This window comes from Longispora urticae (genome assembly GCF_053902585.1).
Genome location: NZ_JAQZSH010000034.1, coordinates 57,247 through 104,287 on the forward strand (window position 1 = coordinate 57,247; position 47,041 = coordinate 104,287).

The 47,041-nt window shown below is 72.6% G+C and carries 45 protein-coding genes, 1 tRNA gene and 1 pseudogene (1 of these 47 cut by a window edge); 17 read left to right on the forward strand and 30 right to left on the reverse strand.

Translation table 11 applies throughout. The features are described 5' to 3' along the window. Positions 1 to 59 carry the 3' portion of an alpha/beta hydrolase fold domain-containing protein gene (locus PT931_RS22295; RefSeq protein WP_456247704.1) on the forward strand. Its footprint begins 1,159 nt before the window's first position, so only the last 59 of its 1,218 coding nucleotides appear in the window; the start codon falls outside the window, past its left edge; its stop codon occupies positions 57 to 59. Here the strand turns inward: PT931_RS22295 and PT931_RS22300 are convergent. Both PT931_RS22300 and PT931_RS22305 read right to left on the reverse strand, forming a co-directional pair. After that, entirely contained in the window at positions 43 to 987 is a 945-nt protein-coding gene (locus PT931_RS22300; protein ID WP_456247705.1) for an NADP-dependent oxidoreductase, read from the reverse strand. The genes PT931_RS22295 and PT931_RS22300 overlap by 17 nt on opposite strands. A gap of 141 nt (positions 988 to 1,128) precedes the next feature. Next, entirely contained in the window at positions 1,129 to 2,082 is a 954-nt protein-coding gene (locus PT931_RS22305) for a GlxA family transcriptional regulator (protein ID WP_456247706.1), read from the reverse strand. 86 nt (positions 2,083 to 2,168) lie between these two features. Here PT931_RS22305 and PT931_RS22310 point away from each other — a divergent pair, with 86 nt between their 5' ends. The 3 genes from PT931_RS22310 to PT931_RS22320 all read left to right on the forward strand — a co-directional run bounded on the left by PT931_RS22310 (position 2,169) and on the right by PT931_RS22320 (position 4,556). Then, positions 2,169 to 2,390, forward strand: a complete 222-nt coding sequence (locus tag PT931_RS22310; protein WP_456247707.1) for a hypothetical protein — start codon at positions 2,169 to 2,171, stop codon at positions 2,388 to 2,390. 68 nt (positions 2,391 to 2,458) lie between these two features. After that, a complete protein-coding gene (locus PT931_RS22315) occupies positions 2,459 to 3,964 on the forward strand; it encodes a GGDEF domain-containing protein (RefSeq protein WP_456247708.1) in 1,506 nt (501 codons plus the stop codon). 151 nt (positions 3,965 to 4,115) lie between these two features. Continuing rightward, positions 4,116 to 4,556 carry an SRPBCC domain-containing protein gene (locus PT931_RS22320; protein ID WP_456247709.1) on the forward strand — a complete coding sequence of 147 codons (441 nt, stop codon included), beginning with the start codon at positions 4,116 to 4,118 and terminating at the stop codon, positions 4,554 to 4,556. A gap of 4 nt (positions 4,557 to 4,560) precedes the next feature. Here PT931_RS22320 and PT931_RS22325 read toward each other — a convergent pair whose 3' ends face one another. After that, positions 4,561 to 5,004: an SRPBCC family protein gene (locus PT931_RS22325; protein ID WP_456247710.1), complete on the reverse strand. Its 444-nt coding sequence runs from the start codon at positions 5,002 to 5,004 to the stop codon at positions 4,561 to 4,563. A gap of 184 nt (positions 5,005 to 5,188) precedes the next feature. On the opposite strand from PT931_RS22325, the gene PT931_RS22330 reads away from it, so the two are divergent. Together PT931_RS22330 and PT931_RS22335 are read left to right on the forward strand one after the other, a co-directional pair. Next, the gene (locus tag PT931_RS22330) at positions 5,189 to 5,872 is read left to right on the forward strand and encodes a DUF899 family protein (RefSeq protein ID WP_456247711.1); all 684 of its coding nucleotides are present in this window, start codon (positions 5,189 to 5,191) and stop codon (positions 5,870 to 5,872) included. 8 nt (positions 5,873 to 5,880) lie between these two features. Then, positions 5,881 to 6,291, forward strand: a complete 411-nt coding sequence (locus tag PT931_RS22335) for a nitroreductase family deazaflavin-dependent oxidoreductase (protein ID WP_456247712.1) — start codon at positions 5,881 to 5,883, stop codon at positions 6,289 to 6,291. Between the two features lie 85 nt (positions 6,292 to 6,376). Here PT931_RS22335 and PT931_RS22340 read toward each other — a convergent pair whose 3' ends face one another. The 3 genes from PT931_RS22340 to PT931_RS22350 form a co-directional block, all read right to left on the reverse strand. Continuing rightward, complete coding sequence (locus tag PT931_RS22340; RefSeq protein WP_456247713.1) at positions 6,377 to 7,345, reverse strand: quinone oxidoreductase family protein; 969 nt, start codon at positions 7,343 to 7,345, stop codon at positions 6,377 to 6,379. Between the two features lie 114 nt (positions 7,346 to 7,459). Next, positions 7,460 to 8,206, reverse strand: coding sequence for an NADPH-dependent F420 reductase (locus PT931_RS22345; protein WP_456247714.1), 747 nt, complete (start codon positions 8,204 to 8,206; stop codon positions 7,460 to 7,462). 37 nt (positions 8,207 to 8,243) lie between these two features. Beyond that, entirely contained in the window at positions 8,244 to 9,164 is a 921-nt protein-coding gene (locus PT931_RS22350) for an alpha/beta fold hydrolase (protein ID WP_456247715.1), read from the reverse strand. A 254-nt stretch (positions 9,165 to 9,418) separates the two neighbouring features. On the opposite strand from PT931_RS22350, the gene PT931_RS22355 reads away from it, so the two are divergent. Then, positions 9,419 to 10,603, forward strand: a complete 1,185-nt coding sequence (locus tag PT931_RS22355) for an acyl-CoA dehydrogenase family protein (RefSeq protein ID WP_456247716.1) — start codon at positions 9,419 to 9,421, stop codon at positions 10,601 to 10,603. A 69-nt stretch (positions 10,604 to 10,672) separates the two neighbouring features. Here the strand turns inward: PT931_RS22355 and PT931_RS22360 are convergent, their stop codons facing one another. The 4 genes from PT931_RS22360 to PT931_RS22375 are packed head-to-tail and all read right to left on the reverse strand — an operon-like array spanning position 10,673 to position 14,372. Continuing rightward, positions 10,673 to 11,254 (reverse strand): GTP-binding protein, encoded by a 582-nt coding sequence (locus tag PT931_RS22360; protein WP_456247717.1) that lies wholly within the window; start codon positions 11,252 to 11,254, stop codon positions 10,673 to 10,675. Next, positions 11,235 to 11,588 (reverse strand): DUF742 domain-containing protein, encoded by a 354-nt coding sequence (locus tag PT931_RS22365; RefSeq protein WP_456247718.1) that lies wholly within the window; start codon positions 11,586 to 11,588, stop codon positions 11,235 to 11,237. Before PT931_RS22365 ends, PT931_RS22360 begins: the two co-directional genes overlap by 20 nt. A 2-nt stretch (positions 11,589 to 11,590) precedes the next feature. After that, a complete protein-coding gene (locus PT931_RS22370) occupies positions 11,591 to 12,007 on the reverse strand; it encodes a roadblock/LC7 domain-containing protein (protein WP_456247719.1) in 417 nt (138 codons plus the stop codon). A 40-nt stretch (positions 12,008 to 12,047) separates the two neighbouring features. Next, entirely contained in the window at positions 12,048 to 14,372 is a 2,325-nt protein-coding gene (locus PT931_RS22375) for a nitrate- and nitrite sensing domain-containing protein (protein WP_456247720.1), read from the reverse strand. A 356-nt stretch (positions 14,373 to 14,728) separates the two neighbouring features. Between PT931_RS22375 and PT931_RS22380 the strand changes: the two genes are divergently transcribed. Next, positions 14,729 to 16,153: a prenyltransferase gene (locus PT931_RS22380; protein WP_456247721.1), complete on the forward strand. Its 1,425-nt coding sequence runs from the start codon at positions 14,729 to 14,731 to the stop codon at positions 16,151 to 16,153. Here PT931_RS22380 and PT931_RS22385 read toward each other — a convergent pair. Beyond that, the gene (locus PT931_RS22385; RefSeq protein WP_456247722.1) at positions 16,150 to 17,505 is read right to left on the reverse strand and encodes a cytochrome P450; all 1,356 of its coding nucleotides are present in this window, start codon (positions 17,503 to 17,505) and stop codon (positions 16,150 to 16,152) included. The two genes, PT931_RS22380 and PT931_RS22385, sit on opposite strands and share 4 nt — an antisense overlap. A gap of 458 nt (positions 17,506 to 17,963) precedes the next feature. Here PT931_RS22385 and PT931_RS22390 point away from each other — a divergent pair, with 458 nt between their 5' ends. Further along, positions 17,964 to 18,359: a hypothetical protein gene (locus PT931_RS22390; RefSeq protein WP_456247723.1), complete on the forward strand. Its 396-nt coding sequence runs from the start codon at positions 17,964 to 17,966 to the stop codon at positions 18,357 to 18,359. Here the strand turns inward: PT931_RS22390 and PT931_RS22395 are convergent. After that, positions 18,356 to 19,267, reverse strand: a complete 912-nt coding sequence (locus PT931_RS22395; protein WP_456247724.1) for a hypothetical protein — start codon at positions 19,265 to 19,267, stop codon at positions 18,356 to 18,358. The genes PT931_RS22390 and PT931_RS22395 overlap by 4 nt on opposite strands. A 385-nt stretch (positions 19,268 to 19,652) precedes the next feature. Here PT931_RS22395 and PT931_RS22400 point away from each other — a divergent pair. Then, positions 19,653 to 19,725: transfer RNA gene (locus tag PT931_RS22400), tRNA-Cys, on the forward strand. Between the two features lie 119 nt (positions 19,726 to 19,844). Beyond that, a complete protein-coding gene (locus tag PT931_RS22405) occupies positions 19,845 to 21,416 on the forward strand; it encodes an NAD(P)-binding domain-containing protein (RefSeq protein WP_456247725.1) in 1,572 nt (523 codons plus the stop codon). Between the two features lie 102 nt (positions 21,417 to 21,518). On the opposite strand, the gene PT931_RS22410 is transcribed toward PT931_RS22405, so the two are convergent. The 7 genes and pseudogenes from PT931_RS22410 to PT931_RS22440 form a co-directional block, all read right to left on the reverse strand. Then, positions 21,519 to 22,118, reverse strand: a complete 600-nt coding sequence (locus PT931_RS22410; RefSeq protein WP_456247749.1) for a nitroreductase family protein — start codon at positions 22,116 to 22,118, stop codon at positions 21,519 to 21,521. A gap of 308 nt (positions 22,119 to 22,426) precedes the next feature. Beyond that, entirely contained in the window at positions 22,427 to 23,533 is a 1,107-nt protein-coding gene (locus PT931_RS22415) for a carboxylate-amine ligase (protein ID WP_456247726.1), read from the reverse strand. 103 nt (positions 23,534 to 23,636) lie between these two features. Beyond that, positions 23,637 to 24,767, reverse strand: coding sequence for a M20/M25/M40 family metallo-hydrolase (locus PT931_RS22420; protein WP_456247727.1), 1,131 nt, complete (start codon positions 24,765 to 24,767; stop codon positions 23,637 to 23,639). Between the two features lie 278 nt (positions 24,768 to 25,045). Further along, on the reverse strand, positions 25,046 to 26,077 hold the full coding sequence (locus PT931_RS22425; protein ID WP_456247728.1) for a methyltransferase: 1,032 nt from the start codon (positions 26,075 to 26,077) through the stop codon (positions 25,046 to 25,048). Positions 26,078 to 26,150: 73 nt separating this feature from the next. Beyond that, a complete protein-coding gene (locus tag PT931_RS22430) occupies positions 26,151 to 26,729 on the reverse strand; it encodes a LuxR C-terminal-related transcriptional regulator (RefSeq protein WP_456247750.1) in 579 nt (192 codons plus the stop codon). Then, positions 26,703 to 27,119 (reverse strand): annotated as a pseudogene (locus tag PT931_RS22435) (response regulator); the annotation flags it as partial. The gene PT931_RS22430 and the pseudogene PT931_RS22435, both read right to left, overlap by 27 nt. Beyond that, the gene (locus PT931_RS22440; RefSeq protein WP_456247729.1) at positions 27,116 to 28,582 is read right to left on the reverse strand and encodes an ATP-binding protein; all 1,467 of its coding nucleotides are present in this window, start codon (positions 28,580 to 28,582) and stop codon (positions 27,116 to 27,118) included. The gene PT931_RS22440 and the pseudogene PT931_RS22435, both read right to left, overlap by 4 nt. Positions 28,583 to 28,701: 119 nt before the next feature. Between PT931_RS22440 and PT931_RS22445 the strand changes: the two genes are divergently transcribed. The 3 genes from PT931_RS22445 (at position 28,702) to PT931_RS22455 (ending at position 31,409) form a co-directional block, all read left to right on the forward strand. Then, positions 28,702 to 29,928, forward strand: a complete 1,227-nt coding sequence (locus PT931_RS22445; protein ID WP_456247730.1) for a hypothetical protein — start codon at positions 28,702 to 28,704, stop codon at positions 29,926 to 29,928. Then, positions 29,925 to 30,791 carry a hypothetical protein gene (locus PT931_RS22450; protein ID WP_456247731.1) on the forward strand — a complete coding sequence of 289 codons (867 nt, stop codon included), beginning with the start codon at positions 29,925 to 29,927 and terminating at the stop codon, positions 30,789 to 30,791. Before PT931_RS22445 ends, PT931_RS22450 begins: the two co-directional genes overlap by 4 nt. A 99-nt stretch (positions 30,792 to 30,890) precedes the next feature. Then, positions 30,891 to 31,409, forward strand: coding sequence for a DinB family protein (locus PT931_RS22455; protein WP_456247732.1), 519 nt, complete (start codon positions 30,891 to 30,893; stop codon positions 31,407 to 31,409). Between the two features lie 21 nt (positions 31,410 to 31,430). On the opposite strand, the gene PT931_RS22460 is transcribed toward PT931_RS22455, so the two are convergent. Then, a complete protein-coding gene (locus PT931_RS22460) occupies positions 31,431 to 32,567 on the reverse strand; it encodes a citrate/2-methylcitrate synthase (RefSeq protein WP_456247733.1) in 1,137 nt (378 codons plus the stop codon). Between the two features lie 67 nt (positions 32,568 to 32,634). On the opposite strand from PT931_RS22460, the gene PT931_RS22465 reads away from it, so the two are divergent. Further along, complete coding sequence (locus PT931_RS22465; RefSeq protein WP_456247734.1) at positions 32,635 to 33,915, forward strand: citrate synthase; 1,281 nt, start codon at positions 32,635 to 32,637, stop codon at positions 33,913 to 33,915. Between the two features lie 35 nt (positions 33,916 to 33,950). On the opposite strand, the gene add is transcribed toward PT931_RS22465, so the two are convergent. From add to PT931_RS22515, 10 genes are all read right to left on the reverse strand, one after another. Next, positions 33,951 to 34,919 carry an adenosine deaminase gene (add, locus tag PT931_RS22470; protein WP_456247735.1) on the reverse strand — a complete coding sequence of 323 codons (969 nt, stop codon included), beginning with the start codon at positions 34,917 to 34,919 and terminating at the stop codon, positions 33,951 to 33,953. An 88-nt stretch (positions 34,920 to 35,007) separates the two neighbouring features. Beyond that, positions 35,008 to 37,020 (reverse strand): helix-turn-helix domain-containing protein, encoded by a 2,013-nt coding sequence (locus PT931_RS22475; protein ID WP_456247736.1) that lies wholly within the window; start codon positions 37,018 to 37,020, stop codon positions 35,008 to 35,010. Beyond that, complete coding sequence (locus tag PT931_RS22480; protein WP_456247751.1) at positions 37,005 to 37,748, reverse strand: 3-hydroxybutyrate dehydrogenase; 744 nt, start codon at positions 37,746 to 37,748, stop codon at positions 37,005 to 37,007. The genes PT931_RS22475 and PT931_RS22480 overlap by 16 nt, the downstream gene beginning before the upstream one ends. Before the next feature lie 121 nt (positions 37,749 to 37,869). Then, positions 37,870 to 38,808 (reverse strand): branched-chain amino acid ABC transporter permease, encoded by a 939-nt coding sequence (locus PT931_RS22485; protein WP_456247737.1) that lies wholly within the window; start codon positions 38,806 to 38,808, stop codon positions 37,870 to 37,872. Then, positions 38,805 to 39,677: a branched-chain amino acid ABC transporter permease gene (locus tag PT931_RS22490; RefSeq protein WP_456247738.1), complete on the reverse strand. Its 873-nt coding sequence runs from the start codon at positions 39,675 to 39,677 to the stop codon at positions 38,805 to 38,807. Before PT931_RS22490 ends, PT931_RS22485 begins: the two co-directional genes overlap by 4 nt. Then, entirely contained in the window at positions 39,674 to 40,909 is a 1,236-nt protein-coding gene (locus PT931_RS22495; protein ID WP_456247739.1) for an ABC transporter substrate-binding protein, read from the reverse strand. Before PT931_RS22495 ends, PT931_RS22490 begins: the two co-directional genes overlap by 4 nt. A gap of 1 nt (position 40,910) precedes the next feature. Then, positions 40,911 to 41,600 (reverse strand): ABC transporter ATP-binding protein, encoded by a 690-nt coding sequence (locus tag PT931_RS22500; protein ID WP_456247740.1) that lies wholly within the window; start codon positions 41,598 to 41,600, stop codon positions 40,911 to 40,913. Then, complete coding sequence (locus PT931_RS22505; protein WP_456247741.1) at positions 41,584 to 42,342, reverse strand: ABC transporter ATP-binding protein; 759 nt, start codon at positions 42,340 to 42,342, stop codon at positions 41,584 to 41,586. Before PT931_RS22505 ends, PT931_RS22500 begins: the two co-directional genes overlap by 17 nt. A gap of 122 nt (positions 42,343 to 42,464) precedes the next feature. Further along, on the reverse strand, positions 42,465 to 43,445 hold the full coding sequence (locus PT931_RS22510; RefSeq protein WP_456247742.1) for a hypothetical protein: 981 nt from the start codon (positions 43,443 to 43,445) through the stop codon (positions 42,465 to 42,467). 24 nt (positions 43,446 to 43,469) lie between these two features. Further along, positions 43,470 to 44,858: a PucR family transcriptional regulator gene (locus PT931_RS22515; protein WP_456247743.1), complete on the reverse strand. Its 1,389-nt coding sequence runs from the start codon at positions 44,856 to 44,858 to the stop codon at positions 43,470 to 43,472. A gap of 114 nt (positions 44,859 to 44,972) precedes the next feature. On the opposite strand from PT931_RS22515, the gene PT931_RS22520 reads away from it, so the two are divergent. Beyond that, positions 44,973 to 45,866: an esterase/lipase family protein gene (locus PT931_RS22520; protein ID WP_456247744.1), complete on the forward strand. Its 894-nt coding sequence runs from the start codon at positions 44,973 to 44,975 to the stop codon at positions 45,864 to 45,866. A gap of 241 nt (positions 45,867 to 46,107) precedes the next feature. Next, positions 46,108 to 46,983 (forward strand): lytic polysaccharide monooxygenase auxiliary activity family 9 protein, encoded by an 876-nt coding sequence (locus PT931_RS22525; RefSeq protein WP_456247745.1) that lies wholly within the window; start codon positions 46,108 to 46,110, stop codon positions 46,981 to 46,983. Positions 46,984 to 47,041: the final 58 nt, after the last annotated feature.

Genomic DNA, 47,041 nt, shown 5'->3' on the forward strand with positions numbered 1-47,041 from the left:
AGATCACCCGGCACGCCCTGGGACGCTTCCTCGACACGTACGTCACGCCACCGCGATGACCGTCTTGCCCCGGGCCCGGCCGGCCCTGCTGCGGGCCAGCGCCGCCGGGGCCTCCGCCAACGGGACCGTGCCGTCCACCGTGACCCGCAACCGGCCGGCGGCCACGTCGTCGGCCACCCGGGCCAGCACCTCCGCGGTCGGGCGGTTGTCCAGGTTGAACGCCCGGATGTCGCGGGCCGCCAGCGCCTCCGGATCGGCCGCCCAGGTGCTCACCCCGACCGCCCCGCCCCACCGGACCGCCGACGCGACCGCCGCCAGGGCCGCCTTGTCACTGGCCACGTCGATCAGAACATCCACACCATGGGGGTACCGGGCCAGCACCCGCTCCCCCACCGGCCCCGCCGTGTGGTCCACGGTCTCCTCGGCGCCGAGCGCGCGCATCGACTCGGCGGCGTCGGGCCGGGCGGTGGCGATCACGTGCGCCCCGCGCGCGGCGGCCAACTGGGTCGCGAACGTGCCCACCCCGCCGGTCGCCCCGACGATGAGTACCGTCTGGCCCTTCGCGACGTGCGTGCCCTCGACCAGGTTCAGCGCCGTGGTACCCGCGACCGCCAGCACCGCCGCGTCGGTATAGGACACGGCGTCGGGGATCCGGGCCAGCGCGCCGGCGTCGGCGACCGCGTACTCCCCGTAGGAACCGCCGCCGGACCGCACCCGCAGGAACTCCCCGAACACCCGGTCACCGACCGCGAACCCGATGACGTCCGCCCCCAGGGCCGCGACCTCACCCGCGCCCTCCATGCCCAGGACCAGCGGGAACCGGTGCGGCAGGGCGTCCTTCAACGCACCGTCGGCGACCTGCCAGTCGAACGGGTTGAGCCCGGCGGCGTGGATCCGCACCAGGACCTGGGCCGGGCCCGCCTCCGGCACGGGCAGATCCATGACCTCGGGGGTCGCCCCGAACTCCGATACGGCGACAGCACGCACGACGACCTCCAGTTGTCCGTTTCCCCGGAGAAACCTAGCCGGACCGGGAGCCTGCGGCCGGGAACCGGGGCCGACAGGCGCGTCCCCCGTCCGGCCGGACCTCCCCCGGTACCCCGAACAGCTCTGGCACTGTCCCGTGGGTCACGGCGCGACGGCGAACGACCGCCGGTAGTCCTTCGGGGCCACCCCCACGAGCTTGTGGAAGTGGTGCCGGAGCAGGGCGGCGGTGCCGAACCCGCACGCGTGCGCGACCTCCTCCACGGACAGCTGGGTGTCCTCCAGGAGCCGGCGGGCGTGCAGCACCCGCTGCAGCGCCACCCACCGCCCCGGCGTGGTGCCGGTCTCGGCGGCGAACCGCCGGGCGAAGGTGCGCTCGGACATCACGGCCCGGTGGGCGAGGTCGGCCACGGAGTGCTCGGTGTCCAGGTTCTCCAGCATCCAGCCGAGCAGGGGCTGCAGGCTGTCGCCGGTGCACTCGGGCATGGCCAGCTCGACGAACTGGCGCTGGCCGCCCTCGCGCTGCGGGGCCACCACCATCCGCCGGGCGATGGCCGTGGCGACGCCCGCGCCGAGCTCGCGGCGGACCACGTGCAGGCAGGCGTCGATGCCGGAGGCGGTGCCGGCGCTGGTGATCAGGCTGCCGTCGTCGACGAACAGGACGTCCGCGTCGACGTGGGCGGCGGGGAACCGGCGGGTCAGCTCCTCGGCGTGCCGCCAGTGGGTGGTGCACCGCCGGCCGTCGAGCAGGCCGGCCTCGCCGAGCACGAACACCCCGCTGCACACGGACACCACGGTGGCGCCCCGGCCGGCGGCGGCGCGCAGGGCGTCGAGGACGGCCTGTGGGTAGGAGTCGGTGACGCCGTGCGCGGGGACCGCCACCAGGTCGGCGTCGGCGAGCGCGTCGAGGCCGTGTTCCGGGGTGATCAGCATGCCGACGCCGGAGCGGACCGGCCGGCCGGCGTGCTCGCCGCACACCCGGAAGTCGAACTCGGGCACGCCGTCGTCGGTGCGGTCCACCCCGAAGACCTCGCACAACACGCCCAGCTCGAACGGCGCGACACTGTCCATGACCACGGCGGCGACGGTCCTCAACATGCCCCCAGCCTACCTGGCAGGATTTTGTTGCACAATGTCAATCCTGCCACTGTTGGCGGAAATTCGATGAGCGAATACTTAGTGCCATGAACGCAACGCTCCTGACCCTCGCAGTCCTGGCCCTCGTCGTCTACAGCCTCCGCACCGCCCGGTCCGGCGCCCTCGCCGGCAGCGGCCCCGCCGTCGCCGACCGCGACGCCGAACGGGTCTCCGCCGACCTGGCCGCGCTGCCGGGGACCGGGTCCACCCCGGCCCCGGCGACCGCCGGCAACCGGGCCCGGGTCCGGACCCCGCACCCGGTCCGATAGGGACACACCTCGGAGAACACCCTTCAGTAGGGCGTTCCCGGATCGATCACCTGTGGTATATGGATGCGGTGGACGAGGACGAAGCCGCCGACGGACCGCACGAGCACCACGCGGTCTACGGCCACCTGCGCGCCCTGATGCAACAGGGCCGGTCCGAGGCCGCCATCGCGGAGGCCCGCCGGATCGCCGCGCAGGCCACCGCGCCCGTCATCGTCGCCCAGGCCCTCGCCTTCGAACTCGGCGCGATGATCAACGTCGACGACCTCACCGGGTACGCGCCCGTGCTCGACCGCGCGTTCGCCCTGCTCGACGAGGTGGACGACGCCACGGTCGCCGGCGAACTGCACGCCATCGCCGGGTCCGTCGCCTGCCTGCACGGGGCGCTCGAACGCTGCGTCCGGCACTTCGAGTACAGCCGGCGCCAGCTGGTCACCGCGCCGGCCTGGGTGGGCGCCGCCGACGCCTGGTACGACCTCGCCCTCGGCTGCTCCCAGGCCGGCCTGCACGACCAGGCCCTCGACGCGGTGGAACGCGCCAACGCGCTGTACACGGTGCTGGGGCTCAGCGACGAGGAGACCGGGGCCCAGATCCGGGTCCGGCACGCCGTCTCCGTCGACCACCGGGGCGACACGGCCACCGCCGTCCGGCTGTTGCGCAAGGTGGTCAACGACTTCCAGCGCGGGGCCGCCCCGGCGTGGTCGGTGGACCGCGCGCACATCGCGTACGCCGCCGCCCGGCTGTCGGCGCTCGGCTGCCCCGGGGTACCCGACCTGCGCGGGCTCCTCGACGGCGTCGGGCACGACGTGGACGAGCGCACCATCCGGGCCCTGACCCCGGTGTGCGCCGAGCTCGCCGCCGGGGACGGCGACGCCGCGCTCGCGTTGCTGGAGGCCGGGCCCGTGCACCACGCGACGTTCGGGGTCGCCGAGACCCACCGGCTGTGCGCCCTCGCCCACGCGCTCGCCGGCCGGCTGCCCCTGGCCATCGCCGCCGAGCGGGCCGCCAGCCGCGCCGTGCACCTGACGCTGGACCCGCTGTCCGCGCTGTTCGTGGACGGGGTGGCCGCCCGGATCGACCACGAGAACCTGCGCCGGGTCGCCGACCGGTACGCCGACGCGGCGCTCACCGACCCGCTGACCGGGCTGCCCAACCGCCGACGCCTGCACGAGTACGCCGCCGCGCTGCTCGCCGCGCGCACCCCCGCCGCGGTCGGGGTGGCCGACCTCAACGGCTTCAAGACCGTCAACGACCGGTACGGCCACCTGGCCGGCGACCTCGTCCTGCAACGCCTCGCCGGGGTACTGACCCGCGCGGTCGGCCAGGGCTTCGCGGCCCGGTACGGCGGCGACGAGTTCGTGCTGGTCCTGCCGCACGTCGACCTGTCCGGCGCCCGGGACACCGCCCACCGGATCCACGCCGCGGTCGCCGCCGAGGACTGGAACTCCCTCGTACCCGACAGCGCCCTGAACCTGGCGATCGGCTGGTCGCACCTCACCGACACCGGACTGGCGTGCGCGATCGACCGCGCCGACCGCGCGATGTACCAGATGAAGGCCCGTACCCGGCGGTCCTGAGCGCTCCGCGACGGCTCACGGCCCGGTTTCCGCCCGCGTCTTCGCAGGTCAACGCCGCGCAACGCGGAGGTGGGCCTGTGAGTGGCACCCGACTGGACGATGTGCAACCATCGGATTGCACCCTATGTCGACAGTGAATGGAGTCCTCCACATGAGCGAAGATCGGATCGAGCGCGAAACGCTGATCGCGGCACCGCTGGAGCGGGTCTGGTCGCTGGTGTCCGAGCCGGGTTTCTGGGTGGCCGACGCGGCGGGCGCGCCGGGCACCGCAGCGGTTGCCGGCGAGTCGACGGTGGCGAGGAACCCGCAGTTCGGCGACTTCCCGGTCCGGGTGGTGAAGGTCGAGCCGCCGACCTACGTGGCCTACCGCTGGGCCAGCGCGTTCCCGGGGCAGGAGCCGGGCGAGGGCAACAGCACCCTCGTCGAGTTCACCCTGACCGCCGAGGGCGACAAGACCCGGCTGCGCGTGGTGGAGAGCGGCTTCGCCGACCTCGCCGGGTCCGCGGACGTGCGGGTCAGCGCGGTCGACGACAACGCCGGGGGTTGGGCCCAGGTGTTCGACGCGGTCCGCAACCGCGCCGAACGGGGCTGACGGCTCAGCTGCGCGTGGGCTCGCCCTTGCCGGTGGAGATCAGCTTCTGCAGGCTGCCGTTGACGTGGAAGGCCCACGCGTTGGAGCAGACGTCGTAGCACTCGTAGTCGGGCACCAGGCCCTCGTGGGTGAAGGCGACCTCGGTCCCGGAGTCCTTCTCGGTGATGTCGAAGGTCATCGTGGTCCCGGTCCACTCCGTCTCGTCCTCGGTGAACGAGAAGTAGTTCTCCACCACGAGCCAGGTGACCCTGCTGCCGGGCACGGCCTCCGTGATCCGGATCCTGCAGCGGTGCATGTCGCCGTAGCGCTGCACGAACTCGTCGCCCGCCGCGGCGGTGTCGCCCTGGATGTCCTCCGCCCACCACCCCCGGACGTTCGTGACGGCGGCGAAGGCGTCCTGCGGGGTGGCGTCGACCGTGAAACTGGTCGCGTAACTGACGTTGCTCATGACTGAACTCCCTAGTGTGGCCGGGCGGACCCCGGGTCCAGCCTCCACCGACCGGTCACCCCACTTTAGCAACCATCCGGTTGCACCTGAGCCGGAACCGCCGATCTGGCGCGCCCCGTTCTCCCACAGTGCTCAACCTCGCAGCAAAGGACGATAACCATCTATGCCGCCCTACAATCGACGCATGGTGAAACCGGAAGTCGTCTCGGAGCGGGAATGGCAGAAGGCACGGGACGAGCTGCTCGTGGCGGAGAAGGAGGCCACCCGCACGCTCGACGCGCTCGCCGCGCGCCGGCGGCGGCTCCCGATGGTCGAGTGCGACACCGGGTACGTGTTCGAGGCGCCCGACGGCCCCAGGACCCTGCTCGACCTGTTCGACGGGCGCGACGAGCTGGTGGTCTACCAGTTCATGAACAACGGCCCGGACCACTACTGCCCGGGCTGCACGTGGTTCACGAACAACGTCCCGCCGAACGCGCCGGAGCTGCTGGCCGACCAGGGCGTCACGTACCTGACGGTGTCGGCGATGCCGCTCGCGCAGATCGAGAGGTACCGGGCCCGGATGGGCTGGACCCTGCCGATCGTGTCCTCGCACGGGACGACCTTCGCCCGCGACACCGGTGCCGGCGGAGGGTTCATGATCAACGTCTTCCTGCGGGACGGCGCGCACGTCTACCGGACGTACAGCACCACCGGCCGCGGCATCGAACGGCACGTGTTCGTCACCGGCATCCTCGACCTCACCGTGTACGGCAGGCGCGAGGAATGGGAGGACTCCCCGCCCGGCTGGCCCCAGCGTCCCACACACATGTTCCCCACCACCATGGAGCTGCACAACATCTCCATGGGCTTCGGGAAATTCCGGTAGGAGGCGTCATGGCGGACTTCAACGCCCGGATCATCGAGGAGTTCCGGGCGAACGGGGGGCGGGTCGGCGGGGACTTCGCGGAGTTCACCCTGCTCCTCCTCCACCACGTCGGCGCCACGTCCGGCATCCGGCGCGTCTCGCCGGTGGGCTGCTCCACCCAGGGGGACGGCCGCTTCGCGATCATCGCCTCCAACGGCGGCTCGGCACGGCACCCCGGCTGGTACCACAACCTGAAGGCCAACCCCAGGACCACCGTCGAGCTGGGTACGGAGACGTTCGCCGTCCACGCCGAGGAGGTGGCCGGCGAGGCCCACACCGAGCTGTGGGGCAGGCTGGTCGAGGAGTTCCCGCACATCGCCGACTTCCCGGCCCGTACCGCGCGGCGGATCCCGCTGTTCGTGCTGACCCGCCAGGACTGACCACACGGGTACGGCCCTCCCGGGGCCGACCACACGGGTACGGCCCTCCGTGGAGTCCACCGAGGGCCGTACCCGTGCGTCCCGGTCAGGGCACCAGCAGCACCTTGCCGATCGTCCCGCGCGCCTCGAGGGCCGAGTGCGCGGCGACCGCGTCCGCCAGCGGGTACTTCTGGCCCTCGTGCAGGGTCACCTCACCCTTGAGCAGCCAGGAGAAGATGTCCTCGGCACGGGCGACCAGGGCCTCCCGGGTGACGATGAAGTCCACGACGGACGGTTGGATCAGCTCGATGGGAGCCGACCTGCCCGCCTCCACGTCCTCGGGCCGCGCCCAGCCGCTGGGCTGGCCGAAGTGCAGCAGCGTTCCTCCCGGGCGCAGGGACCTGACGCTCCCGGCGAAGGTCGCCTCGCCGACCCCGTCGTAGACGACGTCGACGCCCCTGCCCTCGGTCAGCCTGCCGATCTCGGCGACGAAGTCGACCTCCGTGTAGCGGATGACCTCGTGCGCACCCGCCTCCCGGGCCGCCGCCTCCTTGGCCGCGCTGGACACCGTCCCGATCACGCGGGCGCCGTCCCGCCGGAGCAGCTGGGTGAGCAGCAGACCGAGCCCACCCGCCGCCGCGTGCACCAGAACCGTCTCCCCCGGGCGCACGGGTCGGCTGTCCCGGGTCAGGTAGTGGGCCGTCAGGCCCTGCAGGTACACGGCGGCGGCCTGCTCGGCGGTCACTCCGGCGGGCACCGGCACCACCCGGTCGGCGGGCGCGACGACCCGCTCGGCGTACGCCCCCGGCGACGCCTCCATCGTGACGACCAGGTCCCCGACCGCGATCCCGGTGACCCCGGCACCCAGTGCCGCCACGGTCCCCGCGCACTCGAGACCCGGCAGGAAGGGCACCTCGCGCGGGTAGAGGGCACTCCGCTCGTAGAGGTCGTGGTAGTTGACGCCGATGGCGGCGACGTCGATCAGCACCTGGCCGGGGCCGGGAGCCGGGGTGGCCCACTCGGTCGGCGTCAGTACCTCGGGACCGCCCGTCTGGTACACGACAATTGCACGCATGTGCGTTCTCCTCTCGGGTCTGAACTCTTGGGAATGGGACGACCCGGCTGCCGAGTTCCCTCGTCGCCCGGGCCTCCGCTGACCGCGCGGAAGCCCCACCACCCCGCGGTCGGCTCAGCCGAAGCCGCGGTCACCGCCCGCCGGGCCACGGACGGCGGCGTAGGTCAGTGCCTTGACCCGGTCGGCCGACACCGGTACGCCTGGGGCGGCGCGGAACCACTGCGAGAACTCCGCCGGGCTCAGCCCCGCCGGCTCCGCGGGGAAGTAGGGCACGATGTACACGGGCGTGTTGGGTTCGCTGCGCCAGCTCTCGGCGAGCGTGCCGATGTCCACCGCGTCGAAGCCCAGGGCGTCCACCAGCCGCACCACCTCCGCCTTGGCCTCCGGGTCGTCCCCCGCCACGGGCACGGCGGTGCGGTCGACGGCTCCGGACGGCCGGGCGAGGCTGACCAGCCGGAGACAGTCGACGTTGTTGAACGCCTTGACCACCCGCGAGCCGGCCAGGTGCCGCTGTAGAAGACCGCTGGAGGTCAGCTCGTCCGAGTCCAGCTCCGGGATGCGCAGGTCGCGCAGGTCCGGGTAGTAGTTCAGGGTGTCGATCACGGTCTTGCCGGCCAGGGCGTCCGCCGGAAGCTGGTGGTAGGCGAGCTGCGGCACGGCCGTCACGACGATGTCGCCGGCCCGCGCGGCCTCCGCCGCCGTCGCCGCCCGGGCGCGCGGGCCCAGCTCGGCGACGAGGTCGGCGAGGGTCCCGGGGCCACGGGAGTTGCTCATCACGACGTTCATGCCCGCGGCGACGGCGAGGCGGGCCAGCGCGCCGCCGATCATGCCGCTGCCGATGAATCCCAGGGTCACAGTCACGGTGTCACTCCATCTCTGCGGGTGGAAGGCTTCTGGACTACGCGAAGAACTCGGTGAGCTCGTCGATGACGGTCTGCGGCGCCTCGTCGACGAAGTAGTGGCCCGCGTCCTTGACGACGACGATCTTCACGTCGTCGCCCTGGGTGGAGAGCGTGCCCTGCATCATCGCGGCGAACATGCCGTCGCCGAGGTTGGAGACGAGCCCGAGGATCGGGGCGGTCACCTTGCCGTAGGACGCGAGGTCGACGATGTCCTGGCCGAACGTCTGGTACCAGCCGTTGCCGCCGCGGATCGCGTCCGCGGAGTCGTAGGCCCGCGCGAACACCGCCCGGTCCAGCTCGGTCACCGCGCCCTGGTCCAGCAGGAAGTTGTCGAAGACCCAGTCGACGAGGACCCGGGCACGCCCGGCCAGCAGCTGCTCGGGCAGGCCGGGGACGCTGTTGAAGGCGAACCACCACGGGAAGAACGGCATGCCCGGCACCGGCAGCATCCGCAGCTCGTACAGCGACGGGTCCGGGTGCAGGATGTCCAGCATCGCGACCTTGCGGGTGGCCTCCGGGTGGTTGGCCGCGAAGCTGAACGCGACCTGCGAACCGACGTCGTGGCCGGCGATGTCCACCTGGTCGTAGCCGAGCGCCCGGACGAACCCGTGCAGGACCCGCGCGATCGACTTCTTGTCGTAACCGGTGGCCGGCTTGTCCGAACCGCCCATGCCGGGCAGGTCCACCGCGATGACCCGGCGGCCGGACGCGGCGAGCGCGGGCATCACCTTGCGGAACTCCCACCAGGTCTGGGGCCAGCCGGGCAACAGGAGCAGCGGCGCTCCGCTCCCGCCGGCGACGTAGTGCAGGCGCAGCCCGTCCACGGTGACAAAGTCGCTGCGGAAGTCCCCGCCCAACGATGCCGCGAGCTCGGCGTCGGTCGGGACGGCCGCGGCCGCCTCACTGTTCGTCGTCACGTTTCACTCCTCTTCCTCGCGACCGGAGCACATCGGTAGTTCGGTGTCCGATTCGTTACGCCAGGCAATCATCGGGGAACGAAACGCCCGCAGGCTTCCTCCATCGTGCCCTCCCGTCGCACCGCACCGGCGCGGTCGGACCGCCGTTCGCACATCCGGCGGATCAGGCAACACGGGAGAAGCGCGGCCACCGCGTTGGGGCAATGCTTTCGAGGGGATTTCCAGAACTGTCCACAGTCCATGAAGGAGAGACCATGTCCACTGTCGCCGTCCCGTCCCGCGAAGAACTGCTGCGGCGGGTTTCCGAGATCGCGCCCGTCCTCCGGTCCAACGCCGAGTGGTCGTCGGACAACCGCCGGGTGCACGAGGAGTCCATCAAGGCGTTGACCGACGCGGGTCTGTTCCGGCTGCGGGTCCCGAAGCGCTACGGGGGCTACGAGAGCGACGCGCGGACCCTGGTCGAGGTGTCCGACGCGATCGCCCAGCTCGACGGGTCCGCGGCCTGGGTGGTCGCCTGCTCCTGGATCTCCACCTGGTCCGTCGGCCTGTTCCCGGACGCCGTCCAGGACGAGGTGTTCGAGAACCCCGACGTGCAGGCCTGCGCCACCCTCGGGCCGGGCACCGCGACGGCCGTACCCGTCGAGGGCGGCATCCTGGTCAACGGCTCGTGGCCGTCCATCAGCGGTGCCCTGAGCAGCCAGTGGCAGCAGATCTCGGCGATCTTCTTCGACCCGGCCGGGGAGCCGTACCCGGTGATGGCCCCGGTGCGGGTCGCCGACCTGGTGATCACCGACGACTGGCACACCCACGGCCTGCGCGGCTCCGGCAGCGTCACCACGACCGCGAAGGACCTGTTCGTCCCGCAGGAGCGCGTCCTCCCGGTGCCCGCGGTGGTGAACAGCCAGTCGGCCTCGGCGCTCAACGCCGGCGTCCCGATGTACCGGGCCCCGTTCATCAGCGTGGGCACGGCCGCCACCGTCGGCGTCGTTCTCGGCATGGCCAAGGCGATCCGGGACTCGTTCTTCGAGCGGCTGCCCGGCCGCAAGGCCACCTACACGCTGGGCCCGGACCTGGCCGCCGCGCCGGTGACCCACCTGCGGATCGCCGAGGCCGTCAACAAGATCGACGAGGCGGAGTTCCACGCGTTCCGGCTGGCTGACACGGTCGACGCGAAGTGCGCCTCAGGGGACGCCTTCGACCTCACCGAACGCGCCCGCATCCGCGGCGACGAGGGCGCGGCGGTGAAGCTGACCAACGAGGCGGCGGACATCCTCACCGCGGCCAGCGGCGGCTCCTCGGCGTACACCAAGGTCCCCGTGCACCGGGTGCTCAACGACCTGCGGACCGTGAGCCTGCACGCGATCATGATCCCGGACGTCAACGCCGAGCTCTACGGCCGCATCCTGTGCGGCCAGGAACCGAACACCTACTACATCTGACGGGTACCGGAGCTGTCCAGGTCGGTGTCGTCCCACCCGACCCGGCCTGGACACGTCCGTCGGCGCCGGTCAGGCGTACGCGGGCGTGGAGTTGACCACGTGCTCGACCAGCGTGATCAGGACCTCTTTGCTGGACTCCCGCACCCGGGCGTCGCACAGCACCACCGGTACCACCGGGTCGAGGTCGAGCGCCGCCCGCACCTCGTCCGGGTCGTGCCGGTCCGCGCCGTCGAAGCAGTTCACCGCGACGATGAACGGCGTGCCCCGGCGCTCGAAGTAGTCGATCGACGGGAAGCAGCCGGGCAGCCGGCGGGTGTCGGCCAGCACGACCGCGCCGACCGCGCCGAGGGCCAGTTCGTCCCACACGAACCAGAACCGGTCCTGGCCGGGCGTGCCGAACAGGTACAGCACCAGCTCGGGGTTGATCGTGATCCGACCGAAGTCCATCGCGACCGTGGTGGTCTCCTTGCGCTCCACCCCGGACAGGTCGTCGATCCCGACGCTCTCCTCCGTGATGGTCTCCTCGGTCCGCAGCGGCCGGATCTCGCTGACCGCGCCGACGAGCGTCGTCTTCCCCGCGCCGAACCCGCCTGCGACCAGGATCTTGATCGCGGTGGGCAGCGGCTCGACGTCAGAGGGCACGGAGACCATCGATCACCGCCAGGAGGGTCCGCCGGCTCGGCATGTCCGCGACCGGCTGCGGCGCCCGGGTCTGGATCAGCCCGGCGGTGAGCAGGTCACCGAGGAACACCCGGACGATGCCGACCGGCAGGTCCAGGTGCGCCGAGATCTCGGCCACCGACAACGGCGCCCCGCACAGCTCCAGGATGGAGACGTGCTCCGGCTCCAGGCCGGCGGCGGCCGCGCCGGTGGCGACGACGATCGCGATCAGGTCGAACTCCCCCGCGGAGGACCGGGTACGACCCCGGGTCATCGCGTACGGCCGGACGACCGGCCCCGCGTCCTCGTCCAGCCACTCGTTCATGGTCAGACCTCAGCCACGACGGTGGTCCGCGACGGGGTGGCCAGGTACTGACCGACCCGGGCGACCAGCATGGCCATCTCGTAGGCGATGAGACCGATGTCGGCGTCCTCGGTGCCGAGGACGGCCAGGCAGGCCCCGTGCCCCGCGGCGATCACGAACAGGAAGGCCGAGTCCATCTCGATGATGGTCTGGCGCACCGAGCCGCCGCCGAAGTGCCGCCCCGCGCCCCGCGCGAGGCTCTGGAACCCGGCCGCGACGGCCGCCAGGTGGTCGGCGTCCTCACGGTCGAGTCCACTGGACGCGGCGATCAGCAGCCCGTCCGCCGACAGGACCGCCGCCTGCCGGGCGTGTGCCACCCGTTCGACCAGGTCGTCGAGCAGCCAGGCGAGATCCCGCACCGTACTCGTCTTCTGTGCCATGTTTCTCCCCAGGAGGCCCCGGTGGTCCCGGGGTGCGGTTCTAACTGGTGGGCTGGTCGACCTCGGCGGGCGGGGCCGGGGTCTCCGGTGTCTTCTCCGCCTCGCGACGGCCCCGGCGGGTGGCCCGCTGGTAGGAACCGATCATCGAGCGGATCTCTTCGGGTGCTCGACCCGTCGGCTCCGCGACCGGAGCGACGACGGGGGCGGGTTGCTCCCGCAGCGGGGCGGCCAGGCTGGCCTGGCGGACCCGGCGGGGCAGCCCCGACGGTGTGGACTCTGGCACCTCCGGCTCGCCTCCCTGGGACTCGGGGGTGTCGGGCTGCTGGTGGACGTCGATGTCCGGTTCGGGACCCCGGTCGGGCAGGATCGGCCCGCGCGGGGCGGGGACGACCTCCAGGGTCCGGTGCGGGGTCCGGACCGGGCGCGGCCCGGGCACGATCCGCACGGGTTCGACCACGGACGGGCTCGTGGCCGGCTCGTCCGGGCTGTCCACGACGAGGGACGTGGGGACGAGGACGATCGCGGTCGTGCCGCCGTACGGCGAGTCGCGGAGCCTGACCTGGATGTCGTGCCGGCCGGCGAGCTTGCCGACCACGTACAGGCCGAGGTGCGCGCTGCCGGTCAGCTTGAACTCCGGCGGGTTCTTCATCCGCTCGTTGGCCGCCTCCATGTCCTCGGGGCTGACCCCGAGGCCACGGTCCTCGACCTCGATCACGAAACCGTTCGCGACCCGCTGGCCGGTGACCTGCACCGGGGTGTCCGGCGGGGAGTAGGCGGTGGCGTTCTCGATCAGCTCGGCGAGCAGGTGGATCACGTCGCCGACGGCGCGGCCGGCCAGGGCCACCGGGCCGATCGGCAGGACCCGGACCCGTTCGTAGTCCTCGACCTCGGCGAGCGCGCCGCGGACGACGTCCATCAGCGGGACGGGGTTGCGCCAGCCGCGGCCGGCGGTGGCCCCCGACAGGACGATCAGGTTCTCGGCGTTGCGGCGCATCCGGGTGGCGAGGTGGTCGACCCGGAACAGGTCGGCCAGCTCCTCCGGGCTGTTCTTCTCGCGCCGCTCCATCACGTCGAGGAGCTTGAGCTGGCGGTGCACCAGTGCCTGGGTCCGCCGGGCGAGGCTGAGGAACACGTCGCGGACACCCTGGCGGAGCGCGGCCTGTTCGACGGCGGTCTCGACGGCGGTCTGCTGGACGGAGTTGAACGCGCGGCTGAGCGCCCCGATCTCGTCGTCACCGGTGGGCAGCGGCGGGGCCTCGACGGAGACGTCGACCTCCTCGCCGCGCCGGAGCCGCTCGACCACGCCCGGCAGCCGGGTGGTGGACAGCTCCCAGGCGGCCTCGCGGAGCCGGGTGAGCTGGGCGGCGAGGGTACGGGCCGTGGTGATGGAGATGACGATGGAGGCGATGACGGCGATCAGGCCGAGGCCGCCGGCGAGCAGCAGCCGGATGATGACGCCGACGGCGGCGGGCTTGGCGATCTCCACCAGGTCGTCGGAGGCGCCGAGTTCCAGGGTCCGCAGGTCCGCGATCGCCTGGTCGGTGGTCGCCTTCCAGGCCGCGGCCTCGACCGGCGGCGCGACACCGACCTTGCCCTTCTCGATGACCCGGTCCTCGAGGGCCTTCAGCGTGCTCAGGCCCTGCTCCGCGGCGAGCTTCTCGAAGGCGGCGCGGTGCTTGGGCGTCAACTCCGCTGCGGCCTCGGCGAACAGGAAGCGCTGGGTACCGGAGAGCACGATGAACTGCTGGTGTTCCGTCCCGCCGAACTTCCCGGCGGCGATGACTCCGGCCAGCAGGGCGTCCTCCTGGGAGAGGACCTCACGCGCGTGGCTCAGGGCGATCAGGGTCCGGGCCTGCTTGGCGATCTCCTGGTCGTCGAGACTGGCGATCGAGCCGTAGATCCGGAAGCCGGCGGAGATCATGTCGCCGTACGCCGTGGCGGCCCGCCCCCGGTCGATGCTGCTGGCGTCGATCGCGTCCCGGGTGCCCTGCAGGCTTTCGAGCCCCTTGAACGTCTCGTCGATGCGCTGCTGGAGCGCGGTGCTCGCGGCGCCCCGGACGTCGCTGCCACCCGCGAGCTTGGTGAAGGTGTCACGCGCCTCGTTGGTCCGCGTCCGCTGGGCGGTGAGGGCGGACCGCTGATCCGCGCTGCCGTTGCCCAGGTACACGACGGACAACCGGCGTTCCTGCTGTAGTTGGGAGACGAGTGCGTCGGTGGGCTTCCCCAGACCATCGCTCAGAGTGCTGACGTTCAGCAGGCCCAGACCTTCCCGCAACGTCACGCTGGCGGCGAACGCCCACAGCGCGAAAAGCGAGAGGAGCAGTGCCACGACCTTGGTCCGCACCCGCGTACTGCGGAACTTCATCCCACCATCCCGACGAAGTCGACATTATTGCGCTTATCAGCCGGGGAGACGATATCAGTGGGACAAGTGTCAGCCAAGGCAACACCCCACGAATCCATTATGGACCGCCGGCACGTCACGGTCAGAGCCATGTCACAGACATGATCGACTTGAGTAAATTAGCTGGTCGCTGACAGAAGAAAATCAGAATGAGACTTAGGTCACTCCCCCTTGGAACACGTGGCGCTACCCACACCGGACAGAAAGATACTTCACCCTTGTTCGGTACAAGCCGGGTGTGCCAAACTCACTCTGTCCACAACAGATCACTACTGTCAGTGACATTGATGGCTTCTGGTCCCCGAGAGGCGTCCGCCGTGCCCCACGCAGACATGCTGCTGACCACGATGATGACCGACGGTAGTCGGGTGTCCACGTCGGTCTACGACACCTCCCGACTCGTCTCGCTCCTCCCCCGGCTCGCCGGCCACCAGGCCAGGGTGGACTTCCTGCTCCGCGGCCAGGCCCCGGACGGCTCCTGGGGCCAGGCCGACGGCTACGGGTACGTGCCCACGCTCAGTGCCGTCGAGAGCCTGCTCGCGGCCGGTCACCCCGGGCCGGCCCGGCGCGGACTGGACCGGCTGCGGTCGTGGCTGGCCGCCGACGTGGCGCCCGCCGACACCATCGCGGTCGAACTCGTGGTGCCGGCCCTGACCGCCGACGTCAACGCCCGGCTGCCCGCGGCGGAGCGGCTCGGCCTGCCCCGCGGCATCGAGGAGAAGTCGTTGCTGCGGCTGCGGGACAGGATCGACCAGGGCCACCACGCGCCCGTGAAACTGTGGGCCTCGCTGGAGGTGCTCGGCGCCGCGGCCGGGCGCTGCGGCGCGGAACCCTCCCAGGGCGCGGTCGCCGGCTCCCCCGCCGCGACGGCGGCCTGGCTCGGGCCCGACGGCGACCCCGACGGACCGTCCGCCCGCTATCTGCACGCGATCCAGGACGCGGCCGGCGGCCCGGTCCCCGGCGTCACCCCGATCACCTTCTTCGAACGGTCCTGGGTGCTCAACAGCCTGGCCCTGACACCCGACCCCTACGTCGTGCCCGAGGAGCTCCTCGACAGTCTCGACGCGGCCCTCGGGGAGTACGGGGCGCCCGCCGCCGCCGGCCTGCCCTGCGACGCGGACGACACCGCCGCCGTGCTGCACGCGCTCACCGCGCACGGCAGGGTGCGCCGGCCCGACAGCCTGCTCGACTACCGCACGGACGGGTACTTCACCTGCTTCCCCGACGAGCGCAACCCGTCGATCAGCACCAACGCGCACGTCCTGGAGGCGCTCGGCGCGTACCTGGCGGCCCGGCCGGACGACGCGCCCCGGTTCGATGGCGCCCGCACGATGGTCACGGACTGGCTGCTGGCCACCCAGGACGCCGACGGCAGCTGGACCGACAAGTGGCACGCGTCCCCGTACTACGCGACGGCCTGCTGTGTCCTGGCCCTCGCCGCGTATGGCGGCCCGACCGCCACCGCCGCCGTGGCCGCCGCCGCCCGCTGGGTGGCCGGCGACCAGCGCCCGGACGGTTCGTGGGGGCGCTGGTCCGGCACCGTGGAGGAGACCGCGTACGCGGTGCAGGTCCTGGTGCGCTCCGGCGACCCGGCACACGCGGCGCACGTCGCCCGGGGCCGGACGTTCCTGGCGGAGAACGACGACCCGGGCGCGTATCCCGCGCTGTGGCACGCCAAGGACCTCTACGCCCCGGTCACCGTGATCCGCGCGGCCCGGCACGCGGCGCTCGTGATGCGCTAGTCCCGGGGGGTGAGCCTCAGGTCCACCCGGTTCCTGGGGCGCAGGGTGATCTCGGCGCGCGGGGCCAGGTCGTCCGGGTTGGTCACCGAGGGTGTGAAGTCCCGGAGCAGCCGGGCGATGATCAGCTGTCCCTCCATGAGGTACAGGTGCTCACCGAGGCACCGGTGCTCGCCCGCGCCGAACGGGATGTAGGCCATCCTGTGCCGCCCGGCGACCTGCGCGGCGGTGAACCGCTCGGGGTCGAACACCTCCGCGTCGGGCCAGAGACGCTCCATCCGGTGGGTCAGGTACGGGCTGGTCAGCACCGTGTCCCCCGGGCGGATCTCGACCCCGTCGATGACATCGGCGGTCACGGTGGCCCGGGGCAGGATCCAGCCGCCGGGGAACAGCCGGAGGATCTCCTGCAGGGACCGTCGGGCGTAGTCGAGCCGGGGAAGGTGTTCCAGGCCCGGGACGTCCTTCCCGACCGCCTGCCGGGTCTCCGTGAGCAGCCGCCCGGCCTCCTGGGGATAGGCCTCCAGGGTGGCCCACAGCCAGGTGAGCGCCAGCGCCGTGGTCTCGGTCCCGCCGACGAACAGCGTGACGATGTTGTCGCGGATCTCCCGTTCCGTGAGCGGTTCGTCGAGCTTCTGGCTGTCCCGGATCAGCCAGGACACGATGTCGTCCCCCTGGGAGTCACCGGCCATGGACTCCCGGACCAGCGGGAACATCACGTCGTCGACCTCGCGGACGGCCCGCATGAACCTGCCGTCGCCCGGCATCCGCACGGAGTTCGGCACGAACGGCATCAGCATCCGGGTACCGAGGGCGCCGAAGGCGGTGGCGATGGCGGCGCCCAGCCGGTCGGCGTCGGTGAGGGCGATCCGGTCGCCGAAGAACGCGCGGATCAACGCCCGGTGCACGATCCGGGTCATCTCCCGCAGGCCGTCGAGCTGCTCCCCCGCCGCCGCGCGCCCGCCGAGTTCGGTGACCGCCTCGTCGATCGCGACCGCCATGATCTCGACCAGCTTCTCGATCCGGCTGCGCTGGAAGAGCGGCGCCATCACGCTCCGGTTGCGCTTCCACGGTTCGCCGTGTCCCGTGAGGCCGGTGCCGTTGAGCCGGGTCATCGGCTTCCACATCATGCCGGTGCGGTCGTACCGGTCGCGCTCGGTGACGAAGATCCGCTGCACGTGGTCGGGGTCGGTCAGCAGCACCGCGCGGACCGGGCCGAGACGCAGCTCGCCGATCTCACCGTCGGGAACCTGCCGGCCGATGGCGGCGAAGAACTCCCGCGGTTGCTTCCGCAGCTGGTTGAGATTGCTCAGCACTCTGATCTTGCGGGCCTGGGTCTGCTTCAGGGCTCGTGTCATGGTCGCCGTCCCGGGTCTCGTCGTGTGCTCGGTAACCCGCCGCGTCCCCACGCCGCGGCGGGCGGTGTCGAAGCCTGTGCCTGTGCGGCGGGACGTGCGCCGGTACCGGCGCGCACCCGGTGGCCGGCGCGTCGCCTGTTCCTACCACCGGTACGCGGAGTTCTGTAACCACTTGTGACATTGGTCCTCCGCGCCCGATGCGGCGCGGTACACCGGTATCCGGACACACCCCCGGCCAGCCGGCGACTGTGCGCCAAAGCGTCGGTCACTGTCCGATCACGCTACAGACACGCTTGGCTGAGGCCAAGAGACAAAGGGGACCGGCGGGCGGACGACCACGGGCCCACAGCCTCGACACTGTGGACCCGCGGTCTTCGGGCCCGCGGGGAGCCCGTAGCGTCCAACGAGCGAGGGGCCGTCCGGGTTGCGCCCGGCCGACGGGCACTAGGGTGCGGGGCATGCGTACGCCCAGCTCGGTGGTCCTTGTTCCGCTCGTCCTCGCCGGGCTCGTCGGGTGCGGTCCCGCCGGGCCGGCCGCCCGGCCCACGCAGCGGGTGACCGCGAGCCCTGGTCCGAGCGCCGTGCCGTGCCCGAGTCACCCGGAGGTGCTCGCGGCGGCGAAGGCGGTCAACGGCAGCCTGCCCGCCGGCGCGGAGGTCCGGACCGGCAGCCTGGTGTGCGAGGCCGGCTGGGCGGTCGGGTCGCTGGACTCCGAGGTCGGGCCGGTGCAGATCCTGGTGCGCCTGGTCGACGGCGCGTGGCGGGGCGTGGTGCTCGGCAGCGGCTCGCTGTGCGACGTACCCGAGATGGCGCAGGTCCCCACGACCCTCAAGGCCCGCCTGTACTGCGACTAGGCCCGTCTGCGGTAGTTGGCCCGCCGGTGCGCCCGCCGGGGCGCGGTGTGCCCGACCGGGCCGGCCGCCCGGCGCAGGGTGCCCTCGGCCAGGGCGACGTCGCCGCCCGGCAGGCCGCAGGACAGCAGAACGGTGACCTCGTCGGCCCGGGAGCCGACCGGGGCGCGGCCGGCGACGAGGTCCGCGAGGTCCTCCGGCTCCACGGTCGAGCCGAGGGCCCGGAGGTGGGCCCGGGCCAGCGCGGGCGCGTCGGTGACGGTGCGGTCCGCGCGGGCGAGGAGGGCCGGGAGCCAGGCCGGGGTGTCCGCCGCGCCGCCCCGGGCCACCGGGCTGAGGCTGACGTGGGTACCCGGGGAGAGCCACGCCGGGTCGAGTGCCGGCCCGTCCGCCGCCGCGACGACGAGCCGCGCGCCCCGGACCGCGGCCGCCGGATCCCGGACCCCGACGAGAGCGAGGCCCAGTTCCTGCCGCGCCCGGGTGACGAAGGCGTCGGAGTCGGGCCCGTGCACCAGGATCTCCGTCGGCCGGAGCCGGGCGGCCAGGAAGCGCAGCTGCGCGAACGCCCGGCGGCCGGCGCCCAGGACGGTCAGTCGGTGCGGGCGGGTCGCCATCAGGTGTTCGGCCGCGAGCACCGAGGTCGCTGCGGCCCGCAGGTCGCCGAGTCCGGCGCCGACGACCAGCCCGGTGACCGCGCCGGTGAGGTCGTCGAACACGATCCTGGCCAGCGGGCCGTCTCCCGCCAGGCCGGCGGCGAGGAACCTGCCGGCCGGGGTGCTGCCGTGGTGCAGGGCCGCCGCGGCCAGCCGCTCCGCGGGCCCGGGGGCCAGGAACGCGTGCCGCAGGAGCCGGACCGCCTCGTCGACGGGCAGCAGCCGGTCGAGCTGCGCGTCGGTGGTGATGTGCCGCATGACCTGACCTCCTCCGCGTCCACTGTGCACTCCCGCCCGACCCTAATTCGTCTCCCATCGTGCGCCATCCCGCGTACGCGCGACTTTTCGATATTGCTCGCCGAACACCATTGCGTACCCATAATCGTGGCGGTATTGTTCTGGCTATCCGCAGGACGAGTAGAGAATGGTGACCACGATGGACCGGACGGCCCGCATGACCGGCGAGGCGCACAACGCGCTCGCACTGGTCGCTGAGCTGCACGGTTGTCGCTGTTGTCTGCCCCTCCGGGAGCCGTCGACGACATAGGGAGACCTGTGCCGACCACCGCCCCGGAATTGTTCCGAGGCGGTTTTTTCATGTGTTCGACAATGCGCTATTCAGCGTGCAATAAAACAATTCCCCGACAGGGTGGCCGAGCGGCTAAGGCACCAGTCTGCAAAACTGGAGATCGCGGGTTCGAGTCCCGTCCCTGTCTCGATCGACCATCCGGCCCGGCGGCGAGGGGGCCTGCCGGCCGGGTGGTCGTCGCCGTACTGTGTCCGGACTACGTGCGGCGCGTTGACACGTGCGGAAACATCCGCGATCGTCGCTGTCATGTCACGCGATGACGGAACCACGGACCACGAATTCCACCAGTACATCATTGTCGGCGCGGGCCCGGCGGGTGTGCAGCTGAGCTACTACCTTCACCAGACCGGCAGCGACTACGTCACCCTGGAACGGACCGACGCCCCGGCGGAGTTCTTCCGGGTCTACCCCCGCCACCGCAAACTGATCTCGCTGAACAAGGTGCACACCCACAGTTCCGACCCGGAGATCCGGCTGCGCTGGGACTGGAACTCGTTGCTGCACGAACCCGCGGACCTGCTGTTCCCGACCCGGTACAGCACCGACTACTTCCCGCACGCCGACGACATCGTGCGGTACCTGGCCGACTTCCAGAAGTACCACCAGCTCAACGTCCGGTTCGGGGTGGACGTCGAGCGGGTCGAGCGGATCGAGGGCGGCGGGTTCCTCGTGCACACCGCCGGCCGGGTGCTGCGCTGCGAGTGCCTGGTCATGGCCAGCGGCTGGGGCAGGCCCAACATCCCGCAGATCAAGGGCATCGAACACGCCGTCGGGTACGAGGTGATGGAGACCGACCCCGCGAAGTACGACGACAAGCGGGTCATGATCATCGGCAAGGGCAACTCGGCGTTCGAGACCGCGTCGGCGATCCTCGGGCACGCCGCGATGGTGCACCTGGCCAGCCCCCGGCCCCTGCGGCTGGCCTGGAACACCAAGCACCCCGGCGACGTGCGCGGCCAGTTCGGTGCGGTGCTGGACAGCTACCAGTTCAAGACCCTGCACTCGGTGCTGGACTGCGTCATCGACGAGATCCGGCCCGTCGGCGACCACTTCGAGGTCGACATCACCTACACGCACGCCGACGGCGAGACGGCGACCCTGGAGTACGAGGCGGTGCTGCGGTGCACCGGCTTCGCCATGGACACCTCCGTGTTCGACCCCGGGTGCCAGCCGGAACTGGTGGCCAGCGGGCGGATGCCCACCACCGGACCCGACTGGCAGTCCACGAACGTCGACGGGCTGTACTTCGCCGGTACCCTCGCCCAGGCGCGCGACTTCAAGAAGGCGTCCTCGGCGTTCATCGACGGGTTCCGGTACAACCTGCGGACCCTGACCCGGCTGCTCCGGGAACGGTACGAGGACGTGCCCCTCGCCCCCGACGTGCTGGCCGCCGACCCGGACGCGCTCACCACGCTCGTCCTCGACCGGGTCAACTGGAGCTCGGCGCTGTGGACCCAGTTCGAGTTCCTCTGCGACGCGCTCGTGGTGGACGAGGCCACCGGCGAGGTCCGGCACCACGTCGACCTGCCCGAGGACTACGTCGCCGCCCGGTTCGCCGACGAGCCGCACGTCTACGCGTTCTCGCTGCGCTGGGGCCGCGACGAGTACGGGGACGTGTTCGCCATCGAACGGCACCCCGAACCGGACCGGGCCAAGGAGAGCGCGTTCATCCACCCGGTGATCCGCCGGTACTCGCACGGCAAGCTCGTCACCGAGAAGCACCTGCTGGAGGACCTGCTGGCGGAGTGGCGGCGGCAGGACCGGCATGTGGACCCGCTGCGGGCGTTCTTCGCGGAACAACTGGCGGGCGGGAGCTGAGGCGCGGCCCCGTCCCGCCGGTGCGGGCCGGCGGGACTGGGTGGCGGGCGCGGACCCACGTCGCACGGGCGAGCGGTCGGGCCGGGCGGTCGGCGGGGTTCGTCACCGCCGGACCAGTACCTCGCTGAGGGCCTTGCGGTGCAGGTCGGGGACCGTCGCGTCCTCGGCCGGGTAGCCGACCGGCATCACGGCGAACGCCCGCTCCTCCGGCGGCCGGCCGCACACCTCGTTGAGGAACCGCATCGGCACCGGGGTGTGGGTCAGCGTCGCCAGGCCGGCGTGGTGCAGCGCGGCGATCAGGAGTCCGACGGCGATGCCGACGGACTCCTTCGCGTAGTACGGCTTCGGGGTGCTGGGGCCCTGGTGCACCTCGAACACGACGATCACGACCGGGGCGACCTCCAGGAACGGCTTCTGCCAGTCCGTACCCATCGGGGCCACCGCGTCCAGCCAGTCCGGGGTCGCCCGCCGGCCGTAGAACTCGCGCTCCTCCGCCTCCGCCGCCAGCCGGAGTTGGCGCTTGCGGTCCCGGTCGGTCATCACGACGAACCGCCAGGGCTGCAGGTTCGCCCCGCTCGGCGCGGTGGACGCCGCACGGACGGCCTGGTCGATGACCTCCAGGGGCACCGGCGCGGAAGAGAACTCCCGGACGGACCTGCGGGCGGCCATCCGGTCGGCGAACGCCCGGGCCGTGGCGATCATGTCCGGTGGGGTCTGGCGGGGGATCTCGTAGTGGGCTGTGGCGACGACGCTGTGCATGGGACGCCTCCCGTCGAGGTGGGACTCGAAATCCAGCGTCGCGCACGGTCGGGCTGTCCGGATCCTCCAGAATGCTCAGTCCTCGCGGAGGGCACGACCGGAGTCGGGGCGGGCCCGCAGCGGGGGTGACGGGCCGTCGCGCCGACGGTCCGCGCCGGGCACCGCGGGGCGACGGGCGCACCTCGGAGCCGTGTGGGCCGGGCGGCACAGTCGGGCGGGAACCGTGCGGGGCGCGTACCCCGATAGAGGGTCTATGGAGCTGTGTGGGTCACCAGGAGGTCGACGGCGGCGTTCAGGTCGCCCGTGGCGTCGACGGCCGCGCGTTGCCGGGCCGCGCCCGTGCCGCCGTCGAGCAGCCGCCGCAGCCAGCCGGACACCAGGTCCAGGTCGCCGTTGGCCTCCAGCACCGGGCGCACCGTCTCGAACAGCCGCTCCACCTGCTCGACCGCCGGCACCAGCAGCCCCGTGCGCACGTCCAGCCCGTGGCCGTCCAGCCCGTCGCGGGCCGCCTGCCAGTAGGCCACCCGCAGCAGCTCCGCCCGGATCTCCGGCCCGTCGTCGCCCCGGTCCACGGCGTCGCCGACGTGCACGACGAGCGCGCGGACCAGCGCCGCGTACAGCGCGGACTCCTCCGCCGTGATCGGCACGTCGGCCACCCGGATCTCCAGGGTCGGATGGTTCGCCGACGGCCGGATGTCCCAGAACAGGGTGCCGATGTCGACCAGCGTGCCGGCGGTCAGGAACGTCTCGACCATGCCATCGAAGTGCGCGGCGGACGTGAAGAACGGCGGCGGGCCCGCGACCGGCCAGCGGGGCCAGACCATGGTGCGCCAGCTCGCGTACCCGCTGTCGCGGCCCTCCCAGAACGGCGAGTTCGCGGTCAGCGTGACCAGCACCGGCAGGTACGGCCGCAGGTGGTTGCTGACCCGCACCGCGCGCTCCCGGTCCGGCATCTCCACGTGCACGTGCACCGCGCAGATGGCCTGCTCGTCGTGCAGCCCCCGGTACTTCGCGATGCCCCGGTCCTGGCGCGCGCCCTCGGTGATCGGCGGCGGCACCGTACCCGCCAGCACCGACGACCCCGTCGCCACCACCCGCACGCCCTCCGCCGCGGCGCTGACACCCAGCACGGCCCGGGCCTCGGTGAGCTGGGCGTGCAGCTCCTTGACCGACCCGCACGGATCGGTCCTGGTCTCCAGCTGCATCTTCGTCAGCTCGCCGGACACCCGCGCGCCGAGCCGCTCCCGGGCCCGGCGGATGACCGCCTCCGCGTGCGGCAGCACGACCCGGGTCACCGGGTCGACGACCAGGAACTCCTCCTCGACCCCGAACCGGGGACCCCGCAGAGGCTCGTCCATCCAGCCAGCCACCTTCGCGTCGGCGTTCCGCCGGTGGAGGCCCGGCCCGGCGACAGGTTACTGTCCCCGGGCCGGCGATCCGGCACGACACGCCCTTCCGCGCTCAGTTCCTTTGTGGAGGATCGAGGACGCTCTCCACGAGACCGGCCAGGAGCGCCGCCCGGTCCGGCATCTGGGAGACGTCCACCCACTCGTCGCGCGCGTGCGAACCACCGCCGACCCCGCCCAGCCCGCACAGCGTCGGCACGCCCAGACCGCCGGTGAAATTGGCGTCCGACGCCCCCGGAGCGGACACCCCGTCGACCGGGGTCAGCCCCATCTCCTTCGCCGCGTGCTGCGCCAACTCGAACAGCTGCCCCGACACCGAATGCTGCAACGGGTACCGGTTGATGCCGCCCCCGAACGACAGCGTCGCCCCCGGCAGCCGCGTGGTCAGCCCCCGGATCAGCCCGTCCACCCGGTCGAGCTCCTCGCGGGTCCACGCGCGGACGTCGACGCAGAACACGGCCGTCTCGGGCACCACGTTCGTCATCGTGCCCGAGGTGAACAGCGTGGGCGTCACACTGGTGCCGTCGCCCGCGAACTCCCGCACCGCCAGCACGTGGTACGCGGCCTCCACCGAGGCGTTGACCCCCCGGTGCGGTTCGACCCCCGCGTGCGCCGCCCGGCCGTGCACGGTGATCCGGTACATCGAACCGCCCTTGCGGGCGACCTTCAGAGCCCCTTCCTCGGTACTGGGCTCCCCCACCAGCACCGCGCCCGACCGGGCCGCCTGCGCCTCGATCAACGGCCGCGACGCCGGGGAGCCGGTCTCCTCGTCACAGGTCAGCAGCAGGCCCACCCGGGACGTGTCCCCGAGCAGCTCCAGGGCGGTGAGCATCTGCACGATGCCGGCCTTCATGTCGGCGACACCGGGACCGGTGGCGCGGTCGCCGTTCAGGGTGAAGGGCCAGTCCTCGTGGGTACCGGCCGGCCAGACCGTGTCGTAGTGGCCCAGGAGGAGGACGGCTTGATCCTCCGCCTCCCAGAGCAGGTGGGGGAGGCCGTCGAGGAGGATGCGTTCGGCGGGGCGGCCGAGGGCGGCCGTGCCCCACTCTTCGAGCAGATCCGCGCACGCGGCCAGCTCAACCGGGCTCTCCGGGGGCGACTCGCGCGCCACCAGCTCCCGCAGTCGGTCCACCATGAGTGCGGCCCGCTCCTGTGCGGCGAGCCGGATCGCTTCGAGTCTTGTCACCGTTTCAGGGTCTCGCCGGGTGGGGGGTGTTGCCATCCTTCATCGTGCTTGATCGGGTGGAATCGGGCGGCGCCCGGTGGGGCTGCGGTGGTGCCTTGCTCCCGGGCGGGTCAGGGGATGACCGGGGCCCTAGGCGTGTCGGAGTGGCCGGGGCCGTGCCCCTGGCGCTCAGCGATGGGCCGGGGGCGTGCACCTAGGCGTGTCAGACGTGGCCGGGGTGTGGCCCTGGGTGAGGTGGCCGAGGTTGTGGCCCCGGCCACCTCACTCCGGGACCGGGTTCAGGGCTTCGTGCCGAGTACCAGCCCGTTGGCCGCCGGGGCCTCGAACCGCACGGTGCGCACGTCGGTGAACCCGGCCTCCCGCAGCCAGTCCCCGTACTCCCCCGCCGTGTAGTTGCGGCCCTCCCGGGTGTTGGCGACCATGGCCACGTCCATCAGGGCGGCCGGCAGCGGCCCGGTACGGTCGTCGTCCACGAGCAGTTCAGCCACCATGACCGTGCCGCCGGAGGGCAGCGCCGCGAACGCCTTGTTCAGGAGCGTCCGGTTCTCCTGCGCCGACCAGTCGTGCAGGATCATCGAGAACAGCACGGCGTCGTGCCCGCCGGGCAGGGCCTCGTCCTTGAAGAAGTCGCCGGGGTGTACGGACACCCGGTGCGCGAGTCCCTCCTGCGCGATGCGCTTCTGGGTCATCTCGCACACGGCGGCCAGGTCGTACACGGTGGCGTGCAGGTCCGGGTAGTGCCGGCAGAGTTCGATGTCGTGGGCACCCACCCCGCCGCCGACGTCGAGGATCCGGCGCACCCCCGAGAAGTCGTAGGCCCGGGCCATCTCCCGCGTCGTGTACGCCGACATCGCGTACATCCCCTGCCAGAACCGCTGTTTGAACGTCGAGTCGTCCTGGTCGAAGATGGTGTCGGTGGCCTCGTCGTCCCAGGTGGACGGGCGGTTGTTCCGGATCGCCCCGCCGAGGCGCATCCAGCCGGCGTAGTGGTGGTCGAACAGGGCCACGGCGGGCCCGAAGTAGTAGGGCTTGCCCTCCACCAGGTACTCGGCGGAGAACGGGGTCAGCCGGCACTCGCCGCCGGCGAACTCCAGCAGGCCCAGGGCGGTGCAGGTGGTCACCACCGCCTCGGCCGGCCGATGGGCGATGTCACAGAGTCGGGCCAGCTCGGCCAGGGCCATGGGCCGGCCGTCCGACAGATGCTCGAAGACGCCGATCTCGTGGGCCACAGCGACCGTCTTGGCTGCCCAGACGCCCTGCATGAGACCCATGAGCACCATGGGGGTACCGATGTCCGCACTCGTCGTCACGACGGGATTTCCTCTCGATAGACCACCGCCACTATGGACCAGAGGAGCCCGCCGACGGAAATCCACAAGGGACTCACAGGGTCGCGTGACCACCCGCCCAGGCCCATGCCGCGATGCCCACACGGTTGGCCACGCCGAGTTTGCGCTGGACGCTCGCGATGTGGTTCTTCACCGTCCCGGGACTGAGAAAGAGGTCCGCGGCGATCTCGGCGTTGGTGCCGCCGTTGGCAACGAGGCGGACCACGTCGAGTTCGCGGATCGTGAGCGGTTCGGCCGGTTCCGGGTTCGGGGCACGGACCAGGAACGGCCTCGGCGGTGACGCGGCGCCTCCGAGGCCGGCCTGTGGGGCACCGGCACCGCCGAGGTCGACCTGTCCGGCACCCGCGCCGCCGAGGTCGGCCTCTCGGGCGCCCGCGCCTTCGAGGTCGGCCCTGCGGGCCCCGGCGCGTCCAGTCTCGGCCGTGCGTGCGTCGGCGCCTCCAGGGCCGGCCCTGCGGGCATCGGCGTCTCCAGGACCGGCCCTGCGGACATCGGCGCCGCCGGGGTCGGCCCTGCGTGTGTCGGCGCCGCCGGGGTCGGCCCAGCGTGTGTCGGCGCCGCCGGGGAGTCGGGAGCCGGTCGCGCCGAGCTGACTGAGCAGTCGGACGGTGATCTGCGGGCTGATGAGGGTGTCCCCCGCCACGGCGGCCCGGACGGCCTCCACGAGCAGCGCCGGGCCGGACCGTTTGAGAAGGAATCCGCAGGCCCCGCCCCGGAGAGCCGCGTGCACGTACTCGTCGAGGTCGAAGGTCGTCACCACCACCACGCGCAGCGGATCGGCCACCCCTGGACCGGCGAGGAGCCTGGTGACCTCCAGTCCGTCCAGCCCGGGCATCCGGATGTCGGCGAGCACGACGTCGGGGCGCAGCTCACGGGCGAGGGCGACCGCGGTCACGCCGTCGGGCGCCTCGGCCACCACCTCCATGTCGGGCTGAGAGTCGAGGATCATGCGAAAGGCGCTGCGGATACCCTCCTGGTCGTCGGCGAGGAGGATCCGGATCACAGGGGTCTTCCTTCCCAGGGCAGGCTGGCCGCGACCTGCCAGCCGGTGCGGGCGAACGAGGTGGTCGGGTGAGGGTTGCCCGCATTGTGCGGGTGTCCTGCGTGGTCGATCCCGGGGCCGTGGTCGGTCCCTGGACCGGGGCTGGGGCCTGGGCCTGGGCCGGGGCTGGGGCCTGGGCCGGGGCTGGGGCCTGGGCCGGGGCTGGGGCCTGGGCCGGGGCCGTTCCGCTGTCGGCCGCCGGGGAGGTGGGCGCGGCCGGTCTCACGACCGTCGGAATTCCCGCCTGGGCCGGAGGAAGCGCCTGGGCCGAAGGACTCCCGCTGGCCGTAGGCCTCCCGCTGGCTGGCGGACTCGTGTGGGGTCGAAGGGTCGGGCGGGCCGGCGGGTTTCGAGAGGTCGGAACGACGGAACGGTCCGGCGGTGAGGGTGCCGCCCAGCGCCTGGACCCGCTCCGTGAGGCCGGGCAGTCCCAGGCCGCTGTGGCGGGATCCGGGCGGGCCCGGGGTGCCGTCGTCGGTGACCGTCACCCTCAGCGCGGTGTCGTCGGTGGCGACGGCCACGGCGACCCGGGACGCCGTGGGGGCGTGTCTGCGGACGTTGGTCAGGGCCTCGGACACCACACGGTAGGCGGTCGACGCGAGCTCCCGGGGCACCCGCAACTCCGGATCCAGGCGCAGCTCGGCGCCGGGGAACCGCCCCACCAGGTCGTGGAGGTCCGCGAGTCCGGGTTGTGGCACCCGGGCCGCCGGGCCGGCGTGCAGCATGTGCACGGTGCGGTCCATGGAGGCCAGGGCGCGCAGCCCGGCCGACTCGATCCTCTCCAGCACCGCGAGAACCTGCGCGTCGCCGGTCGCCGCGAACCGGGCCGCCTGGGCCTGGGCGACGATCTCGCTCACGTCGTGGGCGACGAAGTCGTGCAGGTCATGGGCGAGATCCAAACGCTGCTCGCGGCGCGCCTCGGCGACCGCCCGCACCCGCCGGTCCTCCTGGTGCCGCAGGTAGGCGGCCGCCGTCGCCGGGACCAGGGCCAGCAACCCCCACAGCGCGACGCCGCCGGCCGTGTCGTGGACGGACTCGCCGACGTCGTAGCGCAGGAACGCCGAGGCGCCCGCGACACACAGCAGGCCTCCGCCGAGCCACGCCCCGCGCGGGGGCACCCAACGGACCACCGCGAAGACGAGGGCGAGCATCGCCGCCTGCTCCACCAGGGTCCACCGGGACTCCTGGTAGCCCGGGGGCACGTCGTAGCCGAGGGTGACGGCCAGCGAGATCACCGCGGCGACCGCGGCCGGCCACACGAGCCACGCCCGGTTGCCCGGCCAGCCCGCGATCGCGACGAGGACCGCGAGACCCGCCCCCAGGGCCGGCACGATGTTCAACGTCGCGGTGCCGTGCCACCCGTACAGCGCGCCGCCCAGGGCGACGGTGCCCAGGGCGGCGACCACCCGCACCCACCTGATCATGTGTCCAGCCTAGGGCCTGTCCGCGAGGCGCGCCCGTGCCGAACGGCACCCCTGGCCCTCTCGAAAACCTGCCGAACGGCACATGGTGTCCCCGCCCCGGGACCGCGACGCTGGACCGCATGAGGATCAGAGAAACGTGGCCACGGTGGATCGGACACGTCACCGCCGCGGCCTCCCTGGGCTACGGGGCACTCGGTGCCGTCTGGGCTCTCGGCGGACCCGGATTCCCGTTCGGCAGGGGTGCCGCCGAGCTGGTGGCGGCTGGGGAGAACGGGCTGGCCGCTTCGCTGCTCGGGGCGGCGACCGCCCGGGTCGGCGGGCCGGTGATCACGCTGGCCGGCGTGCTGGGCGCATGCGCCGCGCTCGCCATGGCCCGGGGCTGGGGTCGCGACCGTGGCTGGACCTGGCCGCGCCTGCTGACCGGGTTCGGGTTGGTCACCGCGGTGGTGCTGGCCGTGCTCGTTCCGGACTACCGCGTGTTGGTGGTCGTCGCGTACACGCCGATCCTGGCGGTCACGTTGCCGTTCGGATTCCCCGCGGGCCAGTCGTATCTGGACCTGGTCCCGTGGCCACGGATCAACCTCATCATCATGGTGGCGCTCGGGATCGCGTGGGCGGCGACGACGGTGGCGTACCGGAGACGGGCAACCGGGACCTGCGGCAACTGCGGGCGGGGCCCCGGCGCGACGGCCGCCTGGACCACGGCGGCCTCGGCTGCCCGGTGGGGCCGGTGGGCGACGTGGATCGCGTTCGCGACCCCGTTCGTGTACGCGGCGACCCGCTGGGCCTGGGCCCTCGGCATCCCGCTGGGCATCACGGACGAGTTCCTCCGCGAGGGCCAGGAGAACGGCATGTGGATCGCCGGCGCGACCCTGGCCACGATGGGCGCGGGCGGCGCGGTCCTCACCCTGGGGCTGATCCAGGGCTGGGGCGAGGTGTTCCCCCGCTGGCTGCCAGGTCTGCGCGGCAGGAGGGTGCCGATCAGTCTGGCGACGATCCCCGCCGCGCTGGTCGCGATCCTGGTCACCGAAGCCGGCCTGATGTACGTCCGGATGGTCGCGCTCCAGGGTGTGACCGCCGACAGCTGGGCGACGACTCTGCCGGAGACGGTGTGGCCTGTGTGGGGAGTGGCGCTGGGCGCGGCGGCGCTCGCGTACCACCTGCGGCGGCGTGGTGGCTGCCGACACTGTGGGGCAGGGTTCCCGCACCAGGAGGAAGCGGGACCGGGATCCGCCGGGCTCACACTCGGAACGTCCGGGGTCACCGAACACCCCGGTACGGGGCACACCACGGTCGGCTCGAAACCGACTCCTGACCAGGTCACTCGCCGTAGGATCGGGCGATGACCTGGGGCCTGGCCGCCGCCTTGCTGGCCGCGATCTGCTACGGCGCGGCCTCCGTACTCCAGGCGATCGCGGCCCGCGACACCCCTGCGGGGGACGGTGTCGACCCGAGGCTCGTGGTCCGGGTGATGCGGCAGACCCCGTTCCTGCTCGGCCTGGGGTTGGACACGGCCGGGTTCGGGCTCCAGTTCTGGGCGCTGCGGTCCCAGCCCGTCTTCGTGGTGCAGGCAGCACTCGCCGCGAGCCTGGCCGTCACCGCGGTGGTGGCGACCGTGGCACTGCGGCTGCGACTGTCCGTTCCGCAGTGGGTGGCCGTCGCGGCCGTGTGCGGCGGGCTGGCGCTCCTGGGGCTGTCCGCCGGCGCTGAGAGCGCCCGGCCTGCGGGGTTCGCGTTCCGGATCGCGTTGCTGCCCGCCGCCGCACTCCTGGGCGTCCTCGGGTTGGCCGCGCTGCGGCTTCCCGTCCGGCTGCGGTCCGCGACGCTCGGGCTGGTCGCCGGGCTCGCGTTCGGGGTGGTGGCACTGGCCGCGCGGTCGGTGACGTCGTTCGCGCCGGGGCGGCTGATCCGGGAGCCCGCGGTGTACGCGATGGCGCTCGGCGGGGTGGTCGCGTTCCTGTACCTGACCACCGGGCTGCAACGTGGCGCCGTCACCACCGTCACCGCCGGGCTGGTCATCGGGGAGACCGTGCTGCCGTCGGTCCTCGGCGTCGCGGTGTTCGGGGACGGTACCCGGGCCGGGTTCGTGCCGGTCGCCGTCGTCGGGTTCGCCCTCGCGTTGGCGGGGTGCCTGGCGCTGGCCCGGTTCGGAAGCCTCGAGGAACCCGGTGCCCCGAGACCGGACCAACGGGCCAGCCCGCCCCCATGATTCCGTCAGGCCGGCAGGGCGTCGACAAGGCACTCGAGCTGGCCGGAACCCACCGGTATTGCGGTTGCCCGACCAGGCCACCGCCGCTACGGTCGCGCGATGGACACCGACCGGGTCGCCCCTGCGGACATGTTCCGGCTCGGCGAGCGTGACCTGCTCGTCACCGTGCTGGACAACCACCGAGCCACCCTGATGCGGAAGTGCGCCGGGCTCGCGGACGACCAGCTCCGGCTGCGGTCGGTGGCGCCGGCGACGCTCTCACTGCTCGGCCTCGTCCGGCACCTGACCGACGTGGAGGAGGGCTGGCTGGCGGAGTGGGGCGGCAGGGAGTTGGTGCTCACCTACGGGACGTACACCCCGGAGGATGGCTACGACGGCGCCGACTTCAACGAGGTCGACGCGGCGGACGTCGCTGCCGGGCTGGCGGCCTGGCAGGCCAAGGTCGACGAGTCGCGGCGGGTCGTCGGGGCCTGCGGACTCGACGAGGTCCTGCACTACGCCGACGGCGATGTGGTGTCACTGCGGTATGTGCTGGTCCACCTGATCGAGGAGTACGCCCGCCACAACGGCCACGCCGACCTGCTCCGGCAGCGCATCGACGGCGCGACCGGCGAGTAGCCCGACCCGCCGGCCGACCCTTCACCCCACCGGCACCGGCACCGGCGCCCCCACCCCCACGTACCGCGCCGCCGGCCGAATGATCTTGCTGTCCCGGGCCTGCTCCAGGATGTTCGCGCACCACCCGATCACCCTGCTCGAAGCGAACGTCGGCGTGAACATCTCCCGGGGCAGCCCGCACAGCTCCATCACCACCCCGGCGTAGAACTCCACGTTGGTGTACAGCTCCCGCCCCGGCTTCAACTCGGCGAGCAGCTCCAACACCCGGGCCTCCACCTGCACGGCGAAGTCCACCAGCGGCCCGCCGATCCCCACGGCGATGTCCCGCAGCATGAGCGACCGGGGGTCCTCGGTCCGGTACACGGGGTGGCCGAAGCCCATGATCCGCTCCCCCGCCAGGACGCGTTCCCGGATCCACGGGTCGATCCGGTCCGGGGTGCCGATCGCGTCGAGGGTGTCCAGGGCCCGGCTGGGCGCGCCGCCGTGCAGCGGACCGGACAGGGAGCCGATCGCGCCGACCAGGCACGCGACGAGGTCCGCGCCGGTCGAGGCGATCACGCGGGCGGTGAACGTGGAGGCGTTGAAGCCGTGGTCGATGGTGGAGATCAGGTACTGCTCGACGGCCCGCGCGTGCGCCGCCCCGGGCACGGTCCCGGTCAGCATGTACAGGTAGTTCGCCGCGTAGGACAGGTCCTCGCGGGGTTCGATCGGCAGCTGGCCGGCGCGGACCCGGTGCAGGGCGGTGAGCAGGGTCGGGGTCAGGGCGCAGGCGAACAGCGCGTCGGCCCGGCGGGCCTCGGGGCTGATGTCCATCAGGGGGCGGACGCCGTGCAGGGAGCCGGCGAGCGACAGCGCGGTGCGCAGGCCCTCCAGGGGGCTGGACACCCGGGCGATCGGGCCGAGGAGCGGGCGCAGGTGGTCGGGGATCCGGCGGAGCGGGGCGATCTCGGCGGCGAAGGCGGCCCGTTGTGCCGGGTCGGGCAGGTCGCCGTCGAGGAGGAGGTGCCAGACGTCCTCCAGGCTGCGGGTGCGTGCGAGTTCGATCGCCGAGTACTGCCGGTAGTGGTAGAAGCCCTCCAGGCCCCGGACGTCGCCGATCGCCGTGTCGGTCACGATCACGCCGGCCAGCCCCCGGGGGACGTCAATGCTGTGTGCCATGCCCCGACTGTCACGCACCCCGACATGAGTTGTCAATGTTGACTAGTCAATGTGAGAGGATGACGGGGTGGATCAGCTCACGACCGACCAGGCCGCCGCGCGACTGGGCGTCAAACCCGAGACGGTGTACGCGTACGTGAGCCGGGGGCTGCTGCACAGCACCCGGGCCCGGGACGGCCGGGGCAGCCTCTTCGACCCCGCTGAGGTGGAACAACTCGCCGCGCGGGGTTCGCGCAACCGGCCGGCGAAGGAGTCCGGGCCGGTGGTCCGGACGGCCCTGACCCTCATCCGGGACGGTCGGCTGCACTACCGGGGGCACGACGCGGCGGACCTCGCGCGGGCGCGTTCGTTCGAGGCGGTCGCGACGCTGCTGTGGTCGGGAACACTGGAACCGCATGCCCGATTCATCGCGCCGGACGGGTTCGTCGACCTGGCGCGGGCGGCCACCGCTCCGCTGCCCGGCGGCGTGCGGCTGACGGACCGGTTCCGGGTGATCGTGGCCGTGGCGGCGGCGGCGGATCCGGTGCGGTTCAACATCCAACCCGACGCGGTCGCCGGTACCGGGGCGGCGTTGCTGGCCACGATGGTCGACGCGCTACCGGTCCTCGCCGACGGTCCGCCGCCCGCCCCGACTACGGAGCTGGCCGCCCGCCTCTGGCCCCGCCTCACCACCCGGGCCCCGACGCCGGCCACCGTGCACGCCCTCAACGCCGCCCTGGTCCTGCTCGCCGACCACGACCTGGCCGCCTCCACCTTCGCCGCCCGGGTCGCCGCCTCCGCCCGCGCGCACCCGTACGCCGTCGTCGCCGCCGGCCTCAGCGCCTTCGACGGCCCCCTGCACGGCGCCGCCGCCACCCAGGCGCACCGGCTGCTGGCCGACGCGATCACCACCGGGGACCCCCTCGCGGTGTACTCCGAACGCCTCCGCACCGAGGGCCGCGTCGAGGGCTTCTTCTCCGGCGCGCACCCGCTGTACCCCGACGGGGACGTCCGGGCCCGCGTGCTCCTGACGCTCCTCGGCGACGTGCCGACCGCGCCGCAGGTCCGGGCCGCCGTGGACGGGTTGCTGGCCGCCGCAGGGGGACGTTCGCCCCGGTTGCCGAACATCGAGTTCGCGCTCGCGGTGCTGGCGCACGTCTGCGGGATGACGCCCGGGGCCGGGGAGGCGGTGTTCGCGCTGGCCCGGACGGCGGGGTGGATCGCGCACGCCCTGGAGGAGTACGAGGAGCCGGGGCTGCGGTTCCGCTACCAGGGCACCTACACGGGCCCGGAGCCAGCGGAGCGCGCCGGCCAACCGCTGCGGGCGCGCCGGCCGGCCAGGTCCACGGAGGACCCGTCAGCCTCGTGACCGGCGACAACCCGCAGGCAGGCCCCGCGCGACCGTCACGCGAGCCAGGCGTCGATCCCCGCCCGGACCCGCTCCTTCACCCCGTCCGGCGCGAACGACGCCCCGATCCCGTTCCGCGCCAGCTCCGCGAGCACCGCGTCGTCGTACCCGAACGCGTCGCGCACCCGCGCGTACTCCACGGCCAGCGGCGTACCGATCAAGGAGGGTATGTCGGTGTTGATCGTGACGACGAGGCCGGCGTCGCGCAGCCGGGGCAGCGGGTGCTCCGCCAGCGACGGCGCGAACCCGAGCGCCACGTTCGACGACGGGCACACCTCCAGCGCCAGCCCGCGTTCGCGCACCTCGGCGACCAGGTCCGGGTCGTCGAGGATGGTGATGCCGTGCCCGATCCGCTCGGTGCGCCCGGTCGTGACCGCCTGCCGGATGCTGTCGGGCCCGCACGCCTCGCCCGCGTGGTGCACGACGTGCACGCCCCGGTCCCGGGCGGCGGCGAACACGTCCGCGAACGGGTCGCCGGGGAACGCCTCGTCGCCGGCCAGGCCGATCGCGACCACGCCGTCGAAGCGTTCGGCCAGGTCGAGGCTGCGCCAGGCGCGGTCGACGGACCGGCGCCGGGAGTGGTCGATCAGGACCCGGGTGTCGATGCCGAAGCGTTCCCCGCCCTCGGCGAGCCCGTCGAGCACCGCGGACAGGGGCATGGTCGGGTCGCCGAGCCGGTCGCCGTGGCCGGCGGCGGTGAAGGACACCTCCGCGTAGCGCACGCCCTGGGCGGCCTCGTCCTCGCAGAACTCGACGGCGATCCGGTGGAAGTCGGCCGGCCGGCGCAGGCAGGCCCTGACCAGGTCGTTCTGGTCGAAGAAGTCCGCGAACCCGGCGAAGGCGTGGTCGCGCGGGGGCACCGGCACCCCGTTGGCGGCGCCGATCTCGGCGAGCGTCGTCCAGCGGACCGTGCTCTCCAGGTGGACGTGCAGGTGGGCCTTGGGCAGCGTGTGTAGATCCCTCACCCCCGGAACGCTATCCAATCAAGATCTAGAAACCATCGGATTATTACGGGTGGGGTGTCCCCGGCAGACCACACCTTCGGCACCGTGGCTATCCCAGGCTCCCCCGCAGCTCGTGCAGCTGCCACGCGAGTTGGATCTGGAGCACCCGGTCCGGCTGCTGCCAGTCCGCGCCGAGCAGCTGGCCGATCCGGTCCAGGCGCTGGTTCACGGTGTTGACGTGCACGTGAAGCACGCCGGCCGCGCGCGCCGGACTGCCCCCTGCCGCGAAGTACGCCGCCAGCGTCGCCCCCAGCAGCGTCGACCGCCGCCGGTCGTAGTCGAGCACGGGGCCGATCGTGTCGGCCACGAACGAACCGACGTCGCGCCCCGCGCCGAGCAGCAGTCCGACGAACCCGAGGTCCGCCGAGCCCGCGCCCTCCCCCGCCCGGCCCAGTGCCAGGAGTGCCGACACGCACCGGTTGGCCTCGGCGTACCCGCCCCGGACCGCCGCCGGGCCCGTCACCGGACCGGCCGCGCCCGCCGTGACCGGGGTGCGCAGGACCGCGCCGAGGTCGTGGGCCGCCCGACGCGCGGCGGCGCCGGGATCCTCGCCGGGCAGCAGGAGCACCTCCCTGCCGTCACGGTGGCCCGACAGCCCGCCGTGCGCGGCGGCCTCGGCGGCGGCCCAGGACGCGGCGCGGGGCCGGGCGTCGGCGGTGCCGGCGAGGACGAGGACGACGTGCGGCCGGTCGAGGTCCAGGCCGAGGCGGCGGGCCCGGTCCCGGGCGGTGCCGGGGTCGGGCCGGCTGATCAGCTCGTCGAGGAGTTCGCCGCGGACCCGGCTCTCGGCGTCGGCGGCGTTGCGCCGGGACAGCAGGAGCAGCGCGGTGACGACGGCGGCGCGTTCGAAGATCCGCTGGTCGGCCTCCGTCAGGTCGGCGGCGGAGCGCAGGGCGAGGGCGCACAGGCCCTCGGTGCCGGTACCGACGGCGGACACCCACAGGTCGCCGTCGCGGACCGCGCGGCCGAGGGACCGGGACCGGGCGACCACCTCTCCGAGGTCGTCGAGGATGCCCGGCGTCTCCCCGACGGCCGCCGGGGCGTGGGGGACGATGGCCGGGAGCGGGGCCGGGTCCTCGCGACCGGTCCATGCGTGCCGGGAGGCGTCGACGGGGTCCGACCACGTCGGCGCGCGTTGCTCCACCGGGTCCGGATCGAAGTCGCCGATCGCGACCAGTGCCCGGCCCTCGGCGTCGAGCACCGCGAGGGGTCCGCGCAGGATGCCCGCCACGGTCCGGGCGAGTTCCTCCACGTCCCCGCCGCGCAGGATCAGGTCCGCGAGCCGGTCATGGGCCTCGGCGGCGCGCTCCACGGCGTCGCTGTGCTCCCGGACGGCCGTGTTGGCGGTGCTCAGTTCGCGCAGCGCGTCCCGGGTCTCGGCGAGCAGCCGCGCGTTGTCGATCGCGACGGCGGCGTGCGCGGCCAGGGAGCTGAGCAGCGTGACCTCCTCGCGGGCGAAGGGCCGCGCGGTGCGGTTCGCGGCGTACAGGACGCCGATCACCTGCGGGCCCAGCTTCAACGGCACCCCGAGGATGGCCACGATGCCCTCCTCCCCGACGCTGGCGTCGATCTCCCCGGTGTGCCGGAAGCGCTGGTCCTCGGGGTAGTTGGCGGTCTCGTAGGGGGCGGCGAGCTGGGCGACGAGGCCGCCGAGCCCCGCGCCCATGGAGAGCCGGAGCCGCTGGAACCGCGCCGACACCGAACCGTCGGTGACCCGCATGTAGGTGTCGCCGCGTTCCGGGTCGGTCAGGGTCAGGTACGCCACGTCCGTGCCGAGGAGTTTGCGCGCCCGCCGGACGATGGCCTCCAGTACGGCGTCGGTGTCGCGGAGCGTGGCCAGGTCGGCGACGGTGTCGAACAGGGCGGACAGTTCGGCCTCGCGGGCCCGGCGGCGTTCCAGCAGGGCCCGGACCCGCAGCGCGACGGCCTTGTCCCGGTCGAGGGCGGCCAACGCGGCCACGGACGCCCCGGCGAGCCGCGCGTCGAGTCCGGGACGTTCGAACTCGACGGCCGGGGCCTCGCGGGCCAGCAGGTCGAGGAAGTGCGTCAGTGGGCTGTCCATCCGCCGTCCATGGTGATCGAGGCCCCGGTGATGTACGAGGCGGGCGGCGCGCACAGGTACGCGACGAGTTCGGCGACCTCGTCCGGTTCGATGAGCCGTTTGATGGCCGAGGGCGCGAGCATGATCCGTTCGAGCACCTCGGACTCGGGCAGCCCGTGCGCGAGGGCCTGCCCGGCGATCTGGCTGGTCACGAGCGGGGTCCGCACGTACGCGGGGTTCACGCAGTTGGAGGTCACCCCGTGCGGGGCCCCTTCGAGCGCGATCACCTTGGACAGCCCTTCGAGGGCGTGCTTGGCCGCGACGTAGCCGGACTTGAACGGGGACGCGCGCAGCCCGTGCACGGAGGAGATGTTGACGACCCGCCCCCAGCCCTGGGCGTACATGTGCGGCAGCGCGCGCCGGACGAGCCGGAACGGGGACTCCACCATGAGACGCATGATCATCGAGAACCGCTCCGGGGGGAAGTCCTCCAGGGGTGCGACATGCTGGAGCCCGGCGTTGTTGACGAGGACGTCGACCTGCCCGAGGCCCGCGTCGACCGCGTCGAGGTCGCTCAGGTCGACCACCCAGGCCCGGCCGCCGACCTCCGCCGCGGCCCGCTCGGCGGCCGGGCCGTCGCGGTCGGCGATGACGACCGTGGCCCCGGCGGCGGCCAGGCGTGCCACGCAGGCCCGGCCGATGCCGCTGGCCCCGCCGGTGACGAGGGCGGTGCGCCCGGTGAGGTCCACGCCGCCGGGCGCCGGGCCGGGGCCGGATCCGCGGGCGACCGGCGCAACGCCTCCGGTGGCGCCCGTCCCGGGGACCGCCCGGTCGAAGCCACCCGGCGTCCCGCGGCCGGGACCGGCCGGGTCACTCGGCACGACGCCTCCTCCACCCGGCCACGGTCCCCCACAGCCCCTTCCGGAACAGCAGCACGACCAGCACGAACACCGACCCGGTGACGATCCCCGGCCCGTTGAACTGCGCCGTGGACAGGTAGTCCTCCAGCTGCACGACCAGCCCGGCCCCGAGCACCCCGCCCCACAGGGTGCCGATCCCGCCGAGGACGACCATCATCACGGCCTGCCCGGAGGTGGTCCAGTGCACGCCCTGCAACGAGGCCGACCCGTGGCTGACGGCCGACACACCGCCGGCCAGCCCCGCGAGCGCCGCAGAGATCATGAAGACGACGAGTTTGTACCGGTCCACCGGGTATCCGAGCGCCCTGGCCCGCGCCGGGTTGTCCCGGATCGCGACGAGTACCCGGCCGAAGGGTGACCGGACCACCCGCCAGGCGCAGAACAGTCCGAACAGGACGACCGGCAGCCCGGCGTAGTAGAAGTAGAACGGCTCGGACAGGTCCACGCCGAACAGGTGCCGGGGGATGCCCTGCAGCCCGTTCTCGCCCTCGGTGACGGACCGCCACTGGTTGGCGACGAAGTACACCATCTGGGCGAAGGCGAGGGTGACCATCGCGAAGTAGATCCCGGTGCGCCTCACGGACAGGTAGCCGATCGGGACGGCGAGGGCCGCCGCGAACAGGGCCCCGCCGAGCACCGCGAGCGGGAACGGCACCCCGGTGTGCACGCCGAGCAGGCCGGTGGCGTAGGCGGAGGATCCCCAGAAGGCGGCGTGCCCGAAGGACAGCAGGCCGGTGTACCCGAGCAGCAGGTCCACGGCGACGGCCAGCAGCGCCCAGGTGGCGATGTCCATCGCGATCGGCGGGTAGACGAACCAGGGCAGGGCGAGCGCGAGCACCAGTCCGAGGACGAGCAGCACGGGCCGGCGGGCGACGAGGCGGAGGATCATGCCCGGGCCTCCTCTCGGCCGAACAGCCCGGACGGCCGCCACAACAGGACCACGGCCATCAGGACGAACGTGAGGATCTGGGCCAGTTCGGGGACGTAGAGCTGGCCGAGGGCCTGGAGCAGGCCGACGGCGTACCCGGCGAGGACGGAGCCGAAGATCGAGCCCAGGCCGCCGATGACGACGACCGCGAAGACGGCGATCACCATGTCGGCGCCCATCAGCGGGTTGACGGCCCGCATCGGGGCGGCGAGCACCCCGGCCAGTCCGGCGAGGGCCACGCCGAAGGCGAACACCGGGGTGACCCAGCGCCGGACGTCGACGCCGAGCGCGCCGGTCAGTTCGGGCCGCTCCGTCGACGCCCGCACGATGAGGCCGATCCGGGTCCGGGTGAGCAGCAGCCAGACCGCGAGGCAGAGCCCCACGGACACGGCGAAGGCGAAGACCTGGTAGGTGGGGTACGCGAACAGGCCCAGGTCCACGGTGCCCCTCAGCGCGTCCGGCCGGGGGTAGGGCTGCGAGGCGACGCCGTACTCGCGCTTGACCAGGTCCTGGAGGACCAGGGTGATGCCGAAGGTGAGCAGGAAGTTGTAGAGCGGGTCGAGCCCGGTGAGCCACCGGACTCCGAAGCGTTCGACGAGCATGCCGAAGAGCGCCAGCAGGAGGGGTACGAGCACCAGGGCGAGCCAGAAGTTGATCCCGGCCTCGGTGAGCAGCACGTACGCGCCGAACGCGCCGAGCATGTAGAACGCGCCGTGCGCGAAGTTCACCACGCCGAGCATCCCGAAGATGACGGCCAGGCCGAGGGCCAGCAGCCCGTAGAACGAGCCGCTGACCAGGCCGTTGAAGCACTGTTGGAGAAAGTTCGTCATGAGAAGGTGCAGCCGCTCTCGCTGACCGGCCGGAAGGCCTCGGCGGCCGGGATGGTGCGGAGGATCTTCTCGTAGTCCCAGGCCTCGGTGACGGCGCTCTTGGGCTTGACCTCGGCGAGGTACGCGTCGTGGATCACCCGGTGGTCCTCCGCGCGCACCTTGCCGCCCCGGGCGAACACGTCCTCGAAACTGTGCCCTTCGAGGGTCTTCACGACGTCGTCGGAGGTGTCGGTGCCGGCCCGCTGGGCGGCCTCCAGATACTGGAGCGCGGCCGAGTAGTTCGCGGCGTGCGCGAACGTGGGCCGGGTGTTGGTGCGCTTGAGGAACCGGTCGGCGAACGCGCGGTTCCTCGCGTCGAAGTTCCAGTACCAGGCGTCGGTGAACGTGGTGCCGGCGAACGCGTCCGGGCCGAGGGAGTGGATGTCGGTGAGGAACATCAGGCCCACGGAGAGCTTGATGCCCTTGTCGCGCAGCCCGAACTCGTTGTACTGCTTCACCAGGTTGACCAGGTCGCCGCCGGCCTGCATCGTACCCAGCACATCGGGTTTGGGGTCCATGTTCTGGGCCTTGAGCAGGAACGTGGAGAAGTTGTCGTTGGGGAACGGCGTCGGGTCCTTCACGCCCACCTTCCCGCCGGCCTTCTCCACGGCGGTGGTGAAGCTCTTCTGCATGTCCTGCCCGAACGCGTAGTCGGGGTAGACGACGTACCAGTTCTTCGCCCCCTGCCGGGTGACGGCGGTCCCGGTGCCGTTGGCCAGCATGTACGTGTCGTAGGCGTAGTGGAACGTGTACCTGTTGCACTGCTTGCCGGTCAGCTCGGTGGTGGCGGCCGTGATGTTGAAGTACAGCTTCTTCTTGTCCTTGGCGACCTTCGCCACCGCCAGCGCCGAGGCCGACTGCGGCACGTCGAGGATCACGTCCGCCCCGTTGCGGTCGTAGAGCTCCTGGGCCTTGGAACCGGCCACGTCGGACTTGTTCTGGTGGTCGGCGGTCACCACCTCGATGGTCTTCGTGACCGCCTTGGCTCCATATTTCGCCTTGAAGTCCTCCACGGCCATCCGGACGGCCTCCACGGAGTTCTTCCCGGACAGGTCGGCGTAGATGCCGGACTGGTCGTTGAGGACACCCAGCACGATCTTGTCGCCGCTGACCTTCCCGCCGGCCTCCGGCGGCCCGCCGGCACACCCCGAGAACAGGAGGGCGCCGGCGACGAGCACAGCTGTCTTCCGCATGTCAGATCCCTAGGTAGGTGAGGAGTTCGTGTTCGCGGGCCAGCACCTCGGAGTTGTCGAGGCTCTCGACCACCCGGCCCTCGGCCAGCAGGTAGTGCCGGTCGGCGACCGTCGTGGCGAAGTGCAGGTTCTGTTCGATGAGCAGCACGGTCACGCCGTGCGCCTTGACCTCGCGGAGGATGTCGCCGATCTGCCGGACCAGCAGCGGCGACAGGCCCTCGGTGGGCTCGTCGCACAGCAGCAGGCGGGCACCCGTCCGCAGGACCCGGGCCAGCGCCAGCATCTGCTGCTCGCCGCCCGACAGCTTCGTCCCCGGGAACCGGCGCCGCTCGCGCAGCACGGGGAACGTCGCGTAGATCCGGTCCAGGGACCAGGCGTCGCCGACCCTCGGGGGCAGCAGCAGGTTCTCCTCCACGGTGAGGCCCGCGTAGACGCCCCGGTCGTCGGGCACGTAACCGAGGCCCGCCCTGGCCCGCCGGTGCGGCGGGAGACCGGTGAGGGGGACCTCGCCGAGCGCGATCTCGCCCGACTGTTCCCTGTGCAGGCCCATCACGCAGCGCAGCAGGGTCGTCTTGCCGGCCCCGTTGCGGCCGACCAGGGTCACGATCTCGCCCGCGGCCACGTCGAGGGACACCCCGCGCAGGACCCGGGCCTGGCCGTAGGAGGCGTCGAGGTCACGGACGGTCAACATCGGGCTCCCCCAGGTACGCGGTGACGACCCGCGGGTCGGTGCGGACCTCGGCGTACCCGCCCTCGACCAGCACCTCCCCGTGCTGGAGGACCGTGACCCGCTCGGCGAGGCTGGCGACCACGGACATGTTGTGCTCGACCAGGACGACGGTCCGCCCGGCGCGGACCCGGCCGATCAGCTCGACGGTGCGGTCGACGTCCTCGACGCCCATCCCGGCGGTCGGCTCGTCCAGCAGCAGCACCCGGGGGTCCGAGGCCAGGGCGACGGCGAGTTCCAGGGCGCGCTTGCGGCCGTAGGACAGCTCACCGGCCACCGTCTCCGCCCCGTCGGCCAGGCCCACCTGGTCGAGCAGTTCCAGCGCGCGGGGCCGGAAGGTGTCCAGCAGCCGGTCGGAGCGCCAGAACCGCCAGCCGAGCCCGGTGGTGGCCTGCAGCGCCAGTTCGACGTGCCCGATCACGGTCAGCCGGTCGAACAGGCTGGAGATCTGGAACGACCGGGCCATGCCGAGCCGGGCGACCCGCTCGGGGGCGTAGCCGGTGACGTCGCGGCCGTCGAGTTCGATCCGGCCACCGGACGGCCGGAAGTACCCGGTGAGCAGGTTGAACAGCGTCGTCTTGCCCGCGCCGTTCGGGCCGACGAGGGCGTGCACGGAGCCCTCGGCGATGTCGAGGGTGACGTTGTGGACGGCCCGGAAGCCGCGGAACTCCTTGGACAGTCCCCTGGTCGCGATGACTGGCGGCATATGTGTTCGCACCTCCTGTGACGGCGAACACTATCGATCCGTCACAGGTATGGGCCATATGTCCGGACTACACAATCCGGGGGTTGTCCATGGGTCCTGGGCACACAGTGGACCCCGGGTCGCTAGTCCCGGGCCGGCCGGGCGCCGGGTGCCGGCGTGACCAGTTGGCTCATGCCCCAGCCGATCAGGCCCGCGACCACCACACAGCCCGCCCACACGTGCACGGACCACGCGACGCCCTCGGTCAACGCGACACCCCCGAAGTACGCCACCCAGACGAGTACCGGGAACGCCACCACGAACAGCCGGCGCGGACCGAACACCAGCAGCACGTCGGCGAGCACGGCCGCGAGCAGCGCCCCGAGGTCGGTGGCCAGCGGGTCGGCCTGCCCGGAGAACCCGACCACGAGCAGCGTCGGCACCCCCGTCACGATCGTGACCAGGCCGGGCGGCGGCGTGAGGTCGCGCAGGAACAGCAGCAGCACCCCGACCATCGTGACCGTGGCGACCAGGATGCCGGCCACCCCCAGCTGCACGCCGTGCTCGGTACCGCGCATCGTGGCCGACGCCCAGCGCGCGGTGTAGGGCAGGTCGAACTGGAGGAAGAACCACAGCATCGCCAGCACCAGCCCGGCCGACAGCGCGGCCGGGTGGTCGCCCCGACCGTCGCCCCGGAGCCGGGCCGCGCGCCACGGGCCGGCCGCGACGAGGGTGGCGCCGACCATCAGGCCCAGGTGGGTGGGGCTGAGCAGCGCCTCGGTGTTCTGCTCGACCCCGAACGCGATGTGCCAGGCCATGTCGCCCTGCCCGGCGAGCAGGAACACCAGGCAGCCGACGGCGGTCAGCCCGTAGCCGGCCGGCAGCGCGGACCGCAGCGGACCGCCGGCGGCCCGGCCGCGCAGGAACAGCACGCCCACGAACACGATGTCGACGAACATGCCCGAGTAGAGGATCGCGTGCCAGGGCGTGAAGAACGACTCCAGCTCCGGGATGTGCCAGTGCGCCCAGGCGTCGATGCACGCGCCGCCGACCAGCCAGGCGGCCAGGGCCGCGGCGACCCAGTCGAGAAGGGGGAGAGTTCGGGTCCGAGTGGGAATGGCCATCGACACTCCTTTTTGGGTACCAGGCTAGCGCCCGTCCGCCGCGTCCCGGGCCGCCAGCGCGGCGGCGATCCTCGGCAGCTCCCCGGGCTGGCTCGCGTCGAGCCCGGTCAGCGCGGCGACCTTGCGCAGCCGGTAGTCCACGGTGTTCGGGTGCACGTGCAGGTGCCGGGCGGCCCGCTGCCGGCTCAGCCCGCTCCCGACGTACGCGCGGAGCGTCGCCAGCAGTTCCGCGTCCAGCGGGCCCAGCAGGCCGGCGAGCTGGTCGCGGGCGGCGGACGGCCGGGTCAGCTGGTACTCGACGAGCAGGTCCGCGAGCTGGAACAGTCCCGACCGGCGGCCGAAGGTGCGCGCCACGCCCTGGATCTCCCGGGCGAGCACGGCCGCGTCGGCCACCTGGTGCGGTGCGGCGACGGCGGCCCCGGCCAGCACGTCCGTACCGGCGGCCCGGCCCAGTCGGGCGGCGAGCGCGACGAACCGGTTCCAGTCCGCGCCGGTCAGCGCCCCGGGCGGGGTCGCGCACGGCAGCAGGGCCACTCCCCCGTCGGCGGTGAGCATGGACAGCACGGGCTCGGCGGACTGGTGGTCGAGCTCGACCCGGACCCGGCGGACCTTGCGGCGGGCGGCGACGGCCGCGCCCGGGCCGGCCGTGACCCGCGTGTCGGCCGGGGCCCCGGCGGCGGGCGGGTCGTGCTCCTCGTCCGGGTGCGGCGCGAAGTGCAGGCTCAGGACCAGGTAGGACGCCGGTAGCCGGACCCCGGCCCTGGCCGCCGCCGGCTCGACCAGCAGCCCGTCGAGGAGCGCCGCGAGGAGCGCCTGACGGGCCGCGTGGTCGTCGGTGCGGCGGTCCGCGACGTAGCCGGCGGCGACGGCCGAGGTGACGCGTTGCAGGAACTCCAGGAGCAGCCGCTGGGTGGCGAGCAGGTCACCGACGTCGGCCGGTCCCGCGTCGCCGGCCACGTGGTCCAGGCAGATCCGCGCGCCCAGGTGGTACGCCGTGAGCACCGCGTCGATCGGCACCCCCTCCTCGGCGCGCCGGGCCGCCGACTCCCGGATCCCGGCCAGGGTCTCCGCGCTCGGCACGCCCCGGCTGCGCAGCACCTCGCCGAAGGTGCGCAGGGTGCGCTCCACGATCCGGGGGATGTCGCCGTCGAGCTCCTCGCGGGGCAGCAGGCCGTAGACGGGGACCTCGTCGACGAGCTCGGTCACGACGGCCCGGGTCATCGCGGGCACCGCGGCCAGGAACCGCTCGACGAGGGGCCGGCCGGCGATCCGGAGCGCGCCCGGTCGGCCCATCGGCGCGGTGACCTGCGGCGGGTCAGCCAACGGCCGCGCACCAGACGGTGCCGGGCCGGCGGTCGGCGCGGCGTCGACGGGTGGCTGGCCTGCGGTCGGCGGCGCGTTGTCATCGGTCACAACAACCCTCGCTCAGGTCTGGTGAGTCTCCCAGCCTCCCGCCCCGGGTCCGGACCCCATCCTGGGAGGCACAACGTTACCCACCAGTAAACATCTGAATTCCCGGAGGTAACAGTGCCCCCCACCCGCCTTCGTACCCTCCTCGCCGCTCTCGTCCTCGCCACCGGCCTGCTGGTCACGGCCGCCAACCCGGCCGCCGCCGCGGGCACGGCCGACTCCGGCACCCAGGTCGCCGACCCGCCCGGGGCCAACGACTGGTCCTGTCGGCCCAGCGCCGCGCACCCCAACCCGGTCGTGCTCGTGCACGGCACCTTCGCGAACCAGTTCGAGAACTGGCTGGTACTGGCCCCGCTGCTCAAGAGCAAGGGGTACTGCGTCTACGCCCTCACCTACGGCCTGACCCCCGACAGCTGGACCTCCACCGGCGGCGGCATCGTGCTGCCGATCGGCGGGCTCCAGCCGGTGGCCGCCTCCGCCGGGCAGCTCGCCGCGTTCGTCGACCGGGTGCGGGCGAGCACCGGGGCGGCGAAGGTGGACATCGTCGGGCACTCCCAGGGCGGCATGATGCCCCGGTACTACCTGAGGTTCCTCGGCGGGGCCGCCAAGGTCGACAAGCTCGTGGCCCTGGCGCCCAGCAACCACGGCACCACCCTGTCGGGCATCGCGAACCTGGCCGACCACTTCCCCGGCATCGCCCGGCTCGTCTACTCCGCGTGCCCGTCCTGCCAGGACCAGGTGGTCGGCTCGGCGACGCTGACGAAGCTGAACGCGGGCGGGGACACGGTGCCCGGCGTGAAGTACACGGTCATCTCCACCTGGTACGACCAGGTCGTCACGCCGTACCGGTCGCAGTTCCTGTCCGGGTCGAACGTGGCCAACCGGGTCGTGCAGGACAGCTGCCTGGTGGCGATCCCGGAGCACGTGGCGATGGCGTTCAACCCGACGGCGCTGCACCACGTGACCAACGCGCTCGACCCGGCCCGCGCGACCCCGGTGTACTGCGGGTAGCCCGGACACCGGCGCCCGACCCCCGCGCGCGGGGGCCGGGCGCTTCCGCGTACCCGTCGACGGTTTCCGCCTCCCGATCGGGGCACAACTACCCATTGCGACATCCAGATGTGTCAACTATTCCCGAACCACGGGTTGAGGAGTTATCGTCACCCCACGATGTAACTATTAGGACTCCTTCCTAATAGCGCTCGGGGAGCCCGGAAACGGCGCTCATCCCCTCACCCGAGGAGACAACTCCATGAGACGACGACACGCGATCACCCTGTCCCTCGCCGCAGCCCTGGTGGCGGCCACCCTGTTGCCCGGAGGAGTCGCCGAGGCACACGGCACCATGTCCGACCCGGCCAGCCGGGTCTACACGTGTAAGAACGAAGGCCCCGAGAGCCCGACCTCGGCGGCCTGCAAGGCGGCGGTCGCGGCCGGCGGCACCCAGGCGTTCTACGACTGGAACGAGGTGTCGCTGATCGAAGCCGGCGGCCGGCACCGCCAACTGATCCCGGACGGCAAGCTGTGCAGCGCCGGACGCGAGAAGTACCGGGGCCTGGACCTGCCCCGCAACGACTGGCCCGCCAAGCAGATCTCCGCCGGCAACCTGACGGTCACGTACCACGCGACCGCACCCCACTCCGGCAGTAACTTCGAGTTCTACATCACCCGCGAGGGCTGGAACCCCACCATGCCCCTGAAGTGGTCCGACCTGGTGCTGATCAAGAGCTTCACCAACGTCAACCCGACCACCTTCACCAGCTGGACCCTGCCGATCCCGCAGCGTTCCGGGCGGGCGCTGATCTACTCGATCTGGCAGCGGGTCCAGTACAGCCAGGAGGCGTTCTACACCTGCTCCGACGTGGACTTCGGTGGCGGACCCAACCCGTCACCGAGCCCGACGGCCAGCCCGAGGCCGACCCCCACGCCCACGGTCTCGCCCACCCCCACCCCCACCCCGACCGCGTCACCCACCGCCCAGCCGGGCGGGACGTGGAAGGCGGGCACGGCGTACAAGACGGGTGACCGGGTCACCTACAACGGTGCGAACTACCAGTGCCGGCAGCCGCACACGGCCACCGCCGGCTGGGAGCCGCCCAACGTACCGGCTCTCTGGCAGGCGGTCTGACCACCGGGTCGGGGGGGGGGGGGGGGGGGGGGGGGCGSCGGCGCGGGGGGGSGGGGGG

Excerpts from the sequence above, each read along its gene's own strand:
- PT931_RS22305 (WP_456247706.1), bottom strand. The coding sequence starts at position 2,082 with ATGTTGAGGACCGTCGCCGCCGTGGTCATGGACAGTGTCGCGCCGTTC.
- PT931_RS22310 (WP_456247707.1), top strand. The coding sequence starts at position 2,169 with ATGAACGCAACGCTCCTGACCCTCGCAGTCCTGGCCCTCGTCGTCTAC.
- PT931_RS22320 (WP_456247709.1), top strand. The coding sequence starts at position 4,116 with ATGAGCGAAGATCGGATCGAGCGCGAAACGCTGATCGCGGCACCGCTG.
- PT931_RS22325 (WP_456247710.1), bottom strand. The coding sequence starts at position 5,004 with ATGAGCAACGTCAGTTACGCGACCAGTTTCACGGTCGACGCCACCCCG.
- PT931_RS22330 (WP_456247711.1), top strand. The coding sequence starts at position 5,189 with ATGGTGAAACCGGAAGTCGTCTCGGAGCGGGAATGGCAGAAGGCACGG.
- PT931_RS22335 (WP_456247712.1), top strand. The coding sequence starts at position 5,881 with ATGGCGGACTTCAACGCCCGGATCATCGAGGAGTTCCGGGCGAACGGG.
- PT931_RS22340 (WP_456247713.1), bottom strand. The coding sequence starts at position 7,345 with ATGCGTGCAATTGTCGTGTACCAGACGGGCGGTCCCGAGGTACTGACG.
- PT931_RS22355 (WP_456247716.1), top strand. The coding sequence starts at position 9,419 with ATGTCCACTGTCGCCGTCCCGTCCCGCGAAGAACTGCTGCGGCGGGTT.
- PT931_RS22360 (WP_456247717.1), bottom strand. The coding sequence starts at position 11,254 with ATGGTCTCCGTGCCCTCTGACGTCGAGCCGCTGCCCACCGCGATCAAG.
- PT931_RS22365 (WP_456247718.1), bottom strand. The coding sequence starts at position 11,588 with ATGAACGAGTGGCTGGACGAGGACGCGGGGCCGGTCGTCCGGCCGTAC.
- PT931_RS22370 (WP_456247719.1), bottom strand. The coding sequence starts at position 12,007 with ATGGCACAGAAGACGAGTACGGTGCGGGATCTCGCCTGGCTGCTCGAC.
- PT931_RS22375 (WP_456247720.1), bottom strand. The coding sequence starts at position 14,372 with ATGAAGTTCCGCAGTACGCGGGTGCGGACCAAGGTCGTGGCACTGCTC.
- PT931_RS22385 (WP_456247722.1), bottom strand. The coding sequence starts at position 17,505 with ATGACACGAGCCCTGAAGCAGACCCAGGCCCGCAAGATCAGAGTGCTG.
- PT931_RS22390 (WP_456247723.1), top strand. The coding sequence starts at position 17,964 with ATGCGTACGCCCAGCTCGGTGGTCCTTGTTCCGCTCGTCCTCGCCGGG.
- PT931_RS22395 (WP_456247724.1), bottom strand. The coding sequence starts at position 19,267 with ATGCGGCACATCACCACCGACGCGCAGCTCGACCGGCTGCTGCCCGTC.
- PT931_RS22405 (WP_456247725.1), top strand. The coding sequence starts at position 19,845 with ATGTCACGCGATGACGGAACCACGGACCACGAATTCCACCAGTACATC.
- PT931_RS22410 (WP_456247749.1), bottom strand. The coding sequence starts at position 22,118 with ATGATCGCCACGGCCCGGGCGTTCGCCGACCGGATGGCCGCCCGCAGG.
- PT931_RS22415 (WP_456247726.1), bottom strand. The coding sequence starts at position 23,533 with ATGGACGAGCCTCTGCGGGGTCCCCGGTTCGGGGTCGAGGAGGAGTTC.
- PT931_RS22440 (WP_456247729.1), bottom strand. The coding sequence starts at position 28,582 with ATGATCAGGTGGGTGCGGGTGGTCGCCGCCCTGGGCACCGTCGCCCTG.
- PT931_RS22445 (WP_456247730.1), top strand. The coding sequence starts at position 28,702 with ATGAGGATCAGAGAAACGTGGCCACGGTGGATCGGACACGTCACCGCC.
- PT931_RS22450 (WP_456247731.1), top strand. The coding sequence starts at position 29,925 with ATGACCTGGGGCCTGGCCGCCGCCTTGCTGGCCGCGATCTGCTACGGC.
- PT931_RS22455 (WP_456247732.1), top strand. The coding sequence starts at position 30,891 with ATGGACACCGACCGGGTCGCCCCTGCGGACATGTTCCGGCTCGGCGAG.
- PT931_RS22460 (WP_456247733.1), bottom strand. The coding sequence starts at position 32,567 with ATGGCACACAGCATTGACGTCCCCCGGGGGCTGGCCGGCGTGATCGTG.
- PT931_RS22475 (WP_456247736.1), bottom strand. The coding sequence starts at position 37,020 with ATGGACAGCCCACTGACGCACTTCCTCGACCTGCTGGCCCGCGAGGCC.
- PT931_RS22485 (WP_456247737.1), bottom strand. The coding sequence starts at position 38,808 with ATGATCCTCCGCCTCGTCGCCCGCCGGCCCGTGCTGCTCGTCCTCGGA.
- PT931_RS22490 (WP_456247738.1), bottom strand. The coding sequence starts at position 39,677 with ATGACGAACTTTCTCCAACAGTGCTTCAACGGCCTGGTCAGCGGCTCG.
- PT931_RS22495 (WP_456247739.1), bottom strand. The coding sequence starts at position 40,909 with ATGCGGAAGACAGCTGTGCTCGTCGCCGGCGCCCTCCTGTTCTCGGGG.
- PT931_RS22500 (WP_456247740.1), bottom strand. The coding sequence starts at position 41,600 with ATGTTGACCGTCCGTGACCTCGACGCCTCCTACGGCCAGGCCCGGGTC.
- PT931_RS22505 (WP_456247741.1), bottom strand. The coding sequence starts at position 42,342 with ATGCCGCCAGTCATCGCGACCAGGGGACTGTCCAAGGAGTTCCGCGGC.
- PT931_RS22510 (WP_456247742.1), bottom strand. The coding sequence starts at position 43,445 with ATGGCCATTCCCACTCGGACCCGAACTCTCCCCCTTCTCGACTGGGTC.
- PT931_RS22525 (WP_456247745.1), top strand. The coding sequence starts at position 46,108 with ATGAGACGACGACACGCGATCACCCTGTCCCTCGCCGCAGCCCTGGTG.